Below are 57,671 nucleotides of genomic sequence, written 5' to 3'. Positions count from 1 at the left end.
AGATCAATTGCAGGCAATGGAAGATGAATCAATTATCGAAGCTTTAACACCAATAAAAGGCGTTGGGCGTTGGACGGTGCAGATGCTGCTTATGTTCCGTTTACATCGGCTTGATGTTTTACCTGTTGATGACTTAGGTATTCGTGCAGGGATTCGCAGAGTTTATAGTTTAGCAGAACTTCCTAATAAAAAGACTGTAGAAGATTTAGGACAAATGTGGAAACCCTATCGTTCTATTGCCTGTTGGTATCTGTGGCAAGGTTTAGAGATAAAAGATAACTAAGCAATAGCAACAATAATCCACTGTTCCACAGATTTCCTCGCTCAACGTCCCTACTAAGCATAAAATTAAATTGTCAAGGGTTAAGAATTATGGGGTTATACTCGCAAGTTATCTTTCCCCGTCTTCTCGACTGGAGTTTGTCACTTCCGACCTTAGCTAAATATCGTCAGGAATTGCTAGCCGATGTAACAGGAGAAATTCTGGAAATTGGGTTTGGAACTGGATTAAATTTGGCTTACTATCCTTGTAGTATTCACAAAATCACTACAGTTGACGTGAATCCTGGAATGAATGCTTTGGCAAACAAGCGGATTAGTGACTCTGGTATCATAGTTGAACAACTCCTGCTATCAAGTGAAAATCTCCCGATGCCAGACAATACATTTGATAGTGTGGTCAGCACTTGGACTTTGTGCAGTATTGCAAATGTACACCAAGCACTCCGAGAGGTTTATCGAGTACTAAAACCGGGTGGTAGATTTTTTTTCGTAGAACATGGGTTGAGTGATAAGCCTAATGTACAGGTTTGGCAGCATCGCCTCACACCAATTCAAAAAGTCGTAGCCGATGGATGTCACCTGAATCGAGATATTCAAAAATTGATAGAACAGCATTTTGACCATGTAGAGCTAAAACAGTTCACACCTGAAAGTTTTTCAGATTTGATGGCTCATTTATACCTTGGATGTGCAACTAAGAAAGCATTGTAATTTTTGGCGGTAAGGCAATAGACTTATCCGCAATTCCTAAATGCTTATGAGGCAAGGCTTTGAGGGATTAGATAGAAGCTGCGATCGCGTCATGAAAGCCACGAGAAAAGTAGGATTTTGATACTATAAATGGCTATTTTATCAAAACTTGCTGCCAAGATAGAAGAAAAAAACTCATTTTTAAGAGCAGCTACCAATTATTTATGTGAATAAAACTAATCGATTTAGTCGTAATCTAACTAATCCACAAATAGTTTTAATTACTTGACTGTATTTGTTCCTATTCAGACCGAACCTTTCACTAGCAATTCTGAATGTCTTGAGCCGACATATAAGATGTTCAACGGCTATTCTTCTGGAAGATAATTCTTTATTCTGGATTTGTTGTAATTCAGTGATTTCAGTTTTTTTAGTTTTTTTATGTGGTGTGGTAATCGTTTCTTCTCCCTTGTAAGCTTTATCACCTAAAAATTTCTGTCTGGGTGAAAATTTATGATGAGTTTCTCTAAACAAATTTATATCACTAGTTTTACCTAGTTTTCCAATTGTGACATCTACGATATCTTCACCATTAGGCAAGACAATAATTTGGTTTTTTAGTGTGTGCATCTTTTTCTTGCCTGAATAGTATTTTTTCTGTTCTTCATAGTCTGAAGGTCTCTCTATTGCTTGCTCTGCACTATCTACAATCAATTCATAATCTAGTAAGATTTGACGCAGTTTTTGATACTTCTCTTCATCTCCCTGCACTTCTTCCATTTGCGATGCTGGCAGTATTTCTCTCAAAATTTTTATCCAATAATTAAACGCATCATTCGCTTTCGTTTTGGAGACATCAAACAGTAAACCTAATATCTCAAAAGTTGGTTTTTGTCTGAGATATACTAAACACAGACATATTCCTTCTTTTGACGACATCTCTGGTTTCCGTCCACCACCCTTAGTGATAATACGGATTTTATTTTTTTCAATTTCAGCTTGTTTCTCCTTATGTCTTTCTTCCGCTAAACTTACTAATGCTAAAAAGTGTTCATAATTTATTCCTATTAGTCGTTTTGCTTCCTGTGGGTGCAACTCTATTCTCACTAAAGGGCTTGTCATACTAAATGTCAATTATTTCTAGTTTCTTCTAATTATTCCATTTTTTTGTATTAAGGATAGGTCTAATGACCAACCTGGTATACATACAGATAGATACATTTCTCGTCATTGCTCACTAGATAAATCGTTGTATTACGCTGATGTTAAATATCATTACTCAATAGATTGATGTTAGCCTGGGATTAAAGTAGTGCTTAGAGTTACCCAACAATCACTTATCAAAGCCTCCCGCATGGCTCGTTCATCGATAAAAGTCTGTTGTAAAAGTCAGTTTCCCCAAGCTCGCGCAAATTGACCTGAAAGCCACGCATGATGTGGTTGAGTGATGCAAATCAATCCATACTTTGATAAGCGATGCAGCATGAGTTTTAATCTCAACGTATTCCTAACCTTTCAACTTACACTTGCTTTAGGGTCATTTACCATCACCTGCGGGTTAAATCCTCAAAGCATAGGCAAGCGCACAACGTTTCAACAGGTTTATTCTAGAGTGGTAAAACTTGCTAGAGTAGATTTTTCATGATTGAAATAAGCGTAAATAGGTAAACCAAAATTTTCAATAATAACGAATTTACTACGTTTAAGTTTTTGCTCTAGCTAGTTTTGCCACGCTAGAAAGTTTCATGCACGGTTTTATAGCCGAGTCAGAGAGGTGACTTTCTGGCTTAGGCATCCAGTTAGGGAAATATTGCGAGTGTTGAGGTTTGATATCTAATATGATACCAACTTACTACTGAGGTTTTATGCAATGGAATATAGCCATTTGCGAAATAATTGTGTTAGGCGCGGCATAATCACATAAGTGAGTAGGGCGACACCGAGTCCTGTGCTAATCAGTTGACTAAGCAATACAGGCAACCCAGACAACAACGGTGCTAACAAACGATTGAGCTGAGGAAGAGTGAAGAACACTCCCAACCACGTCACTAACATCATTTTGTAGCGGGATGGTGGCGACTTCATCGGCTTGTTTGAGAGAGTAAACCAAGTTTCCAATCCGGTCAGTGTTTGAAGGGCTTCCGGCTTTTGAATCAAGGGCTGCAATCGCTCAATCCACTCCCGCCTAACATCAGATTCTAGCCAGGTCTTGAGATTGTCGTAGCAATCGAACTTGAGAATGACCACGTACTCCGGATGGGTGTGATCCTGGGGTCGAATAGTGCTGACACCCAGATGCCCCTTGAATTTTCGTGCATCTGCCGCAATGCCATGAAACCATGCTTCGTAACCTTCCTCGCGCCCCGGTCTCACTACATGACAGATCACAGATGTGACTAAATAATTTTCTTCACTGCTATTAATCGCCGATGGTTCATCCAACATAGAATCTAATACCAATTTTATATGAAGCTGCATATAATGGAGAAAACAAACTTGATAAATTAAAATAACCATGAGCCGCCCTTTTAAGATTGAAATCGCAGAGAGCGAAGAAGAACTTAAAAAACGTCTACAAACAGCGAATTTAGGAAACCAGAAAGAAAAGCTTATTATGCTGTGGTGGATAAAAAGCGGGCAGGTTAAGGAGCAGCAAGAAATCGGAAAACGCTTGGCAAAAGATACTTCAACGGTCACGAGATGGTTGCAGAAGTACAGAACTGATGGGATATCAGGCTTATTAGAAATCAAAAAGGCACCAGGAGCAAAACGGAAAATCGATGATCCTGCGATCGCAGCACTTGAGGAGGAGTTAAAAACAGGAAAAGGCTTTAGTAGCTATGGTGCAATAGTTGAGTGGTTAAAAAAAGAACACGGACAAGATATAGAGTATGCAACGGTTTATGCGTGGGTTCGATATCGATTAGGGGCAAAACTAAAAGTGCCTCGCCCTCAAAGCCATAACCAAGACGAGAAATTGGTATCTGAATTTAAAAAAAACTCGGAATCATTCTTAATTGTCTAGAAAAACATTTAGCACCCGGCAAGTGTGTTCGCTACCTGTGCCAGGATGAAACTAGGGTTGGACTCAAAACTCTTACAGGAAAAGTGATTACAGCTTCTGGAGTCAAGCCCACTGTTAAGGTGATATGGCCAAGAGATAACTTTTGGATTTATGGTGCAATTGAACCATTGACTGGAGATCATTTTCTCTATGAGTACCCAAAACTCAATGGTGAGTGTTTTCAACAGTTCTTAGACTGGCTATCTGTGCAATTAGGCTCGGATTATGCAATTTTACAGATTGATCAAGCGCCTGCTCATACCAGTTCAAAGATCCGTTGGCCGGAGAATATTATTCCTCTGTTTCAACCATCATCATCCCCTGAACTCAATCCCATTGAGAGACTTTGGCAATTCCTGAAAAAACCTCTCAAAAATCACCTTTTCTCTTCTTTACACGCTTTACGCGATCGCATCCAAGAATTATTCGACCAACTTACTTTTGAGCAGGTGATTTCTGCCTCTTCTTATAATTTTATCCTAGAAGCTCTTTTCTATGCAGCTTCATATTAAATTGGTATAACGTTATAGGTAATTTGATCTTTAAAAAAGAAAAACGGCTCTTACCTTGCCTGTACAGACCCTAAAACTGAAACGTCGTCCGAATGGTGCCAACAAAAATGGTGTCATTATTGCTGTTGTGATCGGGGTTGATAATGACGACCGCACCAGGAGTAATTGAGACATTATCGTTCACTTGCAATCGATATAAGGCTTCAAAATGCAATGAGGTGTTGCGATCTACTACCCCAAACTCATTGCTGATCACTTTGGGGGGTTGTCCAAAGACAAAGCCCAATAGGTTGCCTTCCTTGCCCAAATCTGGAAATCCAAAATTAACAGCATAGTAAAAGATCTCAGCGCTGGGATCATTGGGGATATCTTGTGCCGATGCTTGGAGATATCCTACCCAGCCCCCTAATCTGAAGGCAGGGTTGAGCCAGGAAGCTGCAAGACTATAGCTATTCCCAACAATGTTTTTACTGGCTCCATTGAAGGGGTCATTGGTAATGGTACTACTTGTACTGATATCGATCGCATTCAAAGAACGAGCATAGGTTAAGCCAAAACTTAAGGATTTCGTAGGTTTTAATGTCAGTTGTGCTAGGGCAGAGTAGGAACCATCAAATAATCCAGATCCCGCAGTCGGGTTGTTGGCTTCACTAGCAAGATAAACCAGTGCCAAATTGATGGCTGAGTTGAAGTTATAACTGATACCAATGCCTGTCCCACCTGTTTCTTCACGATAGATAGGGCTGCGAATCCCCAATGCGGAGATAGAACCTCTGCCATCACTACCCAATAGAGGGTTAATGGTATCGACCACATCAAATGACGTACCTTGAGCGATCGCACTCACTTTAACAGCAGACCCGATGGGAAATTGATAATAGAGTTGATTGAGAATTAACTGATTACCTGTATCACTATCAAAACTTAGGCGAGCCATATTTGTGCCTGTGGCTTCCCTAAAGTTGGGAATATTGCCAGCCTGAAATCGAATTCTCAGTAAATCTTGCCCCGTAAAACTGGTGTTAAATATCAACCGCACGCGATCACTAAAAATGATATTATCACCGACTTTACCCCTGGAGCCAGATGTTTCTGCTGCTGGTACAGCTTTCTCATCACCAAATGCACCACTCACAGCAAAAACTGCTTCTCCAGTAAATTTTGTCGTCGTCGAGAATTGCTGAGACTCGAATTGATCTGTGCGGGCTGCTAAAGAATCTACCCGTCCACGCAATATTGAGAGTTCTGCTGCAAATTCCTGCTGAAGTCTTTGCAAAGTTTGTAAATCTTCCTTCTTAATCAAATCTGCTGTCGCACTTTCTAGTAGCTGATTGAGCCGATCGAGACAAGCATTCAACCCGACAGCAAACTCATAACGAGTGATTGAGCGATTGCCCTGAAATGTTTGATCGGGATAACCAACAATGCAGTCGTAGCGATCGACTAAGGCTTGCAATGCTTGAAATGCCCAATCTGTAGGCTGCACATCAGTAAGCTGATTCACAGATGTGACTTGCTCGGGCAACGTATCTTCGGCAGTAGCAGACCTAGAAAGGCATTGCTGAGTAAGGCATACTCCAAAGATCAGAGATGACGAGAGAATTAATTGAGAAAAAAGTTTCATTGAGAACAACCACCTTAGAGACACCAGATTGTTCGGCAATTTTTTACCAAGAAGTAGTTGTCACCGCTATGTTTCAAGTAAAGTTGATAACCTAGCGATGACAATACCAACTCAGTTACACACGAGCTAAAATAGACACTTTCTCATTATTTACTGGGAGATCCAGCACTTGAGTTTGCTGCATAGCTAGTCATCAGGTTTTTGTAGTCAGGAATAAACCCTGCTAAAAGACTACCTAGCCCTTCAATATCGTTACGCCAGTCACGGTGCAATTCACCCACAACGCTAAACCAATTGACCAATTGAACTCCAGCACGAGACATTCGATCCCAAGCTGCATAGCGACAGGCTTCATCAAAGGTTCCAGAGGCATCGGTGACAACAAAAACGTCATAACCTGCCTCCAATGCCGAAAGCGCACAAAAAGTAACACATACATCGGTGACAATCCCGGCAATGATTAATTGCTTTTTGCCTGTGGCTTCTACTGCTTTCACAAAGTCCTCGTTGTCCCAAGCATTGATCTGTCCGGGGCGGGGAATAAAGGGAGCATCGGGAAACTTCTCTTTCAGTTCAGGGATGATGACACCATTGGGGCCATCCTCAAAGCTAGTTGTCAAAACTGTAGGCAGGTTAAAAAACTTGGCTGCACTTGCCAGTGCTAACACATTATTTTTGAAGTCGGCTGCACCAATATCACGCACAAGTGAGAACAGTCCAGTTTGGTGATCGACCAGCAGCACCGCAGCATTATTTTTGTCTAACCGGTTGTACTTGAATGTAGACATGAGTTATTGATCCTAATTTGAGTTATTGGGAATGAGGAATTGCAGAATGCTCTAAATAGCTTATGGCGTAAGCTGTTGCGAGATGGACTCAGTGTCCCAACGCGCCTAAAGGACGCAGCGAACGCCGTCTGCGGGGATTTTGAGACCGATGAGGTAGTCGGCGACGATATCGTTGACACACGCATTGTCGGCGGTGAGGGCTACACCGTGCTGTTCGCCCTCGACGGTCAGCAGGCTCGCGCCGAGCGTCTTGGCGAGGCTGATACCGCCTTCGTGCCATGCCTTGCCATATTCGGAGCCGCCGCGAATGTTGGCGATCGCGATCGCCGCGTTTGCCGCTTCTAAAATTGCTTTATTGTTCTCTGACATCTTAATCTCTCCTCTGTTCAAAGCAACAAGGTGGTGTGAGTTGTTATGCTGTTGCCCCTCACTGGTTTACTTCTAGGGACTGGTAAACGGCTTACATTGAATCGCCTTCACATTTCGCAGATAGTTCAACTGTGGCTCGAAGTCAGTCGGACAGAAGACATAAACATTGTCCTGCGACAGGCTGATGACCAAACGGTAGCTGGGTGGAATCCCTTCAGAACCTTCGATCACTTCGATTCTGGGAATCACTTGTGAACTGACTTGAGCCAGGGATGGAAAATTGAACAGTAGGAGTACGCCGAACAGAATTGTGATTGCGATTGTGGTTGTAGTTGTGATTTTGGTTGAAAGAATCTTTCGGTTCATTAGAAATCTTCTGTGGCTTATGGTTGTGTAATGTTCTGTTGTTTCCAGGGAAGCGGGGATCGATAGGGGTTTTCGTGCATATCCAGGACTTCCCAGGTGGTTGGATTGACTCGCCCTGTAACTGGGATTCTGTATCGTCGCTGGAGATCGCGTATCGCAGACGTTGTGACCGCACCAAAGATGCCATCGACGATCGCCCCTCTTGGATTGCCTAACCTCACACCTGCGGCTCCTAAAAAGCCATTGTCTTGAAGGATGCGCTGTAACAATTGCACGTTTCTGCCGCGATCGCCTTGGCGTAAGGTAGGTAAGGTTAAATCAGTGTAGGCAGTGGCGATTAGAATGGGGGAGGTTTGTTGTGGAGGAATGCTGTGTGAGATATTCTGCGCGTCTCCCCTTGGGAGAAGCCAAGGGCGAACGCAGCAGCGCTTCTCTACGAGACGCTCCGCGAACGCTATCGCGGGATGAGTGAATGAACCTCCGAGCAATCCTGTTGCGATCGTTAGTACTCCGAAAATGAGTTGAGGTTTCATGATTGTCCTCCTGATGGAGATTGGTTTTATTTCGCATCAATTTGCGTCGGAGTGATTACTCCACTCGCTTTGAGACCTGCAACAAGGTCGGTTACTTGACGTTGAGCCTCTGCACTCAGGGAGTCAAAGTCGTCTAAGAATAATTGACGTTCTAGCGTTAACTTCCGGGTATTGAGCAACCCTTCGATCTGCCAACCTTCGTCGCATTTCGTTACGACGTATAGCGGCAGCGAATCTCGTGACGGTGAAGTTTCAGTTTGTCCGGGCAGTATTACTCTGATAACTACGTGCATGAGCGCGAGTTGCGAGTTCACGAAGCGGACAAAATTTACCTCACCCTCCAAGCGTGTTCCTTTGATAACTGTGTCGAACGCTTGCTGATGAAATGCAGCGATTTCTTTTCGACCCTTGAGATGTGTGCCCTCGAACGTGAGGAAATCGGCAGTTTTGCTGAACGGGGCAGCAAAGCCTTCCCCGCTACCTCGATTCCAAGCATCAATCATCTGGTGAAGGAAAGCACGGATTGCCGACTCGTCAGCATTAGTGGTGGTTTGATCTGTTTGTGAATTCACACTCTTGAGTTCTCCTTTTAAGTGATAGACCAGTTTTCGAGCAGCATAAATTGTGTTATTAACGCTTGCAAAACTCACGGAACAATTGCAGTCACGCGAATTTCAATCCGCATCGTGGGTAGTCCAAGCGCCGCGACTCCTACCTGTGTCCAGATTGGAGCGTGGTTGGGCATATAATGACGAAATAGCTTGGACATCACTTCGTTAACCTCCGGGGGGAACCCGCCAACATGGTAAGAATTAACGTGAACCACATGCTCCCAACCCGCACCAGCCGTCGCCAAGGTTCGCTCGACGTTCCGGAACGCCTGAGCAATCTCGTCTGCAAGCGATTCGGTAATTTGCAGATTGTCATCCCAGCCGCCTTGCCCTGATATCTCCACTCGATTGTCAATTTTTACCGCTTGCGAGTAATGCAATTGATTTAACAGATATTCCCCATAACCAGGGGTAACAAAAAACTTGGGCTTATTCATGGTGTTCCTCATGTAGTACGTTTGACTCTATCTCGCGTTGCTGAAACGAGTTTGTTTCGGCATCATCCGATTCAGACCCTAATGTTCAGAATTCACTTGCCATGTAATCACAATGATTTCTGCAAACAGTAAGACAACTAATAGCCGCGAAAACGCTTGTAAAATGGCTTCCATTGCCCAGTTCTGACTCTGAACTTCCCAGAGCATCCAAACAATATTGAATCCAATCACCAACCAGGGTAGAATTACCGCTGAATTCCGCCTGCGATAGAAGCGGATCGCTGTCTCACGCCAAAATGGAAAGGTACTGAGAATACAAGCGATGTAGGACGCTCCTGCACTAATGAACAAGCTTGTTTGAAGACCCGAAGGCAGGTTTGGGTATCCAAGCGCGATCGCACTCAGACAAACTCCCAGCGCCAGATACAGGAAAGTAAACAAGGTAAATCGTTTCATTCTTTGCAAATAAAGCTCCGCGATAATCTATTCCTAGGTGGCTGACATGACTCAGCCGATGAACAACAATTAGTCCACATGCAGCACAGCCTTACCTGAAAATCTGCGCCCGATCAAATCAGCCGACGTTACGTCTGCTTCACGCCACGAAACTGCTCGATCAACATGCGTTTTGAGCCGCCCCTGCTCAACTAACCTCAGCAGACGAGCCAGCCCAGAACTAGCACTTTCCAGATCTACTTCGGTGTACAGCGTGAACCCGTAAAGCGTTCGCTGTCCTCCATTCTCGGAATAGAAGTCTGCCAGGGACAACTTCATCTCGTTGCCGCTGCTACTGCCATAACAAACGCAGGTGCCTCCTTGAGCCAAAAACGCAGTTAGCTTCCCGACCAATTCACCTCCTACTCCATCGACAATCAGTCGATAAGGCACGAACTGCTCGGCTTCTTGCCCAGTCTCGGTCACCACCACTTCATCCGCGCCGTAATCTCGCACAAATGCTTCTTGCGCTGGCTGACGAATTTGGGCAACGACGCTGGCTCCCATCATCCGAGCAAGCTGCATGGCGAAGAGTCCTACTCCCCCTGTTGCCCCTGTGATCAGCACCCGACTTCCTAGTAAACGAGATCCCTTTTCCACTGCATACAGTGCTGTTAACCCTGCGACGGGCAGTGTGGCGGCATCGGTATGTGATATGCTCTGGGGAATAATAGCCAGAAAGCAAGTCGAAATTGCTACATATTCTGCCCAGCCCTCCGAGCGGATGGAGAGGGCGACAATTTTTGTCCCTGTGGGTGGACCACTACCGTCCTGTGCCGTTTGTTCAACAACGCCAACGACATCCCAGCCAATTGGAGTACCCAGTGGATCATTTTGCGATCGCTTCAGTTCGCCCCGATTCATAGAAAATGCCTTGACGCGAATCAAGCACTCGTTAGCCTTCGGAGTAGGAACTTCAGTGTCTTGAAAGGTGAGGTTGCCAACGGCATCTGGTGAACTCACGAGTCTACGCATCGCAATATCCTTGTGTGTAGAGGGCTATGGTTTCATGTTCTAGATAGAACTGTTTCAATCAACTCGCTGTATATCCACCATCGATCGCTAAGGGTTGCCCAGTGATGTAGCTGGCAGCGTCGGAGCAGAGAAATACCACCGCTTGAGCAATTTCTGTTGCCTGACCGATCCGACCGATCGGAACCATAGACCCAAGATCATCGAACGTTATGCCTATCTGGTCAGCGCTACGAGCCATTAGATCAGTCGCGATGGGACCGGGATTAACAGCATTAATCCGAATGCCCTGTTTGGCATAGTCAAGTGCGGCAGTGCGTGTCAGCCCCATCACCGCGTGTTTGCTGGCAACGTAGGGAGAGATTCCCGGCAGCGCAACAAGACCATTGGTGGACGAATTGTTCACGATCGCGCCTGCACCTTGGGTTAGCATCTGCTGAATTTCGTATTTCATACAGAGAAATAGCCCTCGTGCATTGATCGACATGATCTGGTCAAAATCCTCGATCGATTGTTCGTGCAGTGGTTTAACAGCAAGATCAATGCCAGCATTGTTAAAAGCACAATCGAGTCTGCCGTAGGTCGCGATCGCTTTCTGCACCAATTCCCGGACATCCGCCTCACTTGATACATCTGATTTCACGAACAAGCATTCCGCCCCAGTCTCGCGAATCAAATCAGCAGTTTCTTCACCTTCTACACTGCGGATGTCCGAGAAGACCACTTTGGCTCCAGCAGCACCGAAGGCGATCGCAGTAGCTCGACCAATTCCCGATGCGCCTCCAGTTACTAAAGCCACTTTACCTTGCAATATCATCCTACTTCTCCTGTTTCAATCAAGATTGACCTTCAGCACAGAATCAAACTCCGATCCGTCCTATTAGCCCGTGCCAGCAGCTACCATCACCGGAATTGTGGGCAAGTTGAAAACGACGTGAACGACAACAGCAGTCCAGACTGATCCACTACGGCGGTAGATTTCGGCAGTGGCAAGACCCGCTACCACAGCCGCAGGAAAGACAATATTAATGCCGTGAGCGATCGCGAAGATCAAGGTGCTGCCCACGACTGCGATAATCGGACGACTGTAGCGGAGCAGAACAGTAGTGATCACACCCCGGAAGAGCAACTCCTCGCCAAGGGGGGTGAGAAAACCAAAAAACACCGTAGCCAGAACCAGAGATAGCACCCCGCCACTGCCACCCTGAGCGTACACCCCCTGAATATTTTCGGTGTTCCCAGTAATCTGAATCCAGACCAGAATCGCCAGTCCTTTGAGGACGAAAGCAACCAGTCCGACTCCGACTCCAATGAAGAGCCACCGCCGGGAGGTTCGACGAACGCCGAAGGGTCTGAGGGAACGAATGCGTAGCAGCACAGCGGCTGCAAACCCTGCAATGCCAGCGATACCAGACAGAGCGCTGAAGACCAGTCCGTAGACCACAGGATCGAGTCCGAGCCGCGAGAGTTGCGAGCCGCCCACAAACCCAACGAAAAGGACGACAAGACCAACAATGCATTCGGGCAAACCTGGACGGGGAACCTTGTTAGGTTGAGACGAGGATGCGGCAGTCTTTTCTAAGTCCGGCGGGTGGTTAAAAGAATCTTGAGACATGATGATGAACTCCTTTCAAAACGTTGCTCCGACTGACTACGACTTCGGATGGCGCTTGGCAAAATTCCAGATAATGGCACTGGCATCGGGACCGGCATGATCGATATAAATGCCGTCTCCAGCAGGTCCCGGCCAGATATGTCCCATATCCTGGACGAGATACGACTCAATGAGAGATGAACCGTCCGGCGCAGTGATGGTAGTGTGGGTGTACGAATGCTTGCCCTGTTCTGAAGGCACCATTGTCGTCTTTTCGAGTAGGTTCAGGCTGTCGTTAAGCAGATCGTCATCAACAAAATCACTTACCGCAGTCCAGTGTGCAACCAGCCGAGTGGCAACGAGGGGCGGAACGACGGCATCCTCCTCACCTTGGATGACGAGTAGTGGCACCTGCCGCGCCCGATCGCCCATCTGCGACCACGCCTGACGTGCAGTGTAGTCTGGTGGCGTGGAATTAGGGTTGTCCGGGTCCACCTGGTTCAGTCCGTACTCGCCCCCTGCAACCGATGTCACCGTTGCGAAGACATCGGGGTAGGTCACGGCGAGAATAACGGCAGCACCCGCACCCGACGAGGCACCGGCGATATGTACTTGTGCTGGATCTGCATTGTACGCCTCGACCACCTGTTGGGCAACGCCAGCGAGAAGCGCCGGTTCTCCGCTGTAGCGGTGCTGCTCTCGTGGGTCAGTCGAGTTCCAGCAATTGATCATGTTGCGAAACATCCGTTGTGTCGGGTAGACAACGATGAAGCCTTCGCTGTCAGCCAAGCGGTTGAACTGCGTTGTGGACTTCATTGAGTTCCATCCGTAACCCGTCATTCCGCAGCCGTGAATCGCCATGATCACTGGCAGTTTGATTGTGCCATCAAACTGAGGCGGAAGGTGAACCTGGTAACGCAGAGAACCGATATCGCTTTCGTACACATGATTGTGGTCTCCTGCCTGCATCCACCAGGGCAGCCCAAACTGGAAAGCCGCAGTGACGATGCCGATGGCGATCGCACCTGTGACGAGGATACTAGAGGTGATCCAGAGCGATCGCCATCGCCTACGAGGAAGGTCTGACCGCGATTGATCAGACTCGAACACTTCGTCCAGATTTCGTTCTTGCGGGTGATCAGAAAAAATTTTCATATCGATCAATTCCTTTCATTCTTGTGCTGAAAATTCAGCCCGTGCCAGCAAATACCATTTATGAGTTCAACGTCTTTTCAATACGGCGATCGGGAATGAGCCACAGGACTGCAACCAGAACGTATAATGCATATGCAAGCCAAGGGGTTGCAAAAGCAAGTGGAATGGTAACTGCATAAATCAATACCGATAACTTGCCTTTAAAATCCCGACCCAGAGCGTTCGCAAGTGTGGAACCTTGACCGTGGTGAAAAATAAGTGTGCGGGTCAGAGTGAAGTAGGCGATCGCAGCCAGCAATAGAACCACACCATACAGCATTTCCGGCTGTTATGAGGTACAGTAGCAGCAATTAGCAAACCAGTTTCTTAAATGTTGAGGATTTATTAAGTCGAGTGCAACTGATATAAGTTTATCAACCATTTCTGTTGTAGTTGGAGCAAAACTGCGTAAGAAAGATTTGAGTTGTGACCACCATAATTCAATTGGATTAAAATCGGGAGAATATGGGGATAAACAAAGAACTGAAGCGCCGACAGCTTCAATCATTGGCACAATTGAATCGAGTTTATGCGCGGATAAATTATCAATTTACGTCCACCGCTCCTGACCATAACTCTGGCACTAAAAACTTCTCAATAAATACTTCAAAAGCAACGCCATCCATTGAATTATTCATTGTCATTAATGCGACTACTTTTTTAATACTAATTGCTCCAATTACTGTAACTTTTGATCCCCGATAGAAGGGGTTAAGAGAGTAAGCTCTTGTTCCAATTTGTGAACGGGCATGAGTCCTTATTAAACCAAGTAGAACGCCAGTTTCGTCCAAAAATACTAAATTTTCTGGCTCTATATGTTTGACCTTTTCCCAAAAATCTAATCTTAAATTCAGGACTCTCTCCGTGCCTGCTTGGGTACTCCGCTTTGTTTTTTTTTACGATTTAATCCTAATTTCTGTAACGCACGACACATTGCACTTCGACCTACGAAATTGCCAGTCTTGTCTGCAAATAATTCACACAATTCTATCAATGTTGCATCTGGATGTGATGCAACTAATTCTGTCAACTCTATGTCAGCATTTGTTAGATGACTAAATTGTGGCTTTCCTCGCGGCTTGGATTGTAAATTTCCTTCAAATTTTTGTTGTTTTACAAGCTTTTGGACTAAACTCTTTGAGACGGAAAATATATTAGCTACTTTCCTGATTGAGATGTTTTTCTGAAGATGTGCCGCAACTATTTTTTCTCGAAGCTCGACAGAGTATGACTTCATTTAAAAGTATTTATATTTTAATCTAGTGTACCTCATAACAGACGGAAGTGCTGTAAAGCGCCACAGGCAACTGTGACTTGAAGAAGATTTTGGACAAATTGTCCACCTTTACCTTCCAAAAATGGTTGTCCAACTTTACCTTCCAAAAATATCCAAAAAATCACATAAAGGTGTCACTGGAAAGATAACTTGGCAGAAAAGGACGGCTTATGCTTCCAATCGCCAAAAGGACAAATTATGGTTCTAAGCCCCAAACTTAAGCCCAGCGAGGATGTAGAAAATAGAACTAGTGTTGAACCAACGTTTTTATTAGGTTTAAACGATACTTCCTTTTTGGGACTCGCGGATAGCTTTATGCTTCCATTTTGAGTCAAAAGACAAGTTATCCTTCCAATGTTAGGACTTACTGACAATCCAGTAACGCAACAATAATGGTTTCAGACATTGAAATACTCGGTTATGCTTCCAGACCCAGAAATCTTTTGGGTATAGTGACACAAACTATCTCCCTGTATGCATGTCACTGGAACGATAACTTGGCAGAAAAGCACAACTTATGCTTCCAATGTTAGGACTTACTGACAATCCAGCAACGCAACAATAAGGGTTTCAGACATTAAAATACTCGGTTATGCTTCTAGACCCTGAAATCTTTTGGATATAGTGACAAGTTGAACCATTCACTTGTCGGACTGCTTGAAACAGGTGATGGTGATTGTTCCAGTAGATACCAATATGCACGAAACTCAACACATAGCTTAGAAAGGTTGGAATCAGCAGACGTAGCGCAGCTAAATCTGACTCATGAGGTATTTTCAACTCCAGTACCATAATGGTGATGATAATAGCAATTACCCCATCACTGAATGCTTCTAACCTACCTTTAACCATTTTTGGGTATGCTCCTTGTCTGCTTCAGCAATTTGCAATTTGTTAGCCTTACACAGTTGGGGAACGCTCCAAGGCTACTCGATCCCAATATCCTAAATTGGCTGCTGCTTCATAGGTGCTTTGGAAAAAAGCAAGGAGCATTGCATCTGGATCATCAGTTTGTCTCACGGCTTCATAGGGTAGGATAAACTCTTGCATCTCTGAGCTGTAAAAAGCTTCTGTGGGTTGGATCGGGTAATCATGGAACCCTTCCGGCGTAGGGTAAGCATAAGCGTAAAAAACAGGCTCCACCACTGACCCACCCCCTGGCCAAAAACCACAGCTACTGACTTCGTGTGAATAGGCTTCTCGTGTGACCCAATCTGCCATATTCGGAACTCCCCCTGGGTGTTCTGGCGCACGACGACCAGAGAAACGAGTCACAGCAAGATCAAAGCTGCCCCAAAAAAAATGTACAGGGCTGGATTTACCAATAAACTGGGAACGGAATAAGGTCATGACCCGATCGACTTGCACAAGAATTCGCCAGAACCGTTGTGCATATTCCGGATCATAAGCTGCGTGTTGATAGTCCTGATCGAACGGGATTGGTTCTGACACTTCTTGCGGCATCGTCCAGATTCGGACTTCGATGCCGATGTTGCTCAATGTAGTTAGCACCATTTGGTAAAAATCTGCAACAGAGCGAGGAGCCAGTGCAATTCTTTTAGCGATGCCGTCGCTAGTGTCGATTTGTAGTTGATGGTCGAGAAAATCAAAGCTAATTTGAAAGTTACGAGTTCCGCAAGGGATTGAAGCGGTTGTTAGTCCACGCGGTGTGACATAAAGAGTAGATTGCCACCAGTGATTGAGTTTAGGTGCCAGTGCCAACCGGATTTTACCGATGATTTGCGTCCATAGATGGAGAGTTGCATAGGTATCCTGCCAAGCTGCTAAGGGCAAACTGGGCCAAACGATGTCAATGGAAGTACTTTGATTAGAAACAGCCATGAAAATCACCCACATGAGGAGAACATGTTGAAGAAATGAGAAGGAAATCTAGATGAAATCAGAATCGCTATCAATAGTCTTTTCCCTGTTCATCTGCAAAACACCATAACCACTGCTCCCCCAATTCAGCCGAACTAACCACTGCATGATTGGTTGCTTCATAATGACGACGAGCATGTTGATGCTTAGAAGAATCGCAGCACAGCATTTTGCCACAGGTTTGGCAAATCCGGAGGTGTACCCAACGGCTATTTATTTTAATGCACTCTTCACAACGAAATATGGGATAGGCTGCTTTAGAAATCAGGTTTTCCACAGTTAGATTGTTGAGATGTTCGCAGGTCATAGTTTTTTGGTATCCCTGGTAGAAGACAACAGTAACGCGAATTTGAATTCCCTAACTTTGAATCCCCTAACAGTGAGATTTGCATGAATCAGACTGGTGCATAAATCGTTTCGTCTTCTTTGCGCCAAGCTGGATCAACTAGACAAACGAAAACAATGGGTTCGTTGCCGTAGTTGTGAAGGAACTGGATTGCATTTGGAGGAATGTAAACCGCATCGCCTGGTTCAACGCGACGAACTTCACTGTCGATCGACATTTCGCCAACACCGCTAATGATGTAATAAACCTCAGAAGTCTTTAGAGTATGGGGAATCGAAGTTTTGCCAACAGGCAAGATCGCATACGCCAAACTGTAACGCAAGTTGATGTCTTGTTTGTCAGGATGAAGCAGTTCGCGCAGAACAGTTCCATCTCCAGCGATAATTTCTTCACAGTCGTTTAGTTTTTGGATCAGCATACGTTTAGGTTTGCAATTACACAATCGGAGCAAGTTCAGAATCTGTGAATTTTGGAGTAGAAATTTGCCTGTTCCACGCGCCGTTGAATCATGTACTAATGGGACGAAATCCCCATCGTTCGCTTAAACAAACTTGCAAAGTAAGTCGGGCTGATGTTAACTACACTTGCTAGTTCGGCTAAGGATAAATCACAATTCAGATGAGCATGAATGTAATCGATCGCCTGCTGCAATTAGCTGTAAGTTAAGCTTCTATTCTCAGGCATGATAATTTGTACGACCTAAGAATAGTGGCGCAACAGATGAATCACTAACGCTTGAGACGGAGACAGTATTTTATCTTTTTCAAAATGCTGTCTCCTATTTTACTTGTTGCTTCCGTAGAGAAAACCTCAAGTATTAATGTCCACCTGATGTCACTGGAGGGGTTGTTGCAAGGAGCTGAAGTTCCCAGGCAAGGGCAACCGCACTAGCACCGCCATGCTCAAGAGTAATATCTGATACACCCGCAGATGTTTCTGTGCGTGCCCAGTCACGCTGCCATTCAGCAAGTACAGCCATCCAGTTGATTGGAACTGCACCAGCCTGAACCATCCGGCGAACCGCCATGTCATGAGCTTCCGCAGTAACACCGCCCGAAGCATCGGTAACGATGAATACTTCGTAACCCTCACCCAGCGCCTGGATTGCTGGCATTGCGAGACAGATTTCGGTGTAAAGCGCAGCAAGTATAAGTTGTTTGCGGCCACTTTTCTTCACTACATCTGTAACGTTTGGATCTTCCCAAGTATTGATGAAAGTGCGGTTGATCGGTTTTTGATCGGGAAAAACATCCTGTAGTCCCTTGATGATGTAACCCCCTCTCTCTTCAATGACTGTGGTCAGGATTGTGGGTACGTTAAACAACTTTGCCGATTTGGCAAGACCAATAACATTGTTAATGATTATCGTAGGTTCATGGCTGTTCAAGTTGGCAAACTGATAAGGCTGGTGGTCAATAAGTATCAGGATGCTATCTTCTGGACGAAGCAGTCCTTCTAGGCCGATTTTTGGATTTTCAGACATAGCTATAAGTTCCCATTCAATATTTACTTTGCAGACACACTCTAGCGTGTGAGCCTGACTCAACTGATGAATTACAGAGTTTTTTCGCAAGCCAAAAATGAAGCAGATCGCTGATTATTCCTGCTGAAGAAAGTCCAGTAACAGGGAATTGACCTGTCCCAATCAATATTGACCTTCAGCACACAATCAAACTCCGATCCGTTTAGCAATTACCAACGCCGTAAAGCTGGTCTAATTTTCTGTAAACTTCAGTACAATTTTGCCCCGTGTTCCTCCCTGCTCTAGACGCTGATGTGCCAGAACGACCTGATCCCAAGAAAATACTGAATCAATCACTGGGCGAAGCTGATGACGCTCGATGAGTTTTGTCAAAGCCTCTAATTTTGCTCGGTACTGGGGTGAAAAAACAAAATGAATCGTCAAATTCTTACCCCATGCTTCAAGAAGCGATTGCGGTATTGCAATGTCTACAATGCTTGTAAGTCTACCAAAGGGACGAATGATTTCTAGACTACGCTGAATTGTTTCTTTGCCGATCGTATCTAGAACTAAATCCACACCCAGTCCATTTGTTTCTTGACGAATGACTTCTACGTAATCTTCATTTTTGTAATCAATCACCCGATCTGCGCCCAGTTCTGTCACGAAATCTCGGTTTCTAGAACTACACGTCGCAAAAACGTATGCCCCTATCGCTTTGGCGAGTTGAACTGCGATCGAACCCACTCCACCCGCACCCGCATGGATGAGAACTGTTTCACCAACTTGTAGGTTGCCTCTAGTCACTAGACAATCCCAAGCTGTTCCGCCTGCAAGCGGAAAAGAAGCTGCTTCAATGTGCGATAGATTTGCAGGCTTGAATGCAACAATCGCTGCATCAGCCACATGATACTGAGCGTAGCTACCGAATTCTCCAAAAATTTGCGGCGAGTAGTACACGTTGTCTCCCACCTTAAAATCAGTCACAGCTTCGCCAATTGCCTCAATCACCCCTGAAACATCGACTCCAAGGATAGCGGGTAATTGAACCAGTTCCTTGTAATCACCACGACGAGTTTGATAATCGACCGGGTTAATCGAGGTTGCACAAACTCTGACTAACACCTGATTCACCTTCAGTGTTGGTATGGGAACCGTTTGAATCTCAAACTTATCAGCATCACCAAACGCAGTTAATACGGCTGCTTTCATAGATTCCATCTGTGACAACTCTCCTTGATTTAGAATAAACAGTGACAGGATTTCGATACCACTCAGCGTCGGTAAGTTCTCCCCAACTTCGCAAGTCAGCATGATTTGGTAAGGTAGTTACCGTTTAGGGAAAAGGTTTTTCCTCCCACCTCTGGATCTGAACCAGTTTTGGATTAGTTTTTCTTGAGGAAGTCAAGCAAGACAGGATTCACCTGATCGGCGTGTGTCCAGTTGATAGCATGGGGGCCACCCGGAATGACGACCAGTCGGCCGTTTTTGATTAGCTTTGGCAGTCTTGCCGCCGTGGACTCAAGTGGCAAAAGTGGAACCGATCGCACTATTGAGGAACGTGCGGATCAACCTTGCCACCTCCTCTGCATGAGTTTCCAGCGCGAAATGCCCAGCATCGAGCAGATGAATCTCTGCATCCGGGAGATCGCGCTGATAAGCAGCAGCACCAGCGGGCAGAAATGCCGGATCATGACGACCCCAGACGGCGAGAAACGGCGGACGGTGCTCGCGAAAGTAGGACTGGAAGGCTGGGTAGAGCGCGACGTTGCTGCGGTAATCGAGGATCAGATCGAGATGGATCTCCTCCGCGCCCGCTCGCCCCATGTAAGCGATGTCGAGTTCGTAGCCGTCGGGTGACAAAAGGGTTAGATCGGCTCCGGTACCATACTGCCAGTTCCGGATTGTGTCCGGTGCGAATGAGGGTCGGCAGACTTCCCGGTTCGCTGCGCTCGGTTCGCGCCAATAAGTCTCCCACGTCCCCCATTCGTCACTGAAACCCTCAAGGTAGGCGTTGCCATTCTGCGAGACAATCGCAGATATCCGTTCAGGATGGCGCATCGCCAGACGCAGACCTACTGGCGCACCGTAGTCGAAGATGTAGAGTACGTATCGATCGATCGACAAAGCCTCGGTAAAGCCCTCGATTACCTCTGCAAGGCGGTCGAACGTGTAGTCAAACGTCCCGCGTGGCGGTGCCTTGGTCTGTCCGAAACCAGGTAGATCCGGCGCGACGAGCCGAAAGCGATCGGCAAGCAGAGGGATCAGGTCGCGGAACATGTGGCTGGCGGTCGGAAAGCCGTGCAACAGCAGTATTACCGGCGCATCGCTTGCCCCCGCTTCGCGGTAGAACACTTCGACATCACCAACCTGTCGAAACCCGTAGCGTATTTTCATCTCTTTTCCTTTGATTGCGCGTGTAAAAGTTTTGATCTGCTTCAGCCTGAACTTCGACGCTCAGATTTGGAATCCGCTAATTCCACGCGATCGATTTGACCAACTTGTACCGGATAAGCTTGTTTCAGCAACTCAGCAACTTCTTGCGCGATCGCAATCAGGGTATGGCAACTTAATGACTTTCAGAAACAATGGCTGCCATCAATTGCGCCTTGCTCCAGCGTCCGGTATATCGAACGCCATTGATAAACAAGGCTGGAGCAACCGTCACTCCACTCTGTATTCCGCCTTCGATATCTTCATTGATGCGATCAACATGCACTTGTTTAGACAACTCTTTGAGAAATTGAGGAATGTCAAGCCCTAAATCATTGGCGTACTCGACAAGATAACCGTTCTCCAACCTTTGTTGATGGTCAAATAAAGTATCGCTCATTAACCAAAACTTTCCTTGGGCGGCGGCGGCTTCGGCTGCTTGGGCTGCCCGTTGTGCCTGGGGATGAATCTGGATCTGTGGAAAATGGCGGAAGATAAAACATAAATAATCCTCTCTAAAAGAAACCGTAAGCTCTTGCCGAATGATTTTAATCAGCTTGTAAACGGCTGCACTTCTAGGACATTGATAATCCCCATACATCACTAATACCACGGCGGCACTTAGCACACCTTGACTGTGATCTTGGGTTGAAGCTGGCACAACTAAAGAACTGGAACTATGGTCGTCGATCATCTTTCTACATCTGTATCAAGCATGGAACCTTGTGATTCACTTGCTCAATCCACATGAATTCAATATAAGCAATTGGCTTTTAGTTGTCGTCTACAGTGAGTTAACATTTTTAGGCTGTAATTTGATGGAGCAGCCGCTCCTTCTTAAGATAGAAGGTAGGCTCTAACTTAAGTTAGAATCCGAATTTGATCGAAAGTTCTACAAGCTGACAATGCCGCGTTTAACGGCAACAATCACAGCTTGGGTACGATCGCTGACATCTAACTTATTCAAAATCCGATTAACATGAGATTTAACCGTGCCTTCACCAATGCTCAAAGCAGCCGCAATATCAGCATTACTCATCCCCTGTGCCAGTGAACGGAGTACCGCCAGTTCTCGTTCACTCAGTTCTGGATTGCTGAGCCGCTGTACCAACTTTGCTCCCACATCGGGCGGAATGTACTTCTGACCCCGATGAACGGTACGAATGGCATTCAGAAGCTCGTCCGGTTCAGTTTCTTTCAACAGGTATCCTTTTGCGCCTGCCTGCAATCCCCGGTAAATATCTTCGTCACTATCATACGTGGTCAGTACAATAATCCGAGCAGATTTAACGATCGCACAAATTGCACCGATGGCGGCAACTCCTTCCACTTCAGGCATTCGCAGATCCATTAGCGTTACATCTGGTTGGTGTTCCCGAAAGGCGGCGATCGCCTGTTCACCATTTTCAGCTTGGGCAATCACCTGCATCTCTGGATCACGGTTAATAATCGTGGCTAAACCTTGCCGAAAAATGGCATGATCGTCTGCGATCAGAACTCGGATTGGGAGTGTGGGGTGTGGGGTGTGGGGTGTGAGATGTGGAGTAGTCATTTCACCCTACACCCCAACCACAACAATAATTTCTGTTCCTTGTCCAGGTTGGCTCTGAATCGTGAGTTGTGCACCGATGCGCTCTGCACGTTCGCTCATGCCTAGTAAGCCAAAACCCTCAGAGGCTGAAATACTTCCAACTCCAAAGCCCTGTCCATTGTCTTGCACGCGCAAGCAAACCTGATCGCGATCGTAGATTAGCTCCACTCGAATTTCATCAGCATTGGCGTGTCGAATCGCATTGGTTAAGGCTTCCTGCCCCATTCGCAATAGATTACTCTCGACTTCAGTCGGTAGAGAATACACCGCACCCTCAATCTCATAATATAAAGTGGTATCCATTGCGGCAGTTCTGATTTGAGCGACAAGACGATGTAGAGCGCTCTGTAAACTGCCCTCCTCCAAAAGCTGAGGACGGAGCGCCACAACCGATCGCCGCGCTTCAACCAGTCCAGTTCGTGCCAATTCTTTGATCAGGTCTAGGTGCGCCCCAGTTGCTTCTACATCATCCGTTAGCACCTGTTTTGCCGCTCCCACCTGAGCCAGAATGCCCGTAAACGCCTGAGCGAGTGTGTCGTGAATTTCGCGTGCCATGCGGTTGCGCTCCTCTAAAATTGAGGCTTCTTCTGCTTGCTTCAACGCCGTAATATCTCGCGTTAGCCAAATCACCTGATCGTGGTCGATTGGTGCAATGCGAGCCGAAAACCAGGCTTCTCGTCCATTTAGAAACGTACTGTACTCGACTGTGAGGATTTGTTGGGTTCTCAGCACCTGCTGAATATAACTTAGAAATTCATCGGCTTGTTCTTTTCCGAGTTGATGCATGGTTTTACCAATCATCTCCTCAATGGGTTGCCACAGCAGATTTGGTTCCTGTACGATTATTTCAAGGAATCGCCCTTCAGCAGTCAGTACAAATAATGGATCGGGAATTGCCTCAATTAGAGTCCGTAGCTTTGACTCTGAGGCTTGTAGGGCTGCTTCTGCTGAGACGCGATCGCTAATATCTGCAATCACACCTTCGATGTATCCATCGGCTGCATTCAGATAAGAAGAGAAAAGTACCCAAAACAATGTCCCATCTCGTTTTCGCATCTGTGCTTCAAAGTTTCGCACTTCTCCATCCCGCTTCAGCAACTCAAGGAATTGTTGGCGATCGCTGGGATTTACATAGTAGTCTGTGGCGTGTTCAAGCCCAATGCTCTCTTGGGGTGAATCAAAGCCAAACAGATTGGCATGGCGTTGATTGGCATCGAGAAGTAATCCATCCGAGAGGCGGGTTCGGAAGATGCCGACCTGCGAGTTTTCAAAGATAGTTCGGAACTTGCCTTCACTGCGTTGTAATGCCTCTTCTGCTTGCCTACGCTGGGTGGTGTCGTTGCCCACCGATAAGATTTCAACGACCTCTCCCTGGTCATTGAAGATGGCTTGATTCGACCAGACCATCCAAACTCGCCGACCATCTCGACACAGGTTTTCACCCTCACCTTGCGGGTACGATTGAGGATTACGAAGTAAATCACGGACAAAGGGTTTGACATCCCGCCCAGAGGTTTCGATGTCTGGAATGATGGTTTCAAATAAGGTTTGCCCTACAATCTGATGTTCTTCATAGCCCAGGAGTTTCACCCCATAATCGTTGATGTATCGAATTCGTCCTTGCGTGTCATAGCAAATGATGACGGAATTCGCGGTTTGTAGCAGGTTGCGGTAATTGGCCTCACTTTGTCGTAACGCAGCAGTTCGTTCTGCTACCTGTTGCTCTAAAGTGCAGTTGTAGTCGGCTAGGAGTTTCTCGGCTTGTTTGCGCTCTGTAATGTCCTGAAAGGTAGCGATCGCATAAGTGATATTGCCCTGTTGATCAAAAACTGGTGTTCCCCGTGCCTCAATTAGAATTGTGACATGATCTCGACGAATTTCTATATCTTCAGTCCTAATGCGTTCGCCCCTTAATGCCCGCACAGCAGGCAAGCTCTCCGCTGGATAGATTTGATCCGTTCCCGCTACATAAAGCTGATAAGCCTCTGATATCTGCTCCGGTGCTATGGAAGTATCAGTTTCTTTGCCCGTGAGTTGATTGCCGCATTGGTTGGTATAGTAAGGGCGACCCGCCGCATCCACGATCGCAATTCCCACCGGAATCGCTTCGAGGAACTGGGCGATCTTGCTTTCCTTAGCCCGCAGTTCTGAGCAAAGGTTGGCATTTTCGATGGCGATCGCTGCTTGAGTCGATAATAGCTGCAAGACCTGCGATCGCTCTGGTGTAAATACTCCAGTTGCTAACCGATTTTCTAAATACAATACACCGACCAGCTTGGCTTGATTCAGCAGTGGCAAACAGAAAATAGATTGAGGCTGGTTCTGTTGAATGTATGGCTCATTAATAAAAGCACCTTCACGAGTCGCATCATTTAAGGTGACAGGCTTCAGAGTCCGAATCACATATTGAATGATTGATTCTGGCAATTGATCGGCAATTGGAATAGACTGTAACACCTGAGTCGCACAAGCATTTTCATCGGTATTGAGTTTACAAGCCGCTTCAATCGACCATTCTCCTGAGTTTTCTAAAATCAGATATCCGGTTTGTGCGCCAGCATTCTCAATTAAAGTTTGCATCAGTGATCGCAGCAATTGCTTCAGTTCAATTTCACGAGAAATCGCCTGTGAAGCTTTCATCACTGCTGCTAAATCGAAAGCGGTATGGAAGGGATTAGGGATAGTTTCAGCAGTAATAGGAATTGATGTGGAAGCGGCTCTAGACGACTGAGAAAAGAACTGTGGATAGCGTTTTTCTAAGTCTTTAACTTTAGCGGTTGCGCCCCAGCGATCGTAGCAATAGTGCGCTTCTTTCATGTAGGTCTGAGCAATCTTTTCCCGACCTCGCGCTAGATAATGTTTAGCCGCTAATTCATAAGCTAATGCTTCTTCCTGGATATACTCATTTTCAGCAGCACCTGCGATCGCCCGTTCATAAAACTCTTCAGCCTCAAGAAATTGCCCTAAGACTCGCGCTTTCTCTGCCTCGACTAGATAAAATTTATGTAGATAATTCATTGGGGCGTGTTCTGCCCATTTCTGCATCTTTTCTTGGTTGGTGTTAACACAGTTTAGCCAAGCTGCTTTTTCAGCGCTCGAAGCATCAAGCGATAGGCTCAAAAGCGCCAGAGAATGGTAGAAACAGAATACAGGTAAAACTGTTATTGCTGTCATCTCTTCAAAATATTGCCTTGCTAAAATAGCAGTCTGTATAGCTTGATGATATTCTTCAAATAAATAATGCAATATAACTTTGTGCAGATACAGCATTTGAATTGCAATTCCATCTTTAACTGCAATAGCGTGTGGTAATGCCTCCTCTTCATTACATAGCCTACTAACTAAGCGGCTAGGATTAAGAGACCTATCTAGCAAATTAAGAATGGTCTGCCACAATATTGCAAGCCAATTCGAGGGGCTTGCCCGTCTGATTTGGTTGATCGCTTTGCTGTAAGTTGCTGTTTTTTGTTCTAGTTGGGTAAGTTCCTCTCCAGCAAGAAATGAGTTATGGCACACGAAATATGCAGCATAACCAGCAGATTCAAAGTCTCCAGTTTCCACTCCATTTCGATAGGCATCAGCCAGCATGGGTATTATCTTCCTAAGATGCACCTTCCAGTGCAGGATATGGACACTCGAAAACATTAATGTTTTATAATTTCCTTTTTTGGCATTTAACCGTTCTGCCAAACCCAGAGCCAATTTGCCGAACTCATAACCGAGTTCAATGTCTTGAACAACTCCACATAGAACAAACCCATAGCAAGCATAATACAGTGATGACCAGATAGCATTACCGTAGTTGATTGATAAATTTACCGTTTTGCAAGTAATCAGTATCCACAGTGCTGGTAACATTATAAATGCAGCAGATCCCATATTCGCTAGGATTGACATAGCTGCCAGCGGTTCTGGTACAGTCATCTCTGGTAAATTAATCAAGTCTTCGATTTCTCGTTGGGCAAGTAGCGCAGATGTTAACTCTAATTCCCTTTGAATATCTGCCTGACTTGGATTTTCTATTAAATCTATTCCCAGGAGCTTTAACGCTTCCAATCCGCTTTTCAGTGCTGATTTCAGGTTGCCCTGTGATAAATATCCTTGAATTTTGCTATCGTAAGCCTGCACTTTGTCGATCGCTGTTTTGGCGCGATTGAGTACCACTTCTACCAATTGTTCCATCTCATCAAAGCGGCCGTGAAGATACGCTGCCGCTGCTGCTTCTGAGTACAGTGCTAAGGTCAGGTCATACTCACTGACCCAACTGTCTGTATCTAGGAGTTTCAGTCCTATATTGAAATACTGAAGAGCTGCTTCATAAGCCGTTGCACCTTTTGCTTTCTGACCTGCCATTAAATTCAATTTGGCAATTTCATTTCGTTCTAGTTGAGCAGTGACAAGCTTAATTCCCTGATTGAGATGATCCACGACTTCAAATAGCCGATTGGATAGTCGCTCTGGTGAAGTTTGTTCGAGTAAATTGCGACCGATTTGGAGATGAACAGCTTGTTTGTGCGACTCATTAATCAAAGCATAAGCAGCTTGCTGTACCCGATCGTGCGAAAACTTATACTCTTGAACTAGCAAGTCTTCGTCCAAGTCAGACAAGGGTTGAATTAATCCAGCTTGTACTGCTGCTAGTAAATCCTGAGAAATCGCTTTACATGATTTTTCGCAAATGATCGCTAACGTCTTTAAATCAAATTCAGCTCCAATACAAGCGGACAGACAGAGAATTTGCTGTGTTGCTTCCGGTAATTTCTGCAACTGACGCAGCAGCAACTCCACCACATTGTCAGTAAAATCTTGAGCTTCAATCTCAGCCAGGTTCCATTGCCAGCTCAACCGTTGTGTATCAAAGACTAACAGATTTTCGCCATACAGCAGTTTCAAAAATTCACCAACAAAGAACGGGTTGCCCTCGGTTTTACGTGACACAGCTTGGGCTAGGGAACGAACATTTTCAGGATTGTGATGTAATGTCTCAGCTACCAGTTGAATCAACGATTCCAATGTTAAGGGGGTCAGAATGATTTCCTGAAGTATTGCTCCCTGTTTTCGCAGGCTCTCTAGCGTCAAAACCAACGGATGCGTTGAGGTCACTTCATTATCTCGATAGGCTCCGATCAAAAACAGATATTGGGTTTGCTCATCGAGTAATATTAACTCGATTAACTTCAGCGTTGCGGAGTCGAACCATTGTAAATCGTCTAAGAAGATGACCAGTGGATGTTCTTTTGAACAAAACACCCGCACAAAATTTTGAAAGATTCGATTAAAGCGATTTTGAGCTTCCGTTGCTCCAACTTCGGGTACGGGTGGCTGTTTGCCAATAATTAATTCAACTTCCGGAATGACATCAATGATAATTTGCCCATTGCTTCCTAAAGCTGAGAGCAGACGATCTCGCCACTGTTGCACTTGCTCATCCGGTTCCCCCAGAAGTTGCTGCACCAACTTTTGCAGGGCATCCACAATGGCACTGTAGGGAATATTGCGCCTGAATTGGTCAAATTTACCCGATATGAAATAGCCGTGCTTTGCTGTGATGGGTTTATAGAGTTCTTGCACCAATGCTGTTTTGCCAACGCCAGCGTAACCAGCAACGAGCATGAGTTCGACATTGAATTGAGCATTTTCTATGCCTGACTCTAGTTTACAAATTTCGCCAAACGTCTCTTTTCTAGCCACTCTGTCAAACGCCGCCAATAATGCTTTAGTCTGGGCTTCTCGTCCATACAGTTTCTGAGGAATGCAAAACTGTTCTGAAACATCTTGTAGTCCCAACGACATGGCGTTGATCTGACCCATTTCTGCCAGTTGCCCGGCGCAGCGTTCTAGATCCGCTTTGATGCCCCAGGCACTTTGATAGCGATCCTCCGCATTTTTCGCCATCAGTTTCAAAATCAGGTCTGAAACGGGTTGGGGAATCGTCGCATTCAATTCATGCGGGGGAATCGGCGGTTTGGCAATATGGCAATGAACTAGCTCCACGATGTCTTGGGTGGGGAACGGTAGCTGTCCAGTCAATAGTTCGTAGAAAGTTACGCCCAGTGAATAAAAATCAGTGCGATAGTTGAGCATCCGGTTCATCCGCCCGGTTTGCTCTGGCGACAGATAGGCAAGCGTGCCTTCTAACACATGGGGACTTTTGAAGGTTGGATTCGTGCGGTTAAATTGGGTGGCAATTCCAAAATCAATAATTTTGACAACGCCAGTATCTAGATTAAAGACTATGTTTCCAGGGTTAATATCTTTATGAATGACATTGGCTGCATGGATTCTGCCTAAAATGTCGCAAACAGCGATCGCAAGACCAAGAAAAGTGGATAAAGGCATCGGGCAGAATATATCTGGGCGCTTGTGCATCCATTGCTCTAGGGACTCTCCCCCAAAATCTTCTAAGATAATCACCAGAGTCCGTTGATAGTCCTGCTGGCTGTATGCCTTGATAACTCCTTCCAGATTCAGGGAAAGGGTAATTTTATATTCCTGTCTGTAGCGGGTTAGTTCCTGGGGAGAAGGATAATCAAGCTTTAGCATTTTTATTACGATCCTTACTCCATCGTCTCTGATGCCCCGGTACACTAGAGAATTGGAACTTTCGTATATTTTGTTTTGGATAACAATACCAGGTAGAGCAATCATAGAGCAACTCTTGAGAGGATAATCTGGCATAACCCAAACTATACAGCAATCCAGCTACTTACATTTTTCATTTTTGAGGTTCTATTTGGTTTTGTTCATTTCTAGCCAGTTGCAGGGTGATGGCGTTCACTTGCGAGTGCTGTATCAATCATGTAGAGCATTTCTACAGCACTCGTTTGACAACTGGCATAGCACGGGACACCAGAAGCGGAAAGTTTTGCCACATCCCTCGTACAACTTAACTTCCTTACTGTCCCGTTGTGGTGATATCTCCATTGAAACTGCAACCCAAAGACATTGGATGCCAATTTGCCAAAATTGTTTAGGGTATTCTCCCATACTCCAACTCCAGAACACTCAACAGCTTTTCTTCCACAACAGTGAGATAAGGTCGATTCAGCTTCCCTAATGATTGCAACAGACTTTTGACTGTCTCCTCAAGTGAATCTGAATACACTCGACTGATGCGATCGCTAATCTGCTGCATCTGCTCACACTCGGCAGGCAAGTAGTTGAAAGACTTCAGGTGTTGCAACCCAACTGTATACTCCCCATCCCAGATTTTGACGGTGCAACTAAATTCACCCACATGGTTAACTATCCCCCAGCACCCGCCTTTTCCTCTAAGTTCCGGGTTGTCCTTTGCGAGAATCTGGCACACTTCGCCAATTTGGTAGGTATTGGGTACTTGGGTTCGCTCCATTATTTGCTGCACTACGTTTTTAACGATTCTAGCTGGTGGCACTTTACCCCCTGCCTGCTCCACCGCTTTTACCCACACTTCTTGCTGTTGTTCGGGTTCAAGCTTTGTCATTGGTCGGACTTGACGTTCGTTAGTTGGCAAAATGTGATCCAATGGATCACATTTTTCAAGTAAATTATCAAAAACAACAGCTGCATCCATTAAAAGATAAGACTGGCGACGACTATGACCAAAGCGATCGCGGCAGTATTCCTCAAACGTGCGGTGACTTGAACGGTAAAGCCGACGATCGCGCAATTCTGCCAGTGCCTTACCTGCTTCAAAAAACGCCCGCTCCACTTTCCTCTCCAGATGTAGGCGATCGCTTTGCTCCTCTTGGGTCAACTCTGTTACTTCAACAGCAGTAACTGTAATCGTTGCTGAACCTGGGTCTTCTTGCTGGGAGATATTCTCGTTTGCAGAGTTAGCTGCTGAAGTTGAATCGGCAGATGCGGCAGAGGTGGCTTTGCTACGTCTAGAAGGTGGTTTAGGCATGATTCCACCTTTTCTAGTTCAATGAGATTTTCTCAGAGTCAATTGCAACGTAAATTCTGGATGTAACTGATAACTGCATAGCTGTAGCCCAACCCAGATACCGCTTCTCTAATAAGACAGAGGGGAGAGCAAGAGGATTAATAGTATGAAGGTCAATCATCAAACTGTACCCCTAAATCTACACCCAGCACCTCTTCAATTTTCCGAAGAGTTTCTTCTGCTACACCACCTAAAACAGCTTCCGCCTCTAACTGATACCAATAGTTACGAGATATTCCAACTTCTTTGGCCATCTGTGTAACTGGCCGCCCCCTAGCTTCTCTGGCCTGTTTAATGCGATCGCCCAATCCAGGAACATCAACTTCTAGCTTAATAATCCGTCTTACTTTCAGCCCTGCTGGTTTAGCGACAGAGTAGATCCAATTGCTTCCCATTCTGTTAATTGGGGGGTTAAAGTACCTGATTAAAGCAGCTTCAATTTCTGGCAGCAGGGCAATGTCATCAATTTGCAAATATGAGATTTTCACTTGGTTGCAAAGTTTTAGGTACTCATACCGATGATGCGAAACCCAACGTTGTTTTAAATCTTCAGTCATACCAATGTACTGAACTATGCCCTGAGAATCAATTGCAAAGTAAACACAAGGCGTTGTGGGTAACTGTGATTTCTTCTCTAATGGAACAGATGGGAGGGCAAGGGGATTAATAGTGGAAGGCTCAATCATTCAAACTTTACCCCCAAATCTATATTCAAAACCTGTTCAATTCTACGAATGACATCCTCTGTTGCAGGCGCTCTTAAATCTTCGTTTTCCAATTGATACCAGTAAGAACGGCTTAACTTACAGTCACGACAGATATCAGTCAAGGTTCTTTCATCACGCTCCCTTGCTTGTCTTATTTTTTGCCCCAATCCTGGAAAGTCCGACTGCCCAAGGCTGGAAAGGGCTGAAGCTGAAAATGCACCTTGGACTCGACAGCGCTGGTCAATTCTACCAGCAGCTAGTCTCCACAATAGGCACGGCTGTCGGTGTTGCTGATAGTGAGCCTTATTGGAATAGCTATTTAGGGCAATGGCAGGTTTGGGTTAACTTTGGGAGCGGGTGTAGGTCTGTGGTGTGCGATTGGTTGGTGGCGGTGTAGGTCACATCCTCACAAAGCTCACCCGATTAATTGCAGAGATTGGCAAGAAGCGCAATAGCTTTGCCCATACCAAATAGTCCTCTATAAGGATCGCTCAAAAGTTGCCCAAGAACAGGTCAATTTTCCGCTCGACTATATGGGATGGGTTTATAGGAAAACCTGGAATGGGTTTATCAGTTTTTTCCGATGGCGTACCGCCCGCTTTATAGCGATCGCACTTCTTGAAGAAGAATTATCACTTTACCCTGCTTTTGTCCTTAACTAGAAGTATTGCCTAAGCACCCAATGACCAAAAATAAGCACTCCTCCTAATGTTTCAGTAATTTTACTGATACAATAATTTGTATTTTTGTTTGTTATCGTAGTTTTACTGTGTACATTGGCACTTGTAATCCTTACTCTTAAGTAACTAAGCATTTATAAAAATAGTTCACTAAGCTGTTTAGCTCTGGATAACACATACCTAAGTCTAAAAAACTTGGACTTCTCTTCAAGGAATACCAACGGCAATCGAGATAGATTTTTATCAAAGCCTCAGTCCAGACGGTTGAGTCAAAGTTCATTCAAAAAATTATTAAGTAGATAAATTAAAACATGACAACAGCATATATTCTCAGTAATAACACTCTGATCTCGTTTGATACTTCTAACCCCGATAACCTTAACGCTAATATCCCCATTACTGGATTAGCGACAGGACAGAATTTAGTAGGTATTGACTTCCGTCCCCAAAACGGCAAACTCTACGGAATCGCTAGCGATGGTATGGGCAATGCCCAGCTTTATGCCATTAGTATCCAAACTGGGTTAGCTTTTGCTATTGGGACATTAGGGCAATTTGTTGATGGTGCCAGCAACCCTGTTGCAATTACAGGTTCCGACTTTGGAATAGATTTTAATCCAACAGTTGATCGCCTCCGCATTGTTACCTCCAATGGACTAAACTTTCGCGTTAATCCCAATACTGGGGCGGCGATTGATGGTAACTCATCCATAACGGGTGTGAATCCTGATGGTTCAATCAATGGTGGTACTACTACAGTCAATGCCACTGCCTATACAAACAGCGCCCCCAACGTTACAACGACCACACAATATACACTGGATTCAGTCAGTAATACACTATTCATTCAGAATCCACCCAATAATGGTACCCAGATATCGCCACTGGTAGTCACCCTTAATGGCACTCCTCTAGACTTTACTAGTGTCAATGGCTTTGATATCCCATCTGGTGTCAATGTTTCAGCATCAAATACTCCAGCCACTGGACAGGCATTTGCGGTTCTCACAGTCGGTAGTACAACCGGACTTTATGCAATTGAACTTTCTACAGGTGCTGCCACACTGATCGGAACGGTGGGTACAGGCACAGATCCAGTTCAAGGGTTTGCACTCCAAAACGAAGTAGTTTCTGCTGGCGTACCTTTGATTGGATTGACTGCCGATGGGACTCAACTCCTTCGGTTCAATAGTGCCAGTTCTGGAACAGTAACAACCGCCACGATTACTGGTGTAACGGCAGGTGAGATTCTAGTAGGCATTGACCTACGTCCAGCTACTGGGCAGTTATATGGACTGGGAATTAACGATGCAGCTAACACAGGAACTCTGTACCTGATTGATCCTCAAACTGGAATAGCAACAATAGTGGGTGCGGGAGCAGGGCAAATTGCCTTTGTTGACAATCTTGGCAGCCCTGTTGATCTACCCTCCGCTAACACTGGTTTTGACTTTAATCCAACCGTTGATCGTATCCGTGTCGTCACAGCTACTGGGTTGAACTTCCGCCTCAATCCAATTACAGGTCTCGCTGTTGATGGAAATCCCGGAGTAACAGGTATTAACCCAGATGGTGTAATTAATGCACTTCCCATCGGTTCTACAGGGATTTCTGCCACTGCCTACACCAACAGTTTCAATGGAACCACTACCACAACTCAATACACGCTAGACCCGACTAGCAACAGCCTGTTTATTCAGAACCCGCCTAACAATGGCACCCAAACAGTTCAATTGTCAGTTACTCTTAACGGTGCTGCACTAGACTTTACTGAAGCTAGCGGTTTTGATATTCCCTCAAATGTACGAGTTACTACATCAAATGCAGCAGCTTCAGGACGGGGGCTAGCAGCATTGAGCGTTGGGGGTGTAACTAATCTGTATGCGATTGAACTCGGCACAGGGGCTGCTACATTGCTCGGCCCCATTGGTAATGGTACAAGTTTAGCTGGTTTGACAGTTGCAGAATCTCCTACTGGCACAGTGGCATTTGGCAACCCTACCTATACTGTTGCTGAGAATGGCACAGCGATCGCGCTCGATTTAATTCGCACAGGTGGTTCGAGTGGTGCTTTCACAGTAGATGTGGCTGCTACAGGTGGAACAGCAACCGCTGGTTCTGATTATAATGATGGCGCACCTGTGACTGTAACTTTTGCTGATGGTCAGACTACTGCCACTGCCACCTTAAATATTACTGATGACAGCCTGGTTGAAGGCAATGAGACAGTTACACTGTCCTTAAAAAATGCCACAAACGGAGCTGTTTTAGCAGCACAGGATACTGCTAGCTTGAATATTACTGACAATGATACTGTTGGCACGATCGCGCCTAACTTTGCTGCTAACGGTAGTGCCATTATCTCTATTGGTAGCAACCTTCAAAGCCTTGTGCAGTTCTCGTTATCCAGCCGAAAGAATACCGTTGTCAGCGAGATCGTTGCTTTCACCGTTGATGACGATTTAGGTAATATCAATGGCGTTGCCCCTAATGCAACAGGCTATCTTGAAGCTGCGATCGCTCGTTCTCGTACCATCTTCTCCACACTCAGTAACAATCCTAATGGCTTTGGCGGTGAACTATCAAGTATTTTAGATTTTGGGTCAAATGCACGCTTCTCCACTTTATTGATTCAAAACGGTAGCCTTGATGAATTGCGAGCCGGAAAGATTTCTGTTAGCAGCGTCTTTTTAAGTAGCCAGACTTCGGTACGTGTTTCTAGTGCTACTGCCAGTAATTTCACCTTTGGCTTTGAAGATAGTCCCAACAGTGGTAACAATGACTTTAATGATATAGTGCTGGAGGTTAAAACGGTTAGCCAGAGTGCCTCAGCAGGATCAGCTTTGCAAGGGCAGAGTGAGGTGCTAGATTTGCGCTCTCTGACAGGACAAGTTAGTACTTCATTTACCGTCAACCGTGAAGCAGCTTTCGACAATTTTGTTGGGTTCTATCGCGTGGTAGATCAGAATGGTGGAATTGATACTAATGGCGATGGTACGGTAGACATTCTGCCGGGCACAACAGGTTACGCTCAAGCAGCAATAAGTAATCGTGTAACAGGAATTGACTTAAGTGTAAAAAACCAACAAACAGCAACCCTGTCTGGACAGTTTGTAGGTGGTTCTATTTTTGCTCCTTTCTTAATTGCAAATGCTTCAGTGAACGAGGTTGTTAATGGTCAAAAGTTGGATCAGGTATATTTCGCCTACCTTGGAGCAAATTCTGATCAAGCCGATCATATTCGCCTCCTCGGTAACAATACATTCGGCTTTGAGGATTTACGGGGTGGCGGAGATAAAGACTTCAACGATCTCATTGTGCGTGTCACTATCTAAGCCGATCAAAACAAGTCCTTTAAACCCAATACTTGTTAGGTTTTGGGGAAAAGGGGAAAGAAAGTTTCCAGCCTTATTAAGTAATACCTGCTCGGAAGCCTCATCAAATAGGCTCAACGAATCAGGATCGAAGAAATTTTCAATCTACTCAGACAAGCGCTCTTCTGGTATCAGATCCACTACCCGATCAAGGAGTAATAGTAGATATTTAGTTTCAAGCTCACTACGATTTTTTTTGAAGAACTCGTATATTTATAGGCATACAGTTTTCAATTTGTTCCTTAACTTCAGACTGGGCGGATTTTTCGATACAACCAATAATTCGCCAGCCCTTGCCAAGAATCGCAAATTAACAGATATAAACTTGCATTTGACACCAGATTATTGCCAATCTCCTCTAATATTAGATGGGTTAGCTCAAAGTCGTTTGAATTTTTTGTGGAGAAATATCAATGACCATTTCAATGTACCAAGCTTCAATACCCGTGTCTATTCGCGCACTGAATAACCTTGCAAATATTCTTGAAAAAGGTGCTGCTTATGCAGAAAATAAAAAAATAGATCCGAATGTCTTGATCAATAGTCGCTTATCCCCCGATATGCTTCCATTATCAAAACAAGTACAAATTGCCTCTGATATAGTAAACAGAGGTGCTGCACGACTAGCTGGGGTAGAAGCACCCAAGTTTGAGGACAATGAAACTACATTTGGTCAACTTATTGACCGCATTCACAAAACTATCTCTCAATTAAATACATTTAAACCTGAGCAAATTGACGGTTCAGAAGAAAAAGAAATTACCTTACAAATGCGTGACAATACTGCATCATTTCAAGGAATGCCATATCTCCTGTACTTTGTTTTACCAAACCTTTATTTCCATGTCACTACAGCTTATGACATTCTCAGGCACTGCGGCGTAGAACTTGGTAAACAAGACTTTCTTGGTCAGCCTTAACCAAAGCAATATCTAACGTCATCAATAGACTTCTTGCAGAAGTGGGTTAAAGGGGAAGGGGGAAGGGGGAAAGGGGTAAGAAAAAACCTTTACCCTTTAACCTTTACCCTTTTCCGCAAGAGTGCAAAAGTCACTTTTGCAAGAGGTCTTATCCTACATAAGAATGATGACGGCTGCTATCCTCAACTACAGATGCACTATTATCTGAGGCTGGGGCGAGGGCATTTTGCTAATCGTGACGTTAAACGACCTCTCGCCAATGGTTGAAACTATAGAAGATATTTTGGAGCAGATGTTATCAGAATTAATGAGATAGTATTTGACTATTAACAACTTCTGGCTTTATTTGTCGCTCATCTGAGCAAATTAAAAGGATTTTACAGAACCTATGCTAATAAAAAAACACATTAATCTTAATCTGGGAAGTTTTCTTAATCCTACAGAGAAATCGGAGAAGAAAATATGTTTAATGTCAATTCATTAGAGTTACTTTTTACCAGTTTGAGTTAGGTTTGGCGAATCAGCGCACTGCTTCATTCACCCAAGAGACAACAAATCACCCGGCTATGACTCCGCCTGAACTGTGGGTAGTTCATTCAAATAAATACTCTTGCATATCGTTTTGTCGATGGCGGAGAATACTTATAGCTTTAACCTGGATTTGACGAATCCGCTCTCGGCTGAGGTTTAGCTGTTGGCCAATCTGAGCGAGATTGAAATGCTGATCGTTCTCTAGCCCAAAGCTTAAAGTCAACACTTGACGCTGTATAGGTGTCAATGGTTCTAAGAATTTAGCTACGTCTTGCGATAGAAGTTCTTGGGTGAGCAGTTTTTCTGGTGAAGTGCTAACGTCTGCTAAAATTTCGCCCAATTCTGTTTCTTTCTCATCTCCGACTTGTTTATTTAAAGAGATGGCTGTTCGAGAGGCGGCGAGATATTCTCGAAGCTTATCTGTGCTTATGTTTAAGAGTGTTGCAATTTCTTCAGCAGTGGCATGGCGACCGAGTTTTTGAAAGCTTTCTCGCTGTACTTTCTTAATTTTATTAAGTATTTCAGTGAGATGAATAGGTAATCTAATAGTGCGCGATTGTTCTGCTATAGCGCGTGTAATCTCTTGGCGAATCCACCAATAAGCATAGGTCGATAGCTTATAGCCCCGGTTGGGATCAAACTTTTCTATACCCCTTTGTAAACCTATTGCTCCTTCTTGGATCAAATCTAAGAATTCCAAATTGCGGTTCTGGTATTTCTTGGCAACAGAAACTACTAGTCGCAGGTTAGCTGTTACCATTTTTTGTTTAGCTTTTTGACCAAGGTGTAGTGCTGCTCGGATTTGTGCTTCGGTTTTTTCAACAGCGTTGGCTAATTCTGTCATTGTTGGTTCGCGGTCTAGCTGTTGAGTGAGTTCATTTTTAGATTGCTCAATGGCAATCATCTGTTGTACCTGCCTAGCATAAGCGATTTCTTCCTCTGGCTTTAATAAAGGATACTGACCAATTTCTTGCAAATAGATGCGAACCATGTCGGAACTCAGGCTGGACATACAAACTTTTCGACTTTTTTAAACCAGGGGATTTAAAAGTATAAATCAAATAGCTCATTAAAATTTTCTATTTTGAAGAACCAAAACATATCACCAATGTAGCCCTGCCTGAAGTAACCTCTGCTGTAACCTTGTGTACCGCCGTTGGTCATCAGTAGAGCGCACTGCCAGAGATATCGCTTTTTTTGCGCCAACTACGATCGCTAACTTCTTGGCACGGGTCAGCCCGGTGTAAAACAGGTTCCGGGTCAACATCATGTAGTGCTGCATATAGATTGGCAGAATCACCACCGGATACTCTGACCCCTGGCTTTTATGAATAGAAATGCTCCAGGCAAGAGCAATTTCATTAAGGTCAGCATAATCGTAAACCACAGTCCGCTCACCATACAGTACTGTAACTTCCTGCTCGACAGTATCAATGGTGAGGATTATTCCCAAGTCGCCGTTGAAGACTTCGCGGTTGTAGTCGTTGGTTAGCTGAATGATGCGATCGCCCTCGCGTAACAAATTCCCACCTCTATTAATCTCTACCTTGCTGGGGCTGGGTGGGTTGATCAACTGCTGCAATACTGTGTTCAGGTTACGAGTCCCGATTACTCCCCGTGTCATCGGGCATAGCACTTGGACATCAGTGGCAGGATTAAAACCTAAGCGGGGAATTAAATCGGTAATCAACTCGCAGATTGCCTGTACACCATGTTCGGGCTGATGTCCGCCCCCATGCCAAATACAGTCGGACACAGGATTGTCAGAAATCGGTTCAATCGTCGGATAAATTCCTCGATTAATTTGGTGAGCAGCAGTGACAATGGCACTTGTTTGAGCTTGGCGGAATACCTGAGTTAACCGCACTACTGGCACGCAACCAGAATTAATCAAATCAGCGAGTATTTGACCTGGGCCCACAGATGGTAACTGGTCAATGTCACCCACCAACAATAGTAGAGCGCCAGCCAATACTGCTTTAACCAAGGAGTAAGCCAGAAACAAATCAAGCATCGAAGCTTCGTCAGCGATAATTGCCGTGTGGGGTAAAGGATTTTCGCTATCGCGCTTGAAACCCCTTGAGCGGGGGTCAAATTCTAACAAGCGATGAATAGTTTTAGCTTCCAGCCCAGTCATTTCACCTAAGCGTTGAGCAGCCCGTCCAGTGGGTGCAGCTAGAGCAATAGATTTACCCATTGCTTTCCACAGGCTGACAATGGTGTGAGTGGTAAAAGTCTTTCCAACGCCAGGGCCACCAGTGAGGATCATGATTTTGGAATAGGCTGCTGTTTCTACAGCTTGGCGTTGCTGTTCTGAAAGCTGAATTTTACGGCTAGCAGTAAAGCGGTCAATCCAATCACGCACGCGTTCAATGTCAGTGCCAACAGGTTTTTCCAAGCGTTGGCGTATCAGTTGAGCTAAATTCTGTTCCGTATGGAAGTAAGTCGGTTTGTAACAAAGTAGTGTTTTCTCTTCATCCCGCTCTCTAATCAGTTCATCTGTTAGAGCCATATCTTTGATGATTTGTGCAATTGCTTCTTCTGTGGGCTGATGAGATTCGGTTGTCAGTAGTTTTATTACCGACTCAATCAATTCGCTTTGTGGCAGGTAACAGTGCCCATCTTCGGCAGCTTCACTTAAACAGTGGATAATTCCTGCACGGTAACGAAATTCTGAATCCGGGGCAATTCTTATATTTCTCGCAATCTTGTCAGCAGTCAGAAAGCCAATACCGTAGATGTCGGCTGCCAACTGGTATGGGTTTTTGGTAACAGTGGCGATCGCCTCATCCTTATATTGCTTGTAAATCTTCACAGCATAAGTGGTAGAAACGCCATGCCCTTGGAGAAACACCATCACTTCTTTTATGGCTTTCTGTGTCTCCCAGGCATTTTTAATTAACTTAATCCGCTTTTTGGCAATACCCTGGACTTCAATCAGCCGTTCAATCTGGTTTTCGATAATGTCGAGCGTTTCTAAACCGAAGTGAGCAACAATCCGTCTTGCTGTGACTGGGCCTACACCTTTTATTAAACCACTACCCAAATATTTTTCAATTCCAGTGAGAGTAGCTGGTTTGGTTTCTTTGTAGTTGACTACTTGGAACTGTGGCCCAAATTGTGGATGGTCACGCCAGAAACCAGTTAGTTGTAAAGTCTGCCCTGGCTGGATGTTAGCAAAGCTGCCTATGATTGTGGTTAAGTCAGTGGCTCTGGCGCGGGTTAAGCGTGCCACAGTGTAGCCTGACTCCTGGGAATAAAAAGTGAGTCTTTCAACTACTCCAGTAATGGTTTCATGTTGGAGAGAAGCATTAACTTGCTGTTGGGAGTGGGCTGGGGTAGTGGACATTGCTTATTTAAAAATGCCGCACATTATTATAAGCCTGCAATTCTATCAATTGTAGTACATGAGTACTAAAACATATACTTTTACCGGATGTTTCTATAATAAATCTTCAGGCATCCATGAAAGCCCTTATCCACCGGACACTGGGCGAACGGGCTTTCATCCCCAGAAATATAAAAGTGTACAAACTCTCCTATCTAATTCGGAAGAGAGCTTTTATCTTTGGGATCTCTCTAAAACTCCAACTGTAAGCTGCCTTGCTAAATGACCCAAAATGTTTTGGGTCACTTTTCTTGTAAAAATTCTTCTATTTTAACTAGCAAGCTTTCCGCTTCTTGGAGTTGATGTGGATCTTTTTCAATATTTTTCAGAGCTTTTTTGAATTGCTTGTAAGCACTATCTAATCTAGTTCGGATAGGGTTTTCTGAACTTGGTTTAAGAGCTTTAACCCTTTTTTTAATTTCAGCAAGTGAAAGATTGTTGGCAATTGCTTCCCATAAAAGTTCTTGCCTGATACCAGGGTCGTCGATTTTTGCAATCTCTATTCCTTTGGTGTATTCAATTTTTCCTTGACGAACAGCTTCCAGAATTTCTTGAGGTTTTTTTAACAAAGGAAGCCTAGTTTTAACAAAAGATTCCCAGGTAATTCCACCACAAAATGCAAAGACTGCTTGAATTTTGTCAAACTGAGGATGATCTAAAACGCTTTGAATACCTGAGCGACGTTTGAGATTATCTATTTGATACAGCAGACTTATAGCTTCTTCAACAGTTGCTTCAATTGCTAAAGAAAGGAGTTTCAAAGTACCATCTAAATCTTCTAAGGCACTAAAATCTCGACGATTTTTGTTTTCTGCAAGTGATGCTTTGAAAGCTTCAAGGTTATTCCAGTTAAAGATTCTGACAGGAAGTGGATCTATTTCTGCAAACTCAGAACCATGATAGCGGCGTTTTCCAGCAACAAGTTCATATTCATCAGGCAACGTATTACTTAGTGGACGAACCCATAATGGAGAGTGAATACCATTCGGTTTCAGGTCATTTAGCGCCCAAGCTTTTAGTTCATCCTGGTCATAGTAGTAGCGCACAGGCTGTCCACCTGGCACAAAACTGAAACTTAGATGAATTTTACTACGGGGTATCCATACTACTCCTGAATCCTTGCCTAATTCATTTGGAATGATCTCGCTCTCGTCCCTATCAGGAGTAAAGCTTAAAATCTGTTTTAGGTTAGCAAGTCTTTGATTGGTTCCAGCTTTGCTAGTTCCTTCCAATCTTCCCATGCTTTTTTTCCTCCTCTTTTAATTTCATAAATTGGCTTCCCTTCGGCAGATGCATGTTCATAAACTTTCAACCGTTGAATCCCTTGTTCTAACACAGGTAAACCTTGTTCTCTAAGGGTATGAAAAGCGATTTCCCCATCCGGCTCTGATGATGGAGGTACAACAGTTAATAAAACAGAATATTTAGTTTTTGGTGGAAAACTTTGAACCATCATATTTAAAGCACTCATTGAGAGAGCAGAAGGAGTTGTAATAGCTAAAAGCAAATCACATCCGTCAACTAGCTCTTTAATCTCAGCAGAACTTGGTCGTGCAGGAGTGTCAATGACAATAAAATCAAAGTTCTCTTTTGCCATTATTCGGTTAGCTGTATTTTCTGTAGCAACTTGAAAGGGTAGATAGCCGCGAGATCCCCAAACGGATGCTGAACGATTAGGATCATAATCAATGAGCAAAACTTTATATCCTTTCTGTGCGAACAGGCAAGCCAGACACACTGCTGAGGTAGTTTTGCCCACACCCCCTTTAAAAGCAGTCAGTGTTACAAATTTGGTCGCCAAAATTCTGTTTCCGTTACTCGTGAATGAAAAGATTCTACCTTGCTCTAGTGAAGTTGTTTACTTAATTAGAGACTTTATAGATATTTGTGCTGCTGACCCAAAACGTTTTGGGTCATTCTATATACAACTTCAACAACCGGAGTCAAGTAGAAGCCTGATGATCGTACTACTAATGATTTATCACTTGTGATTAGAATGTCTTAGCTAACAGGCTGATACCACGAGATTATTTTACCTAAAACGTTAAGGATACTTTACTTATTAAGTAATGCCACAGCCTTCAAAATAGATAAATTGACAGTTAAAATACGATTGTTCCACAGTTCGGGTAAGTTCAGTTAAACAGAAATGTCAATGAAATCTATCCAACGTTCATCCAAACCACTTTTTCCCTCAGCCAAAATCCAACAACTCAAGCCGAAAGCCTGAACTTGTTGCTTACCGACCAGTAGAGCAACCCCCGGTTACACTTCAGGCAGACCCAACTCCCAGTGATGAGTCGCCATCAGTAGAGTAGCAAGCCCAAACGGTGCCTCCTTTTCACGTCAAAGAGGAAGGTTTCTAAGAAACCGCAACATTTAGAAAAAGGCAAAGCCAAACGTATCTCCCCTGACAAGAAAAAATCTAATTCACTGCAACAGCCCCAATTAACACTTTGAGAGGATGAAGAGAGTTACCGCCAGAGCGCTGTCAACATATCCAATTTTTAGACTGCGACAAACAAGTGGGGCGCGTGATATTGGAGTGTTGGCACTGTCACCAGGGAATAATCAGCGAGTACACTGGTGAACCTGTGATGGGAGAATACAAAGGTCGTCCTTCACTAATCAGGTAGAAATCCAATGCCCCAGCTGTGAGGAGACGGCTATCAGATTAACAACGGGTAAGGTGCTTTTGACAACAGCGATTCCTTCTCCTTGGCAGTAATGATAGTACACACCAAGAGCAAGAGTGATTGGTGAAACATATTCACGATTGATAATGCAAAATTTGAAAGTTTTACCCTTAATAATAACTGCACTAACCGCAGTGACATTAACTAGTTGCAGTACTACTACTGTTCAACAGTATGAAGCTACAGCACTCACCAGTTACACCTGGCAAGTTAAGTATGCGAATAACCTAACTAGTCAACCACAACCACGCATTGAAAACTTTGCTAATACTTCAGTGGTGAATCGGAATGGAGTAAAACCACCAGGAGCAGTTGTTGGGCCAGACGACCGTGGGCTATGGTGGCCTACTTTACCTCCGCGGCCAAGTGTTGATGAAGTTGAACAACGTAAAAAATCTCAAGAAGAGGCAGGCAAACCTGAATTGATGAAAGATGTTCAGTACAAACTGACCTATGGAGTGGGTAATTCTCAGAACACGCTACCTACTAACTATGAAGTTTATCGACAAGTGGTAAAAGCTTACCCCCAAAAAACTCCTTTGCAATTGACTTTGGGTGTAAATGATAATTCAGTTGAGAAAGCTGAACCTGTAATCAAGTAATAACGCACTCATTACTTAGTTAGCAAGAAGTTAAAGATCAAAACTGAATTGCTTTTCAACAAAAAATTGACAGTAAAGTATAAATCAAAAAGTCAACGATGATCTAAATTAATTTTTGCTGCGTTGATAAAAAGATTTCAAAAAATCCTGTTGGGGGCTATATGGGGGCTATATATACCCCAATAATAGCTCAAGGCTTTGGTGAGATTTTGACCCCTATATAGGGTGCATATAGGTGCTAAATGGGGTATATTTGACTGGTTAATATTTTGTACCCCATTTAGCCCCCAAGGGGTTATGATAAGCTCTTGAGATTAGGCAAAAAAGGGGAAGTTATTTTATTCTTCTTTCTCTTGCTCTTGCAGATCACTTGAACAGATAATTTTCACAAATTAAAGTGTATTACTTGAAGCCTATGTCAAACATTCACACGTTACAAAAAATTTTTCCTGCGGGTTTCGATAATGGTTACGGAAGCCTAAAACTTTTAGTCGATGGCTTTGAAGTAGTTCGTGTCCCCAGCTATATAACTAATGCCGAGATGGAAGATGTACCCGGACGAGTAGTTTTTAACGGTACTGCTTATACAGTTGGAGAGTCTGCGAGAAGTTCACACTGCTTACCCTATAGGTGTAGAAGTTCTCATCGATGATATCTCCCAAAAAATGAAACATTTGAATGGCGGAAAAATCGGGGATGCCTCCAAAATCCGATTTTGTTTGGAAATGGGGCATACTCGATACAGTCGTGACATCGATATCAAAGATATATACAGTGCAAGTTTGAAAGATTGGTATGAAAAATACTTGAAGAAAGTGGTGAATCTGACACTTGATGCCAAGCACCAGGGGGATGAAATCTGGGCGATTGGTGGAGGCTGTCTCTTACCAGGATTTAAGAAGCTGTTGGAGAAAAACGGCTTCAAAATCCTGGACAATCCGGTAGAAGCCAATGTCTTTGGGCTTTTAGAGATGGCAAAGACCATTTCTGCCAAGAATTCAGCATCTACATCTATTAAGTGATCGCAATGGCAGACAAACTTGACTTAACCCCAGAAAAAGTTCGGATCAAAGATAGCTACCGTGAGCGGATATTTGCCGAATCACAGCAACTAGGCAAGAGTTACCTAGAGACGCTCTACTTTATTATTGATTGTTATTTTGCTTTCAGAAAGGGTGCATTTCCCACACAACAAGTAGCTTTCACGCCGACTAATACTGAAGATAACAAACTTATTCAGCCGACTCAAGAGCCATCTATTATCGAAAACCAAGAGGATTCTGATGACCAAACCTTCACTCTTGATTTTGAGTTGTAAGGGAAGTATGGGACTGCTGCTTCTATAGTGCGTAAGTCAAGCGATCGCACGATAGCGTCATCGCTTTCTTTTGCATAAAGAAAATAGTTCTAGCACCTCTGTTTGCTAAAGTAATTCTAAGGCGCGTGAATTTCCAAAGAATCCAGAGGCATCACAAATATGAGAATACTTCATGGCACCTGGATACCAAACGAGGAAACTGACTTTATTCAGTCAGGGTCTTTTTACTTGTGGGTAGAAACTCAATTATCCCAAAAAAGTCACACCAATAGTCAACAAATTCATCCTGGACATTTGGTTAAATCCGAATTAATCGCCTTTTTAGTACAGGAATTGGGAATTAAAGAACACAATACTCAATTTGTCCAACGCATATCTCCTAAATACTTTGCCTTACCAACCACCAATAATCAGCCCCTACCCTCACCAGAATTAACCAAATATTTAGAAATTGAGTTGACTGATAGCTATGAAGAATTCCAATATTGGCAGATTGATTGTTATGAAACAGTAGTATCTACCAAAAATGTCACAGCACTTAATATTATCAAACTACTTAAAGATATCCATTTTTTAGCAATATATAATGCCCAGAAGTTTCAAATTGGTTCAGATTTATTATTTTGGTATCATTACACTCAAAGTTTTAAACAAGTAATCCTCAAAGACCAATTTATTCCCGCACTAAAATATCGACAGTTATCATCGGAAAATCCGAAGAAAAAAGGCAAAAGCAAGACTGATAAGGCAGCATTTGAAATTTATGCCACCTGGGAAATTATTTCCGAACAATATGAAGCAAATATTCTTAAATATATTGACTATATGCCACTAATATGTGTGGCAGGTAAAGCAACAGTTAGTTATCCTATTGAGTTTTTTGATCGAGAAACACTATTGCGTCACTTTTCCGAATATGTACTTGACGATTTAGTGACTCATACCCCATCAACAGCCGCTTTTGACAAACAAATTGCTGATTCTCTAATTGAATCTTGCTTTTATCCTCGTCAGCATAACCCACTAACAACAAATACTGCCCTTGAGGAATATCGGCAATGGTTGATGTGGAAAACCAAAATTACCCGCACTCAAGCTGATTCACCTTTTCATCTGTGCTTCCAGTTACATTCTCCTGATAATGAACAAATAGACAATTGGCAAATTCAATTTCTAGTAGCCAGTAAACAAGATCCATCCTTGAAGTTAGCGTTAGCAGACTACTGGACAATGAATCAATTTACCAAAACTGGCGTACATAAAGATTTTGGTAAAGATTTTGAAACAAATTTACTGCTGAATCTGGGGTATGCAGCCAGGATGTATCCCAAACTATGGCTTGGGTTGGAAACAGCGAGTCCAATCGCAATGCAAATTACCTTAGATGAAGCATTTGACTTCCTTACTGAAAGTGCTTGGGTACTGGAAGACTCAGGATTCAAAGTAATTGTACCTGCTTGGTATACTCCGGCAGGTCGTCGTCGCGCCAAAATTCGCCTCAAAGCATCGGGTAGCAAACTTGCTGCAACGAAAGGGGAAACAAAAAGCTATTTTGGCTTAGACTCACTGGTGGAGTATCAGTATGAGTTGGCAATTGGGGAGCAAACTGTCACACCTATTGAATGGGAACAACTGATTAATGCTAAAACTCCCCTAGTGCATTTTCGCGGTCAATGGATGGAATTAGACCGGGATAAAATGCAGCAGTTACTCGAATTTTGGCAGTCCCACGGTAACGAACAACCCCAGATGACCTTACTGGAGTTTCTACAACGCAGTGCTGAATTGGGGTCAGAATGGGAAATTGAACATGACGAAGCTTTGTCAGAGATGATAGCAAAGCTACAAGATAAAAGTCGCCTAGAACCAATTTCTGAACTTGATAATCTGCAAGGCACACTCCGAGAATATCAAAAGCGTGGTGTTTCCTGGCTACAATATCTAGAAAACTTGGGATTAAATGGCTGTTTGGCAGACGATATGGGTTTAGGTAAATCCGTGCAGGTGATTGCCCGATTAGTGCAAGAGAAGGAGTTACATGAAGCTCTGAAAGTAGGAGGAAAAATTACTTCTTTATCTGCCCTGCCCACACTATTAATTGCTCCGACTTCTGTTGTTGGCAACTGGCAGAAGGAAATTGCCAAATTCGCACCTCATTTAAAAACTATGGTGCATCATGGTAGCACTAGGCTACAAAATCTAGCTGATTTCAAAGCTGCTTGTGAACAAAACGATGTGATAATTAGCTCCTTTACTCTAGTCCGCAAAGATGAAAAGTTATTGAGCGGCATCGAGTGGCAACGTTTAGTACTGGATGAGGCACAAAATATTAAAAATCCGAAAGCTGCCCAAACTAAAGCTATTTTAAAATTAAGAGCTAAACATCGGCTGGCATTGACAGGCACTCCTGTAGAAAACCGCTTACTGGATTTATGGTCAATTTTTAATTTTCTCAATCCTGGTTACTTGGGTAAAGAAGCCCAGTTTCGGAAAATTTTCGAGATTCCGATTCAAAAAGACAATGACCGTGTGAAATCTGCCACCTTGAAAAAACTGGTAGAACCTCTAATTCTGCGAAGGTTAAAAACTGACCAATCTATTATTAATGACTTGCCAGACAAAGTTGAACAAAAACTTTACACTAACCTGACCAAAGAGCAAGCATCGCTTTATGAAGTGGTGGTACTAGATGTAGAAAAACAATTGCAATCAGCAGAGGGAATTCAACGCAAAGGATTGATTCTTTCAACCCTGATGAAATTGAAGCAGATTTGTAATCATCCAGCCCAATTTCTGCAAGATGGGAGTGATTTTTCACCACTACGTTCCCACAAACTCAGTCGGTTAGCAGAGATGGTTGAGGAGGCAGTTGATGAAGGAGAAAGTTTACTTATTTTTAGTCAATTTACGGAAGTGGGTGAAAAGATTGAAAAACATCTCAAACATAGTCTGCATTGCAATACTTACTATTTGCATGGTGGCACTAGTCGCCCACGTCGAGAACAAATGATTACCGAATTTCAAGACCCAAATACAGAACCATCGGTTTTTATCCTTTCCTTGAAAGCAGGGGGCGTAGGTATCACCCTCACGAAAGCCAACCATGTCTTTCACTTTGACCGTTGGTGGAACCCAGCAGTTGAAGACCAAGCAACTGACCGTGCTTTCCGTATTGGTCAAAAAAAGAATGTCTTTGTGCATAAATTTGTTGCCATTGGAACTCTAGAAGAGAGAATTGACCAAATGATTGAAGATAAGAAAAAACTCTCTAATGCTGTTGTTGGTAGCGATGAATCTTGGCTCACCGAATTAGATAATGAAGCCTTTAAGCGGTTGATTTCATTGAATAAGAGTGCAATTTTGGAGTAGATATTATGGCTAAATTTAGTCGAACTTGGTGGGGCGATCGCTTTATTCAAGCACTAGAAGCTTTTACAGATGATAACCGACTCAAAAGAGGACGGTCTTATGCTAGCGGTGGTAAAGTCAAAAGCTTTGAGATTGACTTAAATAAAATTACTGCCAAAGTCAGAGGCTCAGTTAATCCCTATTTTGGAGTCTACAAAGAACCAACTTATAATATAGAGATTCAGATTACACCTATTGCTAAAACCCGTTGGAATGAAGCTATCCAAAAGCTTTCTTCTAAAGCCAGTATCATTTCTCGATTGCTTCTAAATGAAGTCCCGGAAAATATTGAAGATACTTTCTCTCATTTGGGACTACATTTATTGCCCCATAGTAGTAAGGATTTCAAAACTAAATGCTCTTGCCCAGATTATGCTAATCCCTGTAAGCACATTGCTGGAGTTTACTATTTAGTGGCTTCTCAATTAGATAATAATCCCTGGTTGTTATTTGAATTACGGGGATTATCGAAAGCAGAACTTCAAGCCAAACTAGCTGATTCTCCTTTGGGAAAAGCTCTATCTGAGGAATTGAATACTAAAGAAATTCCTTTAGAACTTTCTAATTCGCTGTACACTAAGCTAGAAAAGCAATCTCTTAACCAAATGCCAAATGCCAGAGAATTTTGGTTAGGTACAAAGCGATTACCACAAACTATTGAAGTGGCGACTCCAAGTAGTATCTGTGCAATTTTGATTAAGAAACAAGGGGATTTTCCTGATTTCTGGCACAATGATGCTTCCTTTATTGAAACAATGGAAGAACTGTACCAGCGAGTCAAAACCAAAAATCATCAGTTCTGATTTCAGCGCTGATAACGACATCGTAAAGTAATTTCTTTTTAGATGTTAATTGCCGTTATAATTTTTTACCTTGAAAAAGCATACGCACATATTTTATGCCTTGAAAAACTCCACTTCTGAAGACGTATTTAATAATGGATTTATTTGACCAGCATCTTACAAAAATAACCGAAGAAGAAGCACCACTGGCGGCTCGGATGCGTCCCCGGACACTCGATCAATTTATTGGTCAAGACCAATTTTGATACCATCAGTGCTTTTATCAAAAGCTTACGGGGTTCTGACCCAGATGCAGCACTCTATTGGCTGGCCAAAATGGTTTATGCAGGTGAAGACCCGCGTTTCATTTTCCGGCGGATGTTAATTCTTGCTAGCGAAGATGTCGGATTAGCTGACCCACAAGCAGTTGTCGTTACAAATGCTTGTGCTGAAGCATTTGACCGCGTGGGAATGCCAGAAGGACGTTATCATTTGGCGCAGGCAGTACTTTATTTAGCGACTGCACCAAAATCCAATAGCATTATGGGATTTTTTGATGCTTTAGCCGCAGTAGAAATTGAAAATGTTGCAGAAGTCCCTACTCACCTTAAAGATGCCAATCGGGATAAAAAAGGTTTTGGGCATGGGGCTGGTTATCTCTATCCTCACGCTTACCGAGATCATTGGGTAGAACAGCAATATTTACCCAAGAGCTTGCAAGGTCAATTGTTTTATCAACCATCAACCCAAGGTTATGAACATCAAATCGCAACACAAGTGGCACGTCGTCGAGAAGCTCAACTTGCCGCAATAGTAGAAGGTATCGGTGTTGCACCAATGGAAGTCATGACTTATGGAACTGTTGACCGAGCAGATGAGCGCTGGTTGCAACGCACACTTTCTCAAGTCAGTACACAATTAGCATCTGTGCGCGATCGCATTTTCAATTTTGCTCAATTACAACGTCATCACTTAGTATTGGATCTAAATACCGCCACTGGTTTACTTACTTGGGAAGCAATCCGGCAAGTTCCTGAAGGTGGGGTTTATGCCTGTGTTCGCAATCGCTCTGATGCCAATGCTTTAAATGAACTTGCTGCGGCACTTCCTGAAACAATGCGACCAATAGTTTTTACTGCATCTGTTGCACAGATACCTGCTATGCTGGCATCTCTTGCACCAAATGTACAGTTTGACTCTATTATTGGGCGCAATGTACTAGCCTCGGAACTAGACAAGGGACTTGCTGCTCAAATTTTAGCTCAATTGCTCCCGCACTCAGTCAAGCTTATTTTAGCTGAGACAGTACCTCGTCATACCCAAAGGTTTTACCGCTTACTGCCCAGCCAAAATTTAGATGCCCAATTGTATAAGCGATTAGTTTTAGCGGAAGAAGCTATTTATACAGATGTCTCTGACCCCATGCTTAACTGGGACGCTGATGATTTGCGTCACGCTTTTGCCTCAAATGGACACTGCGTACAAGTAGTTCTTCAGCAGTATTTGACACCTATGCACATCTCTGATAATTTTATCAAGCGTTTATTTGCTGCTAATCTTAATCGACCAAGTTATGCAGATCGTCTGGCTGCAAATTTGACCAGTGAGGAAATAAATATTATTAAAAATTTATTTGTTCGTTACTTACTCAACCAATCCGTTAATTGGTCAAGCACTGTGGCATTTTTAAATATTAGCGCATGAACATAATAGGCTATCAAATCACAGTCATTTATAATTATGATTTTCACTCCTGCAATTACTCGGAAGTACGTCTTGATCAAGACGGAGAACTGAAGCTTAGGTAATATTTTTTCTTGCCTTCGCTTTATTTGTAGATGAGTATGAACTGTTCAAAAGGATTTTAGAGAATTATGCCAATTAAAAAACACATTAATCTGAATCTTGGAAGTTTTCTTAATACCGCAGATAAAAAGATAGTTGTCAATTTAGCTAGTGAAGATATTTTAACTTTAATCACGCAAGAGTTAAAAACTCGTTACTCTCCAGAAACTCAAAAACAAGCCCTTGAAGGAAGTTCTCAGCTATTACCTGATTTTGTATTACAAGAATTATTAAAGCGCCAAGACCAGGTAGTAAACGTTAACCCCGATACCTTGATAGTGGTTAACTGTCAAATAGCAGAGGTAGAGGTCGATGACTTGGGATTTGATTTAAATGTCGAAGCATATTTTGTAATTAGAGATGCTAATGGTCAAAATCATTTTCGCGCTAATAGGATCGGACTTTGGTCAAATATATGGGGTGATGAAGAACGGCTTTTCGATTTAGAAGATGAACTAGGTGAGCAATTCTGGACAAATTATCAAATCCAATTGCTTTTTGATGAAAAAAATCAGCAAACAATCGAGCTAGAAATATCACTTACAGATGACTATGAAGCAAGATTACAATTTTACCCTTCTTTTCAAAAGTTTTTACCATCCATAGTTCCCTTTACGGATAATGACTTTTAAAATCCGCGATTAAACCAGAATACGCCTAGCAATTATGGCAGTCCAAGATGTGTCTTTTTTCGCATTCCCTAAGTAAGGCGACAGTTCTATTTTAAACTTTAAACTTACATACGTGTTTCATGCCTCGAAAAACTACAGTTCCATCGCAATCAATTAAAGTAACTCCGCTAGCTCTGTCTCAATTACATATCCGCTTAGAGTTTCTAGAAAAACAACATCAATCACTACTCAAACAGATCAAGAAAAAGCGCACAGAAAGGTATTGACGCTATGACTGATATGGTAGAAACAATTGACAATCAAATTAACGTCGTTTCTGAGATTCGGGATTTTGTTAAAGGCTTTAAAGAAAAGAAAATCACTATTCAAGAATTTCTTGATGGCCCAGTTTCTTTGCGCTCCACGGACGAGTCAATTATGGAAGATATTCTTGAGCAAATGTTGTCCGAGTTAATGAGATAGTAGTTTAATTATTATTGAATAATATTTGAAAATCCTAACGTAACAGGATTATTCAAAAACTCCTGCTCTTTCAATAATAAACCATTCATGATATAAAACTGCTAAAAAAAATCCCTCTCCCTTCAAGCGATCGCATACCGCCATAAATCCAGAGAAAAAAGGATCATCTTCATAGGTAGTATCAGACAGAAAAACAGTTACAGAGTTGTTATCTATACTCCAGATACACCGAATTATGGTGATATTAGGATGATGTGATTTATCTACAGGTAATAATATCGGGCATCCTTGAACTGACAAAAAGTCTGGCTGTTCATATCTGAGAACTGATTCCCAATCCTCTGGCCCTTCATGTTTCTCAATAATCCTATCCCATCTAACTGCCTTAATTTTTTCTAGGCTTTCTGCTGATAAGTCTGATAATTTCATAGCTTGTATCTCATGAAGTCTGTTTTAATGGCTAATATACATAAATCAGATTATCATCTCTTTATTCTAGTGGATTGCAGAGATATTTAGTATATGCGATACTGAGCTTTAGTAAAAATCTTAACCTGAAAATAGAATGATTCTTATGAAAGTTAAAGATAAATATTATGATTGACCACGACCGCCTTTTCAAAGAATTATTATCTACGTTTTTTATTGATTTTCTTGATTTGTTTCTACCTCAAGTAGCCAGCCAAATAGATCGTAATTCCATCCAGCTTTTACCCCAAGAAGTATTTAATGATGTCACTTCTGGCGAAAAGAAGGAAATTGATTTACTGGCGCAGGTGCGTTATCAACAGCAAGATACTTGTTTTCTAATTCATGTTGAAAACCAGTCTTACACTGAAACAGCCTTTGCAAAGCGGATGTTTAAATATTTTGCGCGCCTACATGAAAAGTATGATTTACCGATTTACCCAGTTGTAATTTTTTCTTTTGATGAACCCAAACGCGCCGAACCCCAAAATTATCGCGTCACCTTTGGAGATTTAAAAGTGCTGGAATTTCAGTTTGTAGCAATCCAGTTGAATCGTTTAAGTTGGCGCGATTTTCTCACGCAGCCAAATCCGGTGGCGGCAGCATTAATGTCAAAGATGAATATTTCCAAGCAAGAACGTCCACAGGTGAAGGCGGAATGTTTGCGGCTGCTGGCGACCTTAAAATTAGACCCAGCAAGGATGCAACTAATTTCTGGGTTCGTTGATACGTATTTGAGGCTCGACGATACTGAGAAACAGGTCTTTCAAGCGGCAATCAGTACAATGGGATTAGATGAACAGGAGGAAATTATGGAGATTGTTACAAGTTGGCAACAGGAAGGCGCTCAAAAAACAAGAGAAGAGATTGCATTAAATTTACTCAAAAGAGGAATGATTGTGCAAGAAATCTCACAAGTCACGGGTTTAAGTCTTGAACAAGTTCAGCAGTTACAAGCTCTTCTTTCTCAAGAAAATTAATGTCAGTTGTACAGATGGGTGAACAAGAAAATGAGTGCGATTACCCTGACAGCGAATCGCACCCAAAATCTTATTCAAACCACAACAGAATTAACAGACTTTTTATAGGAAAAACCCCAGTAAGGGCAAAAGCGAATTTTAACAGACTTAATCGGTTCATTACAGCACAAAGTTACTCTTCCTCATCCTCATAATCTGCATAATCTGCATAGTCTTGACCGTGTTTTTCGTACCACAAACGTTCTTGCTCTTGAGCCGCCTCTCGCTGTATCCTTTTCCGTTCTGCCATCTCTGCTTCTAGGCGTTCTTGCGCTAATTTCTCCTTCTCAATTCTTTCTTTCAAAAGCCTTTTCCGCTCTTGGGTTTCTTGCTCTACCCTCTCCCTCTCAAGTCTGATTAATCGCTGCTCGATTCGCCAACAGTAAAAATCTAATGCTTTACCCGTCGCGGCTCCAACTGCACCACCGACTAAAAAGATCAGTCCAGTTTTCCAGCCTTGAATAGGGCCACCACTCCACTCTAAACTTTTTTGATTCAGCCACACCAACACAGAGAAGACAAAAATTCCAAACACTGAGTTGATAAGCGCAAAAATCCTGGGTGTTATCTCAGTCTGTCGCAGTATTAGCCACTGTCCCAGCCAAAGTATTGCACCAAAAATCACCGCAGCGATCGCACTCATGACAACATGATCTGGATATCTGAACGGATCTAGTGTCATGTTAATAATCAATGGCACAAATATCAGCAGACAGAGCAAAAAGCCAATGAATAAGCCAGCAACACTTATCAGGCTCCAGTAGCGACCGAGATAACCGAGGCGGAATTCTAGTATCCACTCTTGTACTGGAAGCATTGTTATGTAAAACGCGATTCCTGCACTAACGTAATCGAGCATTGGCAGTTGTTTTACCTTTGTACTTAGCATATTTGGCATAGTAGGGTATCCGCCGAGAGGTCTATGTGCAAAATCGGACACGTCGTAAAGTTTGGTAAAGTTTATTATCAAAAACCTTAATTTACCGTTGTTTCAGCCTCGACCTCAACTTGACCATTCAAATGAAAACATTCCCTAAAAGGGTTATTTATGGGCAAGTTTTAAGGACAAAAAGGGGTGGAAGCTCCCTCTGGAAAATCACCACTCAACGCCGACGATCGCTACCCTCGACATATCTACCTTGCCTTTATCTGTAACCGTTTATCATAAAGCTAGCTATTTGACAAGATATTTGTTATACTTATTTACATGAACAATGATTTCGACTTCAAATCTCCTGAGCTATTTGGTTCTGTTGTTTTCAGACCTGATTTTAATAGCTTTAAGACTATCAATGCTTCCCAAGCTTGGTCTTTATTCTTTACAGGTGGTAGAGAAGACAAAAAACTAGATTCTAACCCTCGAATAGGTCTTTTCTTTACTAGTATTTTGCTAGGTCTTAGTGTTTCTGGGTTCGCCAGCGCACTGATTACCCGGACAATATTTCCTGTTTAAGTGCTTGACTAGTAGCTAATACGAAGTATAACTCAGAACCACCAACTTCTTGGTGGTTCAAATTTTTAGTATGTCTTCACTAATATCTGAGTAACGCCATAGTTTCGGCTAACCTACAAATCTTTTAAAGTCTGACTAGCCTTGAGGATATCAGGACAAATATTCATCTAAAATTTGGCAATTTAATCTAGGAGAATTCATGTTAGACTTTAACACCTTGACGGTATTCTCAAGCACTTACTGCATTGGTATTTGTGCTTTTTTAATCCCAGCCAACCTAATTGCTACCTCGTTAACAATAGGTTTGACATTATTGTGTCGTCCAGCTATTGAGATTTGGCGAAGTGCTGCAATTGCCAGTACCTTTGCTTTATTAATCATACTGCACGTATTTGCTTGGTTCATGATTGGAGTTGTCATGGCTCCCACATACATTTTATTGGGACTAGGAAGCATCTGTCTGGGAGCAAATTTCGGAGCAATTCTCCTATACAAACGCTTTGCAAATGCTTATGTAGCGATGAAAGTTGAATTTTCCTAAGCTCCATATTCCAAGCTCCTGAATTTATTCATGGGGTTATTAATTACGGATTACGTAAAGCCTGCGGCATAGCTTTGCTTAGAGCGTAGCGGGGCGCAGCCCATTAGTAATTACGAATTGGAGCAAAGCAACTTGGCTCCTGGCTGCTGAATTCTTCAAATCTATCTTTGTAAGTCTACTTGTTGTATTTGAGATTTAGCTAATATTTTATCAATTTGAGTATTAACATCTTCAAAAGTCTGTAATATCTGTGGAGTTAGTTTATTAGTCTGTACCTGACCAGATTGCAAGTTTAAAATTACCTCCCCATTTTTCTGCGAAATAGTTAAATCTCTCTGCTGGGTATTGAAAGCCAAGTCATAAATTCTCCCTTGGACTTTAGTACCATTTTCATCAGATTTACCCCAGGCCATGCCAATCTTTTGAGCAATTTGAGTGAGCCGACTGATGGCTTCAAGTTCAAATTTATCTTTATTCATTACTGTCAATGCTTCGGCTGATAATTGCTCACCAGCTTTAAACCCATAAGCCACTTCTACAATGCGTTTTTTGTAATTTTCCGACTTCCCTAACTTATCTGCGGCATTATACCAATTTCTCAAGTCATCAATAGTAACTGATTGAGTTTGGACTGTTTGGTTGGGTACGGCTCTGTTTTGTGGTTCAGGAAACGGGACTATAAAACCCTCCACATAATCCCCCAAGGGTTCAAGATGTAGCCCCCAGACCTGCCCTTTGCCCGTGAACAGTTCTGGTAATGCCTTGGGTGAGTGCTTTTCCATATCAGCCCACTGCTGTTGATAAACGGGGTCAGCAATCATATCAGGTGTGATTTGATACTGCTTACCGACTCGAAAGGCGACTTGCTTATCAATGCCTGTCGCCAGAGCAATATCCCCTTCCTTAAACCCATACTGTTTGTATGGTTGATAAGCTCTGGTGGTATGAGTTCTGCCGTATCCGCGCATGGCATCAATGCAAGTATTTACAGGTAGTGGGTTCGGCTCACCATGCATCATTAAAGGGTAGTTCATCGGAATCGGTTTGCCTTTAATGGCTATTGGGGCGACATTTTGAATATCTTGGTTTGGGTGGAATTGAGCGCTTTGTTGAGGCGGGGATTGTGCTGATTGAGATGGAGGTTTCAAAAACTGTGGTCGTGTGGCAAAGGAGTTAACTCTTTGTTGATAGTCACCATCCGATTCAATAATTGCCCCAAATTTATTGGTCATGTTCTCCAAAGTTTTAGGGGGAATTGAACTGCTGACTAAGTGAAATACTGCTAGACCTTTTTTAGTTTCCCTGATAACATCTTCTGTTGGTACTTGCTCCCATTCAACTTTTTGAGCAGTTAACCATTTAGTCACAGTCTCAGCTTTCTGGTTGTCAACAGCCAAGCCCATGACTCCAAGTTTTTTGTTTGATTCTATAGAAAATAAGAAAGTAGGACGCTCTTTAATATGATGGAGAATTTTAGCACTACTCTCAATCATCTCTTGTTGTTCAGAATTAACTGATTGAGTCCCAAAAGCCTGAAATTCCTTCGTCCAAATAGTAGGATATTCAACGGTATTAGGGTCAATTTGAGCGCAAATCACAGAAAAATTACTTTCAATAATAGCGTCGGCGGGTGTAAGTTGTCCGGTTTTGAGTAGTCCAAGCTGTCTAAGCGCGTCTTTGTCTTTTTTAAAGTGCAATACTCCCAAGGGTTCACCATTGAGAAATACTGCATCTCTAGTTTTTAAAGGTGGCGTTTCGATAGTCAGTTTTCGGTAATCTTGATCATTGAATGTCTGACCAGAAAAATCATAAAAGTTAATTTTATTAATTTTGAGGAGATTCCCATTGGGAGACTCACCCAGCACAAAAGCTTGATCTCCAGTTTCAGAAATTGACTTGAGCTTTAATTTTAGGGGATTACCATTTTTGAGATAATTAATTTCTTTTAACTGTTGGCCAGAATCACTGTCTAACTCACCCAGGGTTTTGCCATCAAGTTTGATTTTTACTGTTTTGTCAGCCACCGACACAGTGCCAAATTCTAAGTTTACGGGTTCGGCGTTAAAAACAAGTCCTGCATAAGAGAAGTTCTTGAGTTCGCGGATAGTAATTTCAACTGGCTCGTTTCCTGGCAGTCCAATAGTTGCTTTGGCAGTAGCAGGTTCTACCCCAACCATACAAGAGAGCGCTTTCGTTCCAATGGGAAGCTGTGCGGTTCTGGTTCCTAACATGGCGAATTCCTTGTATTCGCCGTCACTATCCTGGACAAATAACAATCTGGAAACATGGCGCTCATGCCCAACTGGGTGGTGAGAGGCTCTGATTTCTATCGGGTGTTTTTCGGTGGGATTCCAGTCTCGACCCAAAAATTGATTCGCTCCATTCAAAAGTGTGACTAACT

At 43.4% G+C, this 57,671-nt stretch carries 59 protein-coding genes and 3 pseudogenes (1 of these 62 running past the window's edge); 21 read left to right on the top strand and 41 right to left on the bottom strand.

Annotated elements, in window-relative coordinates; genetic code table 11:
* On the top strand, window positions 1-283 hold the 3' portion of the coding sequence (locus tag RRG12_RS21920) for a DNA-3-methyladenine glycosylase family protein (protein ID WP_420760698.1). It extends 338 nt beyond the left edge of the window; 283 of the gene's 621 nt are visible here — the last part of the coding sequence; the start codon falls outside the window, past its left edge; its stop codon occupies window positions 281-283.
* 89 nt (window positions 284-372) lie between these two features.
* Window positions 373-993, top strand: coding sequence for a class I SAM-dependent methyltransferase (locus RRG12_RS21915; protein ID WP_420760697.1), 621 nt, complete (start codon window positions 373-375; stop codon window positions 991-993).
* Between the two features lie 201 nt (window positions 994-1,194).
* On the opposite strand, the gene RRG12_RS21910 is transcribed toward RRG12_RS21915, so the two are convergent.
* The 3 genes from RRG12_RS21910 to RRG12_RS21900 all read right to left on the bottom strand — a co-directional run bounded on the left by RRG12_RS21910 (window position 1,195) and on the right by RRG12_RS21900 (window position 3,450).
* Entirely contained in the window at window positions 1,195-2,094 is a 900-nt protein-coding gene (locus RRG12_RS21910; protein ID WP_420760696.1) for a transposase, read from the bottom strand.
* A gap of 267 nt (window positions 2,095-2,361) precedes the next feature.
* Complete coding sequence (locus tag RRG12_RS21905) at window positions 2,362-2,457, bottom strand: DUF3891 family protein (RefSeq protein WP_420760695.1); 96 nt, start codon at window positions 2,455-2,457, stop codon at window positions 2,362-2,364.
* A 378-nt stretch (window positions 2,458-2,835) separates the two neighbouring features.
* On the bottom strand, window positions 2,836-3,450 hold the full coding sequence (locus RRG12_RS21900) for an antibiotic biosynthesis monooxygenase (RefSeq protein ID WP_420760694.1): 615 nt from the start codon (window positions 3,448-3,450) through the stop codon (window positions 2,836-2,838).
* A 37-nt stretch (window positions 3,451-3,487) separates the two neighbouring features.
* On the opposite strand from RRG12_RS21900, the gene RRG12_RS21895 reads away from it, so the two are divergent.
* Window positions 3,488-3,997 (top strand): helix-turn-helix domain-containing protein, encoded by a 510-nt coding sequence (locus RRG12_RS21895; RefSeq protein ID WP_420758351.1) that lies wholly within the window; start codon window positions 3,488-3,490, stop codon window positions 3,995-3,997.
* Window positions 3,979-4,548, top strand: coding sequence for an IS630 family transposase (locus RRG12_RS21890; RefSeq protein WP_420760707.1), 570 nt, complete (start codon window positions 3,979-3,981; stop codon window positions 4,546-4,548). The genes RRG12_RS21895 and RRG12_RS21890 overlap by 19 nt, the downstream gene beginning before the upstream one ends.
* Before the next feature lie 70 nt (window positions 4,549-4,618).
* On the opposite strand, the gene RRG12_RS21885 is transcribed toward RRG12_RS21890, so the two are convergent.
* Window positions 4,619-6,052 (bottom strand): iron uptake porin, encoded by a 1,434-nt coding sequence (locus RRG12_RS21885; protein WP_420760693.1) that lies wholly within the window; start codon window positions 6,050-6,052, stop codon window positions 4,619-4,621.
* A gap of 86 nt (window positions 6,053-6,138) precedes the next feature.
* On the opposite strand from RRG12_RS21885, the gene RRG12_RS21880 reads away from it, so the two are divergent.
* A complete protein-coding gene (locus tag RRG12_RS21880) occupies window positions 6,139-6,267 on the top strand; it encodes a hypothetical protein (protein WP_256091117.1) in 129 nt (42 codons plus the stop codon).
* A 51-nt stretch (window positions 6,268-6,318) separates the two neighbouring features.
* Here the strand turns inward: RRG12_RS21880 and ycaC are convergent, their stop codons facing one another.
* Window positions 6,319-6,960 (bottom strand): isochorismate family cysteine hydrolase YcaC, encoded by a 642-nt coding sequence (gene ycaC, locus RRG12_RS21875; protein ID WP_214438917.1) that lies wholly within the window; start codon window positions 6,958-6,960, stop codon window positions 6,319-6,321.
* A gap of 105 nt (window positions 6,961-7,065) precedes the next feature.
* Window positions 7,066-7,329, bottom strand: a complete 264-nt coding sequence (locus tag RRG12_RS21870) for an alpha/beta hydrolase (protein WP_420760692.1) — start codon at window positions 7,327-7,329, stop codon at window positions 7,066-7,068.
* A 45-nt stretch (window positions 7,330-7,374) separates the two neighbouring features.
* Here RRG12_RS21870 and RRG12_RS21865 point away from each other — a divergent pair, with 45 nt between their 5' ends.
* Window positions 7,375-7,584: a hypothetical protein gene (locus RRG12_RS21865; RefSeq protein WP_420760691.1), complete on the top strand. Its 210-nt coding sequence runs from the start codon at window positions 7,375-7,377 to the stop codon at window positions 7,582-7,584.
* A 128-nt stretch (window positions 7,585-7,712) separates the two neighbouring features.
* On the opposite strand, the gene RRG12_RS21860 is transcribed toward RRG12_RS21865, so the two are convergent.
* The 28 genes from RRG12_RS21860 to RRG12_RS21725 all read right to left on the bottom strand — a co-directional run bounded on the left by RRG12_RS21860 (window position 7,713) and on the right by RRG12_RS21725 (window position 31,420).
* Window positions 7,713-8,228 (bottom strand): peptidoglycan-binding domain-containing protein, encoded by a 516-nt coding sequence (locus tag RRG12_RS21860; RefSeq protein WP_420760690.1) that lies wholly within the window; start codon window positions 8,226-8,228, stop codon window positions 7,713-7,715.
* 26 nt (window positions 8,229-8,254) lie between these two features.
* Entirely contained in the window at window positions 8,255-8,878 is a 624-nt protein-coding gene (locus RRG12_RS21855) for an SgcJ/EcaC family oxidoreductase (RefSeq protein WP_420760689.1), read from the bottom strand.
* Window positions 8,875-9,288 (bottom strand): RidA family protein, encoded by a 414-nt coding sequence (locus RRG12_RS21850; RefSeq protein ID WP_225226228.1) that lies wholly within the window; start codon window positions 9,286-9,288, stop codon window positions 8,875-8,877. Before RRG12_RS21850 ends, RRG12_RS21855 begins: the two co-directional genes overlap by 4 nt.
* 66 nt (window positions 9,289-9,354) lie before the next feature.
* Window positions 9,355-9,732 carry a hypothetical protein gene (locus RRG12_RS21845; RefSeq protein WP_420760688.1) on the bottom strand — a complete coding sequence of 126 codons (378 nt, stop codon included), beginning with the start codon at window positions 9,730-9,732 and terminating at the stop codon, window positions 9,355-9,357.
* A 69-nt stretch (window positions 9,733-9,801) separates the two neighbouring features.
* Window positions 9,802-10,746: a zinc-binding dehydrogenase gene (locus tag RRG12_RS21840; protein WP_069073566.1), complete on the bottom strand. Its 945-nt coding sequence runs from the start codon at window positions 10,744-10,746 to the stop codon at window positions 9,802-9,804.
* 58 nt (window positions 10,747-10,804) lie between these two features.
* A complete protein-coding gene (locus RRG12_RS21835) occupies window positions 10,805-11,560 on the bottom strand; it encodes an SDR family oxidoreductase (RefSeq protein WP_420760687.1) in 756 nt (251 codons plus the stop codon).
* Between the two features lie 63 nt (window positions 11,561-11,623).
* Complete coding sequence (locus RRG12_RS21830; RefSeq protein ID WP_420760686.1) at window positions 11,624-12,187, bottom strand: CPBP family intramembrane glutamic endopeptidase; 564 nt, start codon at window positions 12,185-12,187, stop codon at window positions 11,624-11,626.
* A 207-nt stretch (window positions 12,188-12,394) separates the two neighbouring features.
* Window positions 12,395-13,492: an alpha/beta hydrolase family esterase gene (locus RRG12_RS21825; RefSeq protein WP_420760685.1), complete on the bottom strand. Its 1,098-nt coding sequence runs from the start codon at window positions 13,490-13,492 to the stop codon at window positions 12,395-12,397.
* Window positions 13,493-13,550: 58 nt separating this feature from the next.
* Entirely contained in the window at window positions 13,551-13,799 is a 249-nt protein-coding gene (locus RRG12_RS21820; protein ID WP_420760684.1) for a hypothetical protein, read from the bottom strand.
* A gap of 21 nt (window positions 13,800-13,820) precedes the next feature.
* Window positions 13,821-14,081 (bottom strand): transposase, encoded by a 261-nt coding sequence (locus RRG12_RS21815; protein ID WP_420760706.1) that lies wholly within the window; start codon window positions 14,079-14,081, stop codon window positions 13,821-13,823.
* The gene (locus tag RRG12_RS21810; protein WP_420760683.1) at window positions 14,077-14,322 is read right to left on the bottom strand and encodes a transposase; all 246 of its coding nucleotides are present in this window, start codon (window positions 14,320-14,322) and stop codon (window positions 14,077-14,079) included. The genes RRG12_RS21815 and RRG12_RS21810 overlap by 5 nt, the downstream gene beginning before the upstream one ends.
* A gap of 59 nt (window positions 14,323-14,381) precedes the next feature.
* Window positions 14,382-14,768 (bottom strand): helix-turn-helix domain-containing protein, encoded by a 387-nt coding sequence (locus tag RRG12_RS21805; RefSeq protein ID WP_420760682.1) that lies wholly within the window; start codon window positions 14,766-14,768, stop codon window positions 14,382-14,384.
* A gap of 32 nt (window positions 14,769-14,800) precedes the next feature.
* Window positions 14,801-14,932: a hypothetical protein gene (locus RRG12_RS21800; protein ID WP_420760681.1), complete on the bottom strand. Its 132-nt coding sequence runs from the start codon at window positions 14,930-14,932 to the stop codon at window positions 14,801-14,803.
* Window positions 14,933-15,377: 445 nt separating this feature from the next.
* Complete coding sequence (locus RRG12_RS21795) at window positions 15,378-15,659, bottom strand: TMEM175 family protein (protein WP_420760680.1); 282 nt, start codon at window positions 15,657-15,659, stop codon at window positions 15,378-15,380.
* A 48-nt stretch (window positions 15,660-15,707) separates the two neighbouring features.
* Window positions 15,708-16,649 carry a DUF5996 family protein gene (locus RRG12_RS21790; RefSeq protein ID WP_420760679.1) on the bottom strand — a complete coding sequence of 314 codons (942 nt, stop codon included), beginning with the start codon at window positions 16,647-16,649 and terminating at the stop codon, window positions 15,708-15,710.
* 70 nt (window positions 16,650-16,719) lie between these two features.
* Window positions 16,720-16,995, bottom strand: coding sequence for a UBP-type zinc finger domain-containing protein (locus tag RRG12_RS21785; protein ID WP_420760678.1), 276 nt, complete (start codon window positions 16,993-16,995; stop codon window positions 16,720-16,722).
* Window positions 16,996-17,083: 88 nt separating this feature from the next.
* Window positions 17,084-17,452 carry a cupin domain-containing protein gene (locus RRG12_RS21780; RefSeq protein WP_420760677.1) on the bottom strand — a complete coding sequence of 123 codons (369 nt, stop codon included), beginning with the start codon at window positions 17,450-17,452 and terminating at the stop codon, window positions 17,084-17,086.
* A gap of 95 nt (window positions 17,453-17,547) precedes the next feature.
* Window positions 17,548-17,685, bottom strand: a complete 138-nt coding sequence (locus RRG12_RS21775; RefSeq protein WP_420760676.1) for a helix-turn-helix transcriptional regulator — start codon at window positions 17,683-17,685, stop codon at window positions 17,548-17,550.
* Between the two features lie 166 nt (window positions 17,686-17,851).
* Window positions 17,852-18,517: a hydrolase gene (locus RRG12_RS21770; protein WP_420760675.1), complete on the bottom strand. Its 666-nt coding sequence runs from the start codon at window positions 18,515-18,517 to the stop codon at window positions 17,852-17,854.
* A 231-nt stretch (window positions 18,518-18,748) separates the two neighbouring features.
* Entirely contained in the window at window positions 18,749-19,810 is a 1,062-nt protein-coding gene (locus RRG12_RS21765) for a zinc-dependent alcohol dehydrogenase family protein (RefSeq protein WP_420760674.1), read from the bottom strand.
* 207 nt (window positions 19,811-20,017) lie between these two features.
* A complete protein-coding gene (locus RRG12_RS21760; RefSeq protein ID WP_069073577.1) occupies window positions 20,018-20,893 on the bottom strand; it encodes an alpha/beta fold hydrolase in 876 nt (291 codons plus the stop codon).
* 172 nt (window positions 20,894-21,065) lie between these two features.
* A complete protein-coding gene (locus RRG12_RS21755; protein WP_069073578.1) occupies window positions 21,066-21,623 on the bottom strand; it encodes a DsbA family protein in 558 nt (185 codons plus the stop codon).
* A gap of 198 nt (window positions 21,624-21,821) precedes the next feature.
* Window positions 21,822-22,481, bottom strand: a complete 660-nt coding sequence (locus RRG12_RS21750; protein WP_420760673.1) for a response regulator — start codon at window positions 22,479-22,481, stop codon at window positions 21,822-21,824.
* Window positions 22,482-22,487: 6 nt separating this feature from the next.
* Window positions 22,488-29,168, bottom strand: a complete 6,681-nt coding sequence (locus tag RRG12_RS21745) for a PAS domain S-box protein (protein ID WP_420760672.1) — start codon at window positions 29,166-29,168, stop codon at window positions 22,488-22,490.
* 101 nt (window positions 29,169-29,269) lie between these two features.
* A complete protein-coding gene (locus tag RRG12_RS21740) occupies window positions 29,270-29,392 on the bottom strand; it encodes a hypothetical protein (protein WP_420760671.1) in 123 nt (40 codons plus the stop codon).
* 98 nt (window positions 29,393-29,490) lie between these two features.
* Window positions 29,491-30,405 carry a hypothetical protein gene (locus RRG12_RS21735; protein ID WP_420760670.1) on the bottom strand — a complete coding sequence of 305 codons (915 nt, stop codon included), beginning with the start codon at window positions 30,403-30,405 and terminating at the stop codon, window positions 29,491-29,493.
* A 152-nt stretch (window positions 30,406-30,557) separates the two neighbouring features.
* The gene (locus tag RRG12_RS21730) at window positions 30,558-31,130 is read right to left on the bottom strand and encodes a helix-turn-helix domain-containing protein (RefSeq protein ID WP_309472796.1); all 573 of its coding nucleotides are present in this window, start codon (window positions 31,128-31,130) and stop codon (window positions 30,558-30,560) included.
* A complete protein-coding gene (locus RRG12_RS21725) occupies window positions 31,127-31,420 on the bottom strand; it encodes a helix-turn-helix domain-containing protein (protein ID WP_420760669.1) in 294 nt (97 codons plus the stop codon). The genes RRG12_RS21730 and RRG12_RS21725 overlap by 4 nt, the downstream gene beginning before the upstream one ends.
* A 264-nt stretch (window positions 31,421-31,684) precedes the next feature.
* Here RRG12_RS21725 and RRG12_RS21720 point away from each other — a divergent pair, with 264 nt between their 5' ends.
* From RRG12_RS21720 to RRG12_RS21710, 3 genes are all read left to right on the top strand, one after another.
* Window positions 31,685-31,813 carry a hypothetical protein gene (locus RRG12_RS21720; protein ID WP_420760668.1) on the top strand — a complete coding sequence of 43 codons (129 nt, stop codon included), beginning with the start codon at window positions 31,685-31,687 and terminating at the stop codon, window positions 31,811-31,813.
* A gap of 329 nt (window positions 31,814-32,142) precedes the next feature.
* Window positions 32,143-35,166 carry a DUF4394 domain-containing protein gene (locus RRG12_RS21715; protein WP_420760667.1) on the top strand — a complete coding sequence of 1,008 codons (3,024 nt, stop codon included), beginning with the start codon at window positions 32,143-32,145 and terminating at the stop codon, window positions 35,164-35,166.
* Between the two features lie 452 nt (window positions 35,167-35,618).
* Window positions 35,619-36,125 (top strand): DUF1993 domain-containing protein, encoded by a 507-nt coding sequence (locus RRG12_RS21710; RefSeq protein ID WP_420760666.1) that lies wholly within the window; start codon window positions 35,619-35,621, stop codon window positions 36,123-36,125.
* Window positions 36,126-36,717: 592 nt separating this feature from the next.
* On the opposite strand, the gene RRG12_RS21705 is transcribed toward RRG12_RS21710, so the two are convergent.
* From RRG12_RS21705 to RRG12_RS21690, 4 genes are all read right to left on the bottom strand, one after another.
* Window positions 36,718-37,668 (bottom strand): RpoD/SigA family RNA polymerase sigma factor, encoded by a 951-nt coding sequence (locus tag RRG12_RS21705; RefSeq protein WP_420760665.1) that lies wholly within the window; start codon window positions 37,666-37,668, stop codon window positions 36,718-36,720.
* Between the two features lie 90 nt (window positions 37,669-37,758).
* Window positions 37,759-40,005 (bottom strand): ATP-dependent RecD-like DNA helicase, encoded by a 2,247-nt coding sequence (locus tag RRG12_RS21700; protein ID WP_420760664.1) that lies wholly within the window; start codon window positions 40,003-40,005, stop codon window positions 37,759-37,761.
* A gap of 281 nt (window positions 40,006-40,286) precedes the next feature.
* Complete coding sequence (locus RRG12_RS21695; protein ID WP_420760663.1) at window positions 40,287-41,285, bottom strand: ParB/RepB/Spo0J family partition protein; 999 nt, start codon at window positions 41,283-41,285, stop codon at window positions 40,287-40,289.
* Entirely contained in the window at window positions 41,228-41,845 is a 618-nt protein-coding gene (locus RRG12_RS21690) for a ParA family protein (RefSeq protein ID WP_163937133.1), read from the bottom strand. The genes RRG12_RS21695 and RRG12_RS21690 overlap by 58 nt, the downstream gene beginning before the upstream one ends.
* A gap of 981 nt (window positions 41,846-42,826) precedes the next feature.
* On the opposite strand from RRG12_RS21690, the gene RRG12_RS21685 reads away from it, so the two are divergent.
* The 9 genes and pseudogenes from RRG12_RS21685 to RRG12_RS21645 all read left to right on the top strand — a co-directional run bounded on the left by RRG12_RS21685 (window position 42,827) and on the right by RRG12_RS21645 (window position 51,789).
* On the top strand, window positions 42,827-43,342 hold the full coding sequence (locus RRG12_RS21685; protein WP_420760662.1) for a hypothetical protein: 516 nt from the start codon (window positions 42,827-42,829) through the stop codon (window positions 43,340-43,342).
* 415 nt (window positions 43,343-43,757) lie between these two features.
* Window positions 43,758-44,364: pseudogene (locus RRG12_RS21680) on the top strand (hypothetical protein).
* Window positions 44,365-44,369: 5 nt separating this feature from the next.
* Complete coding sequence (locus RRG12_RS21675) at window positions 44,370-44,660, top strand: hypothetical protein (protein WP_069074513.1); 291 nt, start codon at window positions 44,370-44,372, stop codon at window positions 44,658-44,660.
* 159 nt (window positions 44,661-44,819) lie between these two features.
* On the top strand, window positions 44,820-48,029 hold the full coding sequence (locus RRG12_RS21670) for a DEAD/DEAH box helicase (protein WP_420760661.1): 3,210 nt from the start codon (window positions 44,820-44,822) through the stop codon (window positions 48,027-48,029).
* A gap of 5 nt (window positions 48,030-48,034) precedes the next feature.
* A complete protein-coding gene (locus RRG12_RS21665) occupies window positions 48,035-48,871 on the top strand; it encodes an SWIM zinc finger family protein (RefSeq protein WP_420760660.1) in 837 nt (278 codons plus the stop codon).
* Window positions 48,872-49,096: 225 nt separating this feature from the next.
* A complete protein-coding gene (locus RRG12_RS21660; RefSeq protein ID WP_420760659.1) occupies window positions 49,097-50,554 on the top strand; it encodes an AAA family ATPase in 1,458 nt (485 codons plus the stop codon).
* A 170-nt stretch (window positions 50,555-50,724) separates the two neighbouring features.
* On the top strand, window positions 50,725-51,327 hold the full coding sequence (locus RRG12_RS21655) for a hypothetical protein (protein ID WP_256091383.1): 603 nt from the start codon (window positions 50,725-50,727) through the stop codon (window positions 51,325-51,327).
* Between the two features lie 119 nt (window positions 51,328-51,446).
* Window positions 51,447-51,584: pseudogene (locus RRG12_RS21650) on the top strand (molecular chaperone DnaJ); the annotation flags it as partial.
* 13 nt (window positions 51,585-51,597) lie between these two features.
* Entirely contained in the window at window positions 51,598-51,789 is a 192-nt protein-coding gene (locus RRG12_RS21645; RefSeq protein WP_420760658.1) for a hypothetical protein, read from the top strand.
* A 48-nt stretch (window positions 51,790-51,837) separates the two neighbouring features.
* Here the strand turns inward: RRG12_RS21645 and RRG12_RS21640 are convergent, their stop codons facing one another.
* Window positions 51,838-52,218, bottom strand: coding sequence for a hypothetical protein (locus tag RRG12_RS21640; protein ID WP_420760657.1), 381 nt, complete (start codon window positions 52,216-52,218; stop codon window positions 51,838-51,840).
* Window positions 52,219-52,385: 167 nt separating this feature from the next.
* Between RRG12_RS21640 and RRG12_RS21635 the strand changes: the two genes are divergently transcribed.
* On the top strand, window positions 52,386-53,237 hold the full coding sequence (locus tag RRG12_RS21635) for an Rpn family recombination-promoting nuclease/putative transposase (protein ID WP_069074519.1): 852 nt from the start codon (window positions 52,386-52,388) through the stop codon (window positions 53,235-53,237).
* A gap of 172 nt (window positions 53,238-53,409) precedes the next feature.
* Here RRG12_RS21635 and RRG12_RS21630 read toward each other — a convergent pair whose 3' ends face one another.
* The gene (locus tag RRG12_RS21630; protein ID WP_420760656.1) at window positions 53,410-54,174 is read right to left on the bottom strand and encodes a hypothetical protein; all 765 of its coding nucleotides are present in this window, start codon (window positions 54,172-54,174) and stop codon (window positions 53,410-53,412) included.
* Between the two features lie 309 nt (window positions 54,175-54,483).
* Between RRG12_RS21630 and RRG12_RS21625 the strand changes: the two genes are divergently transcribed.
* The gene (locus tag RRG12_RS21625; RefSeq protein WP_420760655.1) at window positions 54,484-54,729 is read left to right on the top strand and encodes a hypothetical protein; all 246 of its coding nucleotides are present in this window, start codon (window positions 54,484-54,486) and stop codon (window positions 54,727-54,729) included.
* A 199-nt stretch (window positions 54,730-54,928) separates the two neighbouring features.
* Window positions 54,929-55,270 (top strand): hypothetical protein, encoded by a 342-nt coding sequence (locus RRG12_RS21620; protein WP_069074522.1) that lies wholly within the window; start codon window positions 54,929-54,931, stop codon window positions 55,268-55,270.
* A 161-nt stretch (window positions 55,271-55,431) separates the two neighbouring features.
* Here the strand turns inward: RRG12_RS21620 and RRG12_RS21615 are convergent.
* A pseudogene (locus RRG12_RS21615) lies at window positions 55,432-57,671 on the bottom strand (hypothetical protein); the annotation flags it as partial.

It is taken from the genome of Nostoc sp. CALU 546, from assembly GCF_048836525.1.
The sequence above is the reverse complement of the archived record's forward strand: the minus strand, read 5'-3'. Positions and strand labels throughout refer to the sequence as shown.

Bases quoted from the DNA above. Each gene is read 5' to 3' on its own strand.
- RRG12_RS21915 (WP_420760697.1), top strand. From the start codon at position 373: ATGGGGTTATACTCGCAAGTTATCTTTCCCCGTCTTCTCGACTGGAGT.
- RRG12_RS21910 (WP_420760696.1), bottom strand. From the start codon at position 2,094: ATGACAAGCCCTTTAGTGAGAATAGAGTTGCACCCACAGGAAGCAAAA.
- RRG12_RS21905 (WP_420760695.1), bottom strand. From the start codon at position 2,457: ATGCTGCATCGCTTATCAAAGTATGGATTGATTTGCATCACTCAACCA.
- RRG12_RS21900 (WP_420760694.1), bottom strand. From the start codon at position 3,450: ATGCAGCTTCATATAAAATTGGTATTAGATTCTATGTTGGATGAACCA.
- RRG12_RS21895 (WP_420758351.1), top strand. From the start codon at position 3,488: ATGAGCCGCCCTTTTAAGATTGAAATCGCAGAGAGCGAAGAAGAACTT.
- RRG12_RS21880 (WP_256091117.1), top strand. From the start codon at position 6,139: ATGACGAGAGAATTAATTGAGAAAAAAGTTTCATTGAGAACAACCACC.
- ycaC (WP_214438917.1), bottom strand. From the start codon at position 6,960: ATGTCTACATTCAAGTACAACCGGTTAGACAAAAATAATGCTGCGGTG.
- RRG12_RS21870 (WP_420760692.1), bottom strand. From the start codon at position 7,329: ATGTCAGAGAACAATAAAGCAATTTTAGAAGCGGCAAACGCGGCGATC.
- RRG12_RS21865 (WP_420760691.1), top strand. From the start codon at position 7,375: ATGCTGTTGCCCCTCACTGGTTTACTTCTAGGGACTGGTAAACGGCTT.
- RRG12_RS21860 (WP_420760690.1), bottom strand. From the start codon at position 8,228: ATGAAACCTCAACTCATTTTCGGAGTACTAACGATCGCAACAGGATTG.
- RRG12_RS21850 (WP_225226228.1), bottom strand. From the start codon at position 9,288: ATGAGGAACACCATGAATAAGCCCAAGTTTTTTGTTACCCCTGGTTAT.
- RRG12_RS21845 (WP_420760688.1), bottom strand. From the start codon at position 9,732: ATGAAACGATTTACCTTGTTTACTTTCCTGTATCTGGCGCTGGGAGTT.
- RRG12_RS21840 (WP_069073566.1), bottom strand. From the start codon at position 10,746: ATGCGTAGACTCGTGAGTTCACCAGATGCCGTTGGCAACCTCACCTTT.
- RRG12_RS21835 (WP_420760687.1), bottom strand. From the start codon at position 11,560: ATGATATTGCAAGGTAAAGTGGCTTTAGTAACTGGAGGCGCATCGGGA.
- RRG12_RS21825 (WP_420760685.1), bottom strand. From the start codon at position 13,492: ATGAAAATTTTTTCTGATCACCCGCAAGAACGAAATCTGGACGAAGTG.
- RRG12_RS21805 (WP_420760682.1), bottom strand. From the start codon at position 14,768: ATGAAGTCATACTCTGTCGAGCTTCGAGAAAAAATAGTTGCGGCACAT.
- RRG12_RS21795 (WP_420760680.1), bottom strand. From the start codon at position 15,659: ATGGTTAAAGGTAGGTTAGAAGCATTCAGTGATGGGGTAATTGCTATT.
- RRG12_RS21790 (WP_420760679.1), bottom strand. From the start codon at position 16,649: ATGGCTGTTTCTAATCAAAGTACTTCCATTGACATCGTTTGGCCCAGT.
- RRG12_RS21785 (WP_420760678.1), bottom strand. From the start codon at position 16,995: ATGACCTGCGAACATCTCAACAATCTAACTGTGGAAAACCTGATTTCT.
- RRG12_RS21780 (WP_420760677.1), bottom strand. From the start codon at position 17,452: ATGCTGATCCAAAAACTAAACGACTGTGAAGAAATTATCGCTGGAGAT.
- RRG12_RS21770 (WP_420760675.1), bottom strand. From the start codon at position 18,517: ATGTCTGAAAATCCAAAAATCGGCCTAGAAGGACTGCTTCGTCCAGAA.
- RRG12_RS21765 (WP_420760674.1), bottom strand. From the start codon at position 19,810: ATGCTGACTTGCGAAGTTGGGGAGAACTTACCGACGCTGAGTGGTATC.
- RRG12_RS21760 (WP_069073577.1), bottom strand. From the start codon at position 20,893: ATGAAAATACGCTACGGGTTTCGACAGGTTGGTGATGTCGAAGTGTTC.
- RRG12_RS21755 (WP_069073578.1), bottom strand. From the start codon at position 21,623: ATGATCGACGACCATAGTTCCAGTTCTTTAGTTGTGCCAGCTTCAACC.
- RRG12_RS21750 (WP_420760673.1), bottom strand. From the start codon at position 22,481: ATGACTACTCCACATCTCACACCCCACACCCCACACCCCACACTCCCA.
- RRG12_RS21745 (WP_420760672.1), bottom strand. From the start codon at position 29,168: ATGATTGCTCTACCTGGTATTGTTATCCAAAACAAAATATACGAAAGT.
- RRG12_RS21735 (WP_420760670.1), bottom strand. From the start codon at position 30,405: ATGCCTAAACCACCTTCTAGACGTAGCAAAGCCACCTCTGCCGCATCT.
- RRG12_RS21730 (WP_309472796.1), bottom strand. From the start codon at position 31,130: ATGATTGAGCCTTCCACTATTAATCCCCTTGCCCTCCCATCTGTTCCA.
- RRG12_RS21720 (WP_420760668.1), top strand. From the start codon at position 31,685: ATGGGATGGGTTTATAGGAAAACCTGGAATGGGTTTATCAGTTTTTTC.
- RRG12_RS21715 (WP_420760667.1), top strand. From the start codon at position 32,143: ATGACAACAGCATATATTCTCAGTAATAACACTCTGATCTCGTTTGAT.
- RRG12_RS21710 (WP_420760666.1), top strand. From the start codon at position 35,619: ATGACCATTTCAATGTACCAAGCTTCAATACCCGTGTCTATTCGCGCA.
- RRG12_RS21705 (WP_420760665.1), bottom strand. From the start codon at position 37,668: ATGTCCAGCCTGAGTTCCGACATGGTTCGCATCTATTTGCAAGAAATT.
- RRG12_RS21700 (WP_420760664.1), bottom strand. From the start codon at position 40,005: ATGTCCACTACCCCAGCCCACTCCCAACAGCAAGTTAATGCTTCTCTC.
- RRG12_RS21695 (WP_420760663.1), bottom strand. From the start codon at position 41,285: ATGGGAAGATTGGAAGGAACTAGCAAAGCTGGAACCAATCAAAGACTT.
- RRG12_RS21685 (WP_420760662.1), top strand. From the start codon at position 42,827: ATGCAAAATTTGAAAGTTTTACCCTTAATAATAACTGCACTAACCGCA.
- RRG12_RS21675 (WP_069074513.1), top strand. From the start codon at position 44,370: ATGGCAGACAAACTTGACTTAACCCCAGAAAAAGTTCGGATCAAAGAT.
- RRG12_RS21670 (WP_420760661.1), top strand. From the start codon at position 44,820: ATGAGAATACTTCATGGCACCTGGATACCAAACGAGGAAACTGACTTT.
- RRG12_RS21665 (WP_420760660.1), top strand. From the start codon at position 48,035: ATGGCTAAATTTAGTCGAACTTGGTGGGGCGATCGCTTTATTCAAGCA.
- RRG12_RS21655 (WP_256091383.1), top strand. From the start codon at position 50,725: ATGCCAATTAAAAAACACATTAATCTGAATCTTGGAAGTTTTCTTAAT.
- RRG12_RS21645 (WP_420760658.1), top strand. From the start codon at position 51,598: ATGACTGATATGGTAGAAACAATTGACAATCAAATTAACGTCGTTTCT.
- RRG12_RS21640 (WP_420760657.1), bottom strand. From the start codon at position 52,218: ATGAAATTATCAGACTTATCAGCAGAAAGCCTAGAAAAAATTAAGGCA.
- RRG12_RS21635 (WP_069074519.1), top strand. From the start codon at position 52,386: ATGATTGACCACGACCGCCTTTTCAAAGAATTATTATCTACGTTTTTT.
- RRG12_RS21630 (WP_420760656.1), bottom strand. From the start codon at position 54,174: ATGCCAAATATGCTAAGTACAAAGGTAAAACAACTGCCAATGCTCGAT.
- RRG12_RS21625 (WP_420760655.1), top strand. From the start codon at position 54,484: ATGAACAATGATTTCGACTTCAAATCTCCTGAGCTATTTGGTTCTGTT.
- RRG12_RS21620 (WP_069074522.1), top strand. From the start codon at position 54,929: ATGTTAGACTTTAACACCTTGACGGTATTCTCAAGCACTTACTGCATT.